This window comes from Chthonomonas calidirosea T49 (assembly GCF_000427095.1).
Lineage (GTDB): Bacteria > Armatimonadota > Chthonomonadetes > Chthonomonadales > Chthonomonadaceae > Chthonomonas > Chthonomonas calidirosea.
This window is the reverse complement of sequence record NC_021487.1, coordinates 3,341,406-3,397,654: the sequence shown is the minus strand read 5'-3', so window position 1 is coordinate 3,397,654 and position 56,249 is coordinate 3,341,406. Positions and strand designations below refer to the sequence as shown.

Here is a 56,249-nt window from a genome sequence, read left to right as displayed (position 1 = left end):
CAAAAACACCGACCGCATCTATGCCAGCAACCCCTGCAGCGAGTATATGTTCCTCAACGACAGCGCCTGCAACCTCGCCTCACTTAACCTCATGAAATTCCGAACCCCAAGTGGCGATTTCGATATTGACGCCTTCCGGCATGCCTGTCGGATTCTTATTACGGCTCAAGAGATTATCGTAGATAACGCCTCTTACCCCACCCAGCGCATCGCAGAAAACAGCCATGACTACCGCCCACTTGGGCTTGGCTACGCCAACCTTGGTGCTCTTCTTATGGCGCGAGGTCTACCCTATGATAGCGATGAGGGACGCGCTTACGCGGCAGCCATTACCGCCATCATGACCGGCGAAGCCTACCGACAATCCGCCATCATTGCCCGCGATCACGGTTGGCCTTTCCCCGGCTTTGAGCGGAACCGTGAGCCTTTCCTTGAAGTGATGCAGATGCACCGCGATGCCGTTGAAAACATAGATGCGCGCTATGTGCCTCCTACAATGCTTGAAGCTGCACGGCAATGCTGGGACGAAGGCATCCGCCTTGGGAGCCAATATGGCTATCGCAATGCACAGGCCACCGTGCTGGCACCAACAGGCACCATTGGCTTCATGATGGACTGCGACACAACCGGCATTGAACCCGATATCGCCATCGTGAAGTACAAGAACCTCGTTGGGGGGGGCGTTATGAAGATCGTCAATACAACGGTGCCCGAAGCGCTCCGCAAACTGGGCTATAGCCAAGAGCAGATCGAAGATATCCTGGCCTATATTGACCGTCAGGACACCATCGAGGGCGCCCCGCACTTAAAACCGGAGCATCTACCCGTCTTCGACTGTGCCTTCAAGCCGGCCAATGGCTCCCGCTCCATTCACTACATGGGGCACATTCGTATGATGGCTGCCGTCCAACCTTTCATCTCTGGCGCGATCTCAAAAACCGTTAACATGCCCAACGAGGCCACTCCAGAGGATATTATGGGCGTCTATATGGAGGGCTGGAAACTCGGCCTGAAAGCCATCGCCATCTATCGGGACGGCTCGAAACGCACTCAGCCTCTGACCACCAAAAAGGTCGAGGAGCAACCTGCCGAGTCACCCGTTACTGCCCAACCTACCGCGCCAGCCACCTCTCAGGAGAAAGTGATCGTGCGCCCCTTGCGCCGTAAGCTGCCCGATGAACGGCAAGCTATTACCCATAAGTTCAGTATTGCCGGCCATGAAGGCTATCTTACGGTGGGGCTCTATCCTGATGGCCAACCCGGTGAGATCTTTCTGACCATGAGCAAAGAGGGGTCTACCATCTCCGGCCTCATGGACTCCTTCGCCACAGCGGTCTCACTGGCCCTGCAATATGGCGTGCCACTTCAAACTCTGGTAGACAAATTTGCCCACACACGCTATGAGCCGGCAGGATATACCAATAACCCAGATATTCCCATCGCGAAATCCATATCGGACTACATCTTCCGCTATCTGGGAATGAAGTTCCTAAATCGTGTGCCGCAACCGGAGAAGCCGGCCCTATCGGGCAATGGGGTCGAGGAAACCTCTTCGTTGGAGCGCACGCTCTCCACCCCGTCCCCTGCTCTTTCCAGCGAAGCCCTATTGGCGCACGAAAAAGAGACATTTCAAAACCAGTCCGATGCTCCTATCTGCATAGATTGTGGGAGCCTTATGGTGCGCAACGGGGCCTGCTTCAAGTGCCTCAACTGCGGCTCTGTCTACGGTTGCTCCTAACTGAAAACCACCACTAGCGCCCTAGGGTTAACCCTAGGGCGCCCTTGCAAAGGAGAGAGCGACATGCTGCGAATCGTGGAAATATGCCCCTCCACCCGAGGACGTGGAGGCTACGTCGTTCTACAAAATTGCGGCCTTGTCTCGGTTAACCTAAAGGGATGGGCCATCTGCTCGGAAGCCTACCTACAGAACGACCCCGAACGCCTAGCCCAGGAGATCTATATCTTCAAAGCCGACGAGGCCATTCAACCCTATACCCGTGTCGTCCTCCTACACGGCAAAGGGGAAGATGGCTGGACTGACACCATTGATGGCCGCAAAGCTTACTGTGCCTATTGGAACAGCACGACCCCTATCTGGAAACCGGGAGCTAGAATCCACCTTTTGCATATACAGGGCTCGCAAAAGGTACCTTCGAACGAGGTTGTTGCCGTCTCTCCTTAGGGAAAAGCCTTCGTTTCATAAATAAGCGGAGAAATGCCCCCAATTACTCTTTTAGCGGCGGGCACAAACAAAAATACGCGGCCACATTCCTTCATCAAGGCGGTTGATTGCTACGCCGTGCCCGCTAACAGAAGAGTGGATAAAGTAACCGTTCCCTATGTAGATTCCGGTATGTCGAACGTAGGGTGGCGTTGAGGAAGGCTCGAAATAGAGACGGTCGCCAGGTTGCAACTGGTCAACAGGCACAGGGATACCAACAGCCATCTGTTCGGCTGCGGTGCGTGGTAGATGGTAGCCTAACTTGCCAAACACCTTCTGCACAAAGCCGGAACAGTCCAGTCCTTCGCGGCTTTCTCCTCCCCAAACGTAGGGAACTCCCAAGTAGCTATAGGCTATGGAAAGCAGCTCCTGGGCATTGCCTTGGAAGAAAGGGGTGTCGGTATGGGGATAGATGTCAGGATAGCTGCCCAATAGGGCGTTTGAGCGGGGTTCTACTGGCGTATCTGAGGTAACCTGATAGTCGGGAATGATCTTCACACGATCGGCAGGTATCCAGCCGGTCGAGTAGTCGCTCATAAGGATACCCAGCCATCCACCTCGGCTGTCCACAATGGCTACATCGGTTCCGGGAACCACGCGCGATAGTTGTGCCGAGCGTGAAGTGTACAGACGATAGATGCCGCTTGGATGAACGATGACACCTAGGCCGCCCACTACGTAGCGCCCATGCGACCATCCTCGTGAGGGCAGTAAACGATCGGAGAGAGCGCTCGCCTGTGTTTTATGGGAAGCTGTTCGCCGTTCTGCCTGTCGCCGGGCTAACGCGGCGCGTTCCGCTTCGGCCTTCGCTTGAAGAGCAGCCTTTGAGGGAGGTAGCTGCAGCGTAAGGGTCGCATCGCCGAGGGCGGAGGGACAAGCCCCTGCAAACCAGAAGAAGGCGAAAGCCGAAGAGAGAAACAGAAGCGTTCCTCTCATCGGCTTTTTCCATCGTTGGGATATGCAGCACCTCTGCATGTTTCACCAAACCCCACTGCCTAGCGCTTGCTGAACTGGAATCCCCGTCGAGCACGCTTGCGCCCATACTTCTTGCGCTCTTTCACGCGTGGGTCACGCGTCAGCAGCCCATTTCGTCTTAAAATAGGCCGCAGCTCCGGATCCACTTCTAAAAGCGCCTTAGCGATCCCGTGGCGGATAGCTCCTGCCTGACCGGATATGCCTCCCCCATGGCACCGTGCAATCACGTCGAACTGGCCTACTCGATTCGTCAATACAAAAGGCTGCTGAACCATATGGAGAAGCAGTCGCCGGCCTAGATACTTCTCGCCAGGACGTCCGTTGATAACGAGATTCCCCGTTCCGGGTTTAAGCCACACGCGTGCAACGGCATTCTTCCGTTTTCCCGTACCGTAGTAACGTACCGCTTCCATCACCATGGGCTATTCTCCTCCTTTTCGAGCGCCGTGTTGATAGACGACAGGCTTTTGAGCCGCATGAGGATGCTCCGGTCCGCGATAGACCTTCAGCTTCTTTATGATGGCATCGCCCAACCGATTATGCGGAAGCATGCCTCGTACAACGCGCCGAATCGCCTCCTCTGGATGCCGTTCTAACTCATAGCGCCTTTCGATCTCTTTAAGAGCGCCAGGCCATCCGGAATGATGTCGAACCACCTCATGGGATTTTCTACCCGTTAACACTACTTTTTCGGCGTTGATTACGATCACATGGTCGCCCGTATCTACGTTCGGGGTGAAGATAGGCTTATGCTTACCTCGCAAAAGGCGCGCGACCTCTGCAGCTAGACGCCCAAGAGGGCGCCCCGTGGCATCCACTACATACCAGAGGCGCTGTGCCTCCACATCCTCTTTGCGTGCAAAATAGGTTCCATGCTTTCTCATATACTATTCTCCGTACTCTTCACAAGAATCTTTATCCTTCTGCTCACCATAACGTTTTCGTTGCCCATAACGCACATGAAGCAAGAAAAGCCCTTGTGGCGGTGCTGTGGGCCCTGCGAGGCGCCTATCACGCGCAGCCAGTAGGCAGGGCACATCCTCCCAAGCACGTTTTCCCTTGCCTATCTCCATGAGCGTACCCACAATGGTACGCACCATGCCGCGCAAGAAGGCGTTTGCTTCCACACGAATGGTCACTAACTCACCCCTGCGTCGAATGTGGCAGGCCATCAGCTCTCTTGCGGTAGGCTCCCCTGGTAGGAGCTCATTAGCAAACGAGGCGAAGTCATGCTCACCCAGCAGGCAGTTGCCCGCTTTTCGCATGGCCTCGACATCCAAAGGTGCCGAGCAGAAGGCGCTATAGCGATGTAGTAGCGCGGAAGGTGTGCTGCGGTTTAGGATCACGTAGAGATAGACTCGCGACGACGCCGAATAGCGTGCATGAAAGCTCGGATCTACCTCTTCGGCCTGTTTCACACAGACATCTGGCGGCAGCACACTGTTAAGGGCCACTGCCATTCTCTCGCTCGGCACACGTGTTTCACAGTCGAAACTCACCACTTGGCCGAGCGCGTGTACACCCGCATCCGTCCTACCAGCACAGGCAAAATGGAGCGGTTGGCCCAGCCTTTTGGCAATTGCTTCCTCCAGCACTTCCTGCACCGTTCGCGCATGGCGCTGGCGCTGAAATCCAGAGAAATCGGTGCCGTCGTACTCCACGACAGCCCTGACATGCACCAAACGCCCCATGCCTTAGGGTGCGCTACTTTCGCCGACGGCCCAACCCAAGAAGCCCGCGGCGTCCTTCTTTAGTCGGGGCAGCCGTCTCAGTGGTTGGGGCAGTTGGCAGGCCCTCCACGAACTCAAGCAGAACGAGAGGAGCCCCATCGCCACGACGAAAGCCTATCTTCGTGATGCGGGTATAGCCCCCATTGCGCCCCACATAGCGCGGGGCTATCTCATCGAAAAGGCGCGGGATAACATAGTAGGGGTTCCGCGCAATGGTCGCGCCCCCCTTAGGGCCGCGATGTTCGGTATCGCGCACGAACTCGTCTATATTGCTATCTATAAAGCGACGCACAAGTCGGCGCGCATGAAGCCGTTTTTCTATCGGAGCGTCGGCACCTCCTTCGCGCGCGATAGTAACAAGCTTTTCTGCAATCGCACGAACCTCTTTGGCCCTCGCTTCCGTGGTTATGATTCGGTCGTGCAGCAAAAGGCTGCGCGTCAGACTCTTAAGTAAGGCACGGCGCTGGTCGCTGGGTAGACCGAACTTCCGATAGGCCTTGCGATGTCGCATCTTCTTTCAGGTTCCTTTCTCAATAGGGTCGCTCTATTCTGCCTCAGCGCCGGCAGTGGCCTCTTCCTCCTCATCCTCCCCGTTCTCCTCATCTTCCGTACCGGTATCGGAGGTGGGGCGTTTGGTACCCGGAGGCAGAGCCGTCTCCCCCTTTAGATGCAGGCCATAGATGGCAAGACGCTCGCGCACTTCATCGAGCGATTTCCGCCCGAAGTTACGAATCTGCATGAGTTCTTCCTCGTTGTAGCGCACGAGGTCGGCGATGGTGAGAATACCGGCTTTTTTCAGGCAGTTATAGGTACGTACAGAGAAATCGAGCTCTTCGATACGTACATGGGGTATCGCTTCGGGATTGGACAGGGGGCCTTCTTCATAAGAGAGGGGCAAGCCACCGTCCTCATACTCTGCGAAGAGATTGAAGTAGCGATTGAGAATACGGGCGGCCTCACGAAGGGCGGCATCGGGGAAGATCGTTCCGTTCGTCCATATCTCTAGGATAAGGCGCTCGTAGCTCGTATCAGAGGCCACTCGCGTCGCTTCCACAGTGTAGTTCACCTTACGAACCGGTGTAAAGGCCGCACCTACGGCGATGACACCTATCCCCATCTGGCTGCGACGTTCCTGCCGATCGGGAAGCACATAGCCTTTTCCGATCTCCACTTCCATCTCCATAGAGAGATGAGCGTTCTCATCGGAGAGGGTGGCAAGATAAACCTCAGGGTTTACTACCTCAACGTCTTCTGGGCAGATCACGTCGGCCCCTGTAACAACCCCTTCTCCATGAACATCAATGCGCAGCTTTCTCGGCTCGCTCTTTCGTCCCTCGCTGCCATCGTGATAGACTTTTATATGCAGCTCCTTAAGGTTGAGCAACAGCTCTGTGGTGTCCTCTTTCACACCGGGAATGGTGTCGAACTCGTGCAGCACCTTATCTATTTTAACGTAGGTGATGGCAGCTCCCGGAATGGACGATAGGAGCACACGCCGCAGGGAGTTTCCGAGCGTTACCCCATACCCACGTTCCAGCGGCTCGACGACAAACTTTCCGTAAGTTCGACTCTTTTCGAGCGTCTGGATGTTCGGCAGGGTGATTTCCATAAGTTTCTCTCTCCTCGAATGGGCGGCTTAGCGCGAATAGAATTCGATGATCTGTTGAACTTGCACCACGTTATGGGTGTCAATCTGGTCGTGAGACGGTATGGCGAGCACGCGCCCTTCCAGGGTTTGAGGGTTCAGCTCCAACCATTCCGGCAAGCTAGGACGCGTATGTAAGCGCTCCCGTACCTCTTTAATGCAGGCTTTTTGAGCTTTGCTTTCATGGACGCCGATCACGTCGCCGGGCTTCACCTGATACGAGGGAATGTTCACCCGTTCGCCGTTCACCGTAAAGAAGCGATGGCTTACCATTTGGCGGGCCTGTGCCCGTGAGGCAGCTAACCCTAGACGGTAGACCACATTATCCAACCGGGTCTCCAGCAGCGTCACCAAGTTGTCGCCCGACACACCAGAACGGCGCATAGCCTCATCGAGATAGCGCCGAAACGGTTTTTCGAGAACGCGGTAGATACGCTTCAGCTTCTGCTTTTCTCGAAGCTGCATGCCATATTCTGTGATCTTGCGTTGAGGTGCGGCAATCTGGCTAATGGCACTTCCCCACCCAGGGGGTTTATCGCGCCACTTGGTTTTCCCATCCTTGCTCGTTTTTTCTAAAGTGCACTTGGTGTAGCATTTGTCGCCTTTAAGAAACAGCTTCACTCCTTCGCGGCGACATTGACGACACCTTGGATCGTGATTATTTGCCATAGTCCCTCTAAAACACTCCTTCGATTCGCCTCAGATACGTCGTCGCTTGGGAGGACGGCACCCGTTATGAGGCAGTGGGGTAACATCCTTAATTAAAGTGATTTCGAGCCCGGCCGCCATTAAAGAGCGGATCGCTGTTTCACGACCAGGCCCCGGCCCTTTCACATAAACTTCCACCTGCCGCATTCCATGTTCCATGGCAGCCCGTGCAGCCCGCTCTGCTGCCACCTGGGCGGCAAAAGGGGTTCCTTTGCGTGTGCCTTTAAAACCCACCGTGCCCGCGCTCGCCCAGGAAATAGTATTGCCCTGCATATCGGTTAAGGTGACCAGCGTGTTATTAAAAGTGGCTTGGATGTGGGCGATTCCCTGAACGACATTCTTTTTCTCCTTCGCCCGGGCACGCCCACTTCGTGTAGCCGTCTGCTTATTTGCCATATAAAGTCGCTCCTACTTCTTCGCCTTTTTCTTACCGGCAACCGTGCGCCGTTTTCCTTTGCGAGTACGCGCATTGGTCTTGGTGCGCTGGCCGCGCACCGGCAGCCCGCGCCGATGGCGCAGACCTCGATAACACTGTATCTCCATCAGTCGCCGGATGTTCAACTGAACCTCACGCCGGAGGTCACCCTCCACGCGATACTCCCGCTCGATGATCTCACGTAGACGCCCTAACTCGGCCTCGGTGAGGTCACGAACACGGCGCGATGGGTCAATTCCCGCCTGCGCCACAATCTTCTTCGCGCTCGGCAAACCGATCCCGTAGATATAAGGCAACGCATATTCGATTCGTTTATCGCGTGGTAGATCCACGCCTGCAATACGTGCCAAGCTACTCCTCCTCGTATCGATCGGCTTCTAACCGATCCCTATCCCTGACGCTGTTTATGTTTCGGATTAACACAGATAACGCGAACAACCCCTTCGCGCTTGATGACTTTGCACTTGTTACAGATCTTTTTGACAGACGCGCGTACCTTCATACGCTTACCTCCTTCTGGAGTTTGAGCGCTAAAGTATACCCCAAAACACAAGAAAAATGTGTCGCCGTACGCGCTCTTTTGCGAAAAAGCTCTAAAAGGCCTCTATTTCCAGCGGTGGGTTATGCGGCCACGTTCTAGATCGTAGGGCGATAGCTCCACTAAAACCCTATCCCCAGGCAAAATGCGTATCTCATTGCGACGCATTCGGCCAGAGATATAGGCCAAGATGTAGCGTTTTTGATCGCCCACGGGTATCTCCACGCGGAACATGGCGTTTGGTAGCACTTCCGTCACTACCCCCTCGACCTTAATGCCCTCTTCCTTGGTCGTCTCTGGCGCCGGCTTATGCGTCCCTCCTGACGACGTATGCCCACCAGTAGGACGCCCACCGCCCCCCTTAGAGCTTTTCGATGTCCCTTTTTTCCTAGGTGTTTGCATGCACTCTCCAGTCCACAGAGAATCAGCCCTGTGTGAGTATCTCGGCCCCATGGGGCACGATCGCTACCGTGTGTTCAAAATGGGCCGATAGCTTCCCATCGGCCGTCACCACCGTCCAACCGTCTTCAAGGGTCCGTATCTCTTTACGACCCATGTTGACCATCGGCTCAATAGCAAATGTCATTCCACACTCCAGACGTAAGCCTGTTCCAGGCCGTCCATAGTTAGGCACATCTATTTCCGACTCGTGCATGCGCAGCCCCACGCCATGCCCGTGTAACTCGCGCACCACAGAATAGCCGTGTGCCTCAACAAACTTTTGTATTGCATGCCCAATATCTCCTAACCGGTTTCCCGGCTTGGCCTTCTCAATCCCTTTATAGAGCGCCTCCTCTGTAACCCTTAGCAGTCTCTCGGCTTGAGGGCTTAGAGGGCCCACTCCAAACGTGTAGGCGGTGTCAGCAATATAGCCGTTTAGCTCAACACAGCAGTCCATTGTTACGATGTCTCCCGCCTTCAACACCCTACTGCCGGGAATGGCATGCACGATCTCCTCATTCACCGAGATGCACGTCCATGCCGGATAGGGCGGGTGTCCCGGCGGAGCATAGCCCAAACAAGGAGAACGCCCCCCCTGCTCCGTGATAATCTGAATCGCAATCTCTTCGAGTTCTCCGGTGGTCATCCCCGGCTCGGCCACCTCTCGAACTACATCAATCACCTTCCGTGCCAATTTTCCTGCAGCACGTATCCGCTCGATCTCCTGCGGCGTTTTTAAGCGTATCATTGTATCTCCTTGCCGGCCTCGCCACGCAGTCGGTTCAACAGTGCCAGAACCCGTTCAAATACAACATCTGGGTCGGCATCGGCATCCACACTATAGAGCACCCCCTTGTCCCGATAGTAGTTGATAAGCGGTGCCGTTTTCTCTTTATAGGCCTCAAGACGGCGCTGCACTACCTCGGGCCGATCATCTTCCCGCATCACGAGCGGCGCACCACAAAGATCGCACAGACCAGGCCGGCGAGGCGGGTTTGTCTCAAGATTGTAGGTTGAACCGTCATTGGGACACTCGCGACGCCCGCTAAAACGACGTATCAGCAGCTCTTGGGGAGCCTCGAAATCCAAAACCGCCGTAAGCCGCCGCTGTTGCTGTTCGAGGAGCTGAGCAAAAGCCTCTGCCTGGGCTACTGTGCGCGGAAACCCGTCGAGCAGAAAACCGTTACTACAGTCGGGCTGTGTGATGCGCTCCTCTATCGCGCGAATGACCACATTGTCGGGCACGTACTCTCCCCTCTCAATGTGGTATTTTTGAAGCTCTTTTCCAAGCGGCGTTCCCTTGGCAATGGCTTCACGAAACATCGCCCCGGTCGAGATGGCGGGTATACCGAAGTGTTGAGAAATGCGTGCCCCCTGCGTTCCCTTCCCGACGCCAGGAGGCCCCAATAGCACAATAATCATTACCCACCGCACCTTTGAGGATACGCCTTAACGTAACATCCCATTCCCACCCGTCGTGAAGCGGCAAACACAGAAACATTCTCCTACTTAGCGCTGCTCTTAATGAACCCTTCGTAGTTGCGAAGCAGAAGCTGCGCCTCGATGGCCTGCAGGGTCTCAATAGCTACCCCAACGACGATCAGAAGGGACGTCCCTCCAATCAAAGAGAAGGAGTAGAAATGGGTGATAATCGGTACAAGATAGGGTAAGAGCGCAATAACCGCTAAGAAGACAGCCCCGGCCAACGTGATACGCGATACGACGCCATCCAGATACTCAAAGGTTGGCTTGCCAGGACGAATTCCTGGGATATAGCTTCCATACTTCTTAAGGTTTTCCGCCATATCCTCCACGTTCAACACGATGGCCGTGTAGAAGTAGGTGAAGAAAATGGTTAAGAGCGCATAAAGAACGGCCGCTATCCAGCTGGCTCCAGGACTGAGCTTATTGGCGATGGGTGTAAGCCAGTCGGCAAAATGATAGAAAAACCCCAAGAAGCCCGTTGTATTGTGCGATAGCAACGCTTTCAGCGAGCTAGCCAAGGTCGCTGGCAGCAGTAACAGCGAAATGGCAAAGATGATGGGCATGACGCCAGCTGTGTTGACCTTAATCGGTAGGTAGGCACCGCCTCCAGCCTGTATTTGGCGCATACCGATGACACGCTTGTTGTGCTGAACGGGTATTCGGCGCGTGCCCTGCACCAAATACACAACCCCAAGCACGGTGACGTAAAAGAGGGCAAGAAGGAGCAACAGATTGAACCAAGAGGCGGTTCCGCTCTCGATCTCTTGAACCATGTTGCTTACCTGCTGCGGTAGGTTCAACAAAATTCCAGCAAAAATGACCAGAGAGACGCCGTTACCAACCCCTTTTTCGGTTACCTGCTCGCCCAGCCACAACAGAAACATAGAGCCGGCCACCATAGCGGTTACCGCGAGAAAGCTTGCCGGAGAGAACAGCCCGATATTGATGCCGAAAGATTTGAAGAGCACGATCACCCCAAAGGCCTGTAGAATAGAGAGGCCGATGGTGGTCCATCGAGTATATCTAGCGATCTGTTTTCGACCGGCCTCGCCCTCTTTCTGAAGCGCATCCAGGGACGGAAAGGCAACGGTGAGCATCTGAAACAGGATGGAGGCATTGATGTAAGGGGTAATGCCCATCGCAAAGACCGAGCCACGACGTAGAGAGCCGCCGGTAAAGATATTGATAAGATTAAAAACGTTACTAGCGGCGCCGTTGCCCGCAAAACCGTTTGCAGCGTTACGCAAATCTATGCCGGGAATGGGAATGAAGGCCCCAAAGGCATAGATAAGAAACATCAGCATCAAGAAGCGGATACGACGCCTCAGTTCCGGTATTTCCCAAGCTCTCTGCAGTGCCTCGATCATCACATTACCTCGCTAACGACGGCAAGACCTCAACCGTGCCACCCGCCGCCTCGATGGCTTCCTTGGCGCGCTCGCTGAATCGATGCGCTCTCACGGTGAGTTTTTTTGTTAGGTTGCCCTCACCGAGAATTTTGAGGCCATCGTGCAGCTCACGCACAAACCCCTGCTGTATTAAGACCTCTGGGGTTACTTCAGCCCCGTCGGAGAAGTGCTCTTCCAGCACATATAGATTTACGACAGAATAGATCTTTTTATTCACCGGCTTAAAACCACGTTTCTGTGGCAACCTCCGATGCAACGGGGTCTGGCCACCCTCAAAATTGGGCTTGATCTGGTCACGGGCTTTGTTTCCCTTCGTACCACGACCACAGGTCTTTCCATGACCGGAACCGATTCCGCGACCGAGTCGCTTCCGTCGGTGCTTTGCCCCTTCTGCTGGCTCCAGTGTGTGTAATCCGATGGCCATTGTTAGTTTCCTTTTGCTCCTTCTTGATTTGCCGTCTCTACCGTCACCAGGTGAATCACCTTTTTGATCATCCCACGAATAGCCGGCGTGTCGGCCTTTTCCACTGTTTGATGAAGGTGGCGCAACCCTAACGCCCGCAATGTCAGCCCCTGCGATTTCTCATAGCCGATGGGACTACGTCGCAGGGTAATTCGAAGTTTACTGCTCTTCATTCGCTACGCTTTCCTCCTCCATAGGCGCTGCCCAGGGCATCAGAGTGCGTAAAGAGGTCTCTCGCAGAGTAGCCACCTCATCGGGGCGTTTCATCTGCTTCAGCGCTTTCATCGTAGCCCAACAGATGTTGATAGCGTTGGACGATCCGAGCGATTTGGCCAGGGCGTTACGCACGCCCGCTAGCTCCAAAATAACACGGATGCTGCTGCCGGCCACGATGCCCGTACCGTCGGAGGCCGGCTTGAGGAGCACCTCAGCAGCGCCTTCTTTCACGAGGATCTCGTGCGGCAAGGTGTTGTTTACAATGGGCACATAGATAATGTTTTTCTTGGCAGCCTCCACCCCTTTGCGAATCGCATCAGGGATGGCACGAGCCTTCCCCAAGCCGGCTCCTACATACCCGTTGCCGTCACCAACAACCACCAAGGCGCTCCAGCTGAGGGTACGCCCACCTTTCTTGGTTTTTTGGCACTTGTTGGTGCGGACGACTCGCTCCTCCAAACTTAGCTTGTCAGGGTCTATCTTTGTGGTTAACACGGATATCCTCTCCTAAAATCTAAGCCCGCCTTCTCGCGCAGCCTCTGCCAATGCGCGAACCCGGCCATGATATTTGTATCCACCTCTATCGAAAACCACCGAGGTAATGCCTTTCTGCAGCGCACGCTCGGCCAAAAGCTTCCCCACCGCCTTAGCCGCCTCCACGTTACCTCCTGTTTTCAGGGTTGAGCGGAGTGCCTTGTCCACCGTAGAGGCACAAACCAAGGTGTGACCTACCGTATCATCAATTAACTGAGCGTAAATGTGCTGTAGGCTACGGGATACGTTCAGCCGAGGTCGCTCCGGCGTACCAAATATCTTTGCCCGTACACGCCGATGACGACGCTTTCTTAGGCTCTCTTTCAGATCAGGTCGCATTCTCTTCTCCCGCGTCGGATTTCCGACCCGACGCTTTTTATAGTTTTCCCAATGTCTTTTCGATCACTAGACATGAAACGCCATAGGCAGACGCAGTCCGTTATTATACTCCAAATGCGCCTACTTTTTCCCTTTGGCACCTCGCTTACCGGACTTGCCCTGTTTCAGGCGGATCACCTCGCCCTTATAACGAATACCTTTCCCCTTATAAGGCTCCGGTTTGCGCAGGGAGCGTATCTCGGCAGCCGTCTGCCCTACGCGTTCTTTATCTATACCGCTTACCACGATCACAGGGTTGCGTGTTTGGGGGTCGGTGGTAACGTTGAAATCGATTCCCTCGCGTGGCAGTACCTCAATCGCGTGAGAATAACCCACGTTGAGCTGTAACACTTTGCCCTGCATTGCAGCGCGAAAGCCAACCCCTTGTATCTCAAGCTGTTTCTCAAACCCCTTGGTGACACCCTCCACCATGTTGGCGACGAGGGTTCGGCTTAACCCGTGCAACGCACGAAAATTCTCATTACGGTTGGTGCCGGTTTCTTCCTCGCTTGGGCGCTCCACTCGCACGATGTTGTCCTCTTGCACTACCTTTATAGACGGATGAAGCGCTTTTTGGAGGGTTCCCTTCGGGCCCTTTACAGTGACCACGCCCCGCTCATCTTGCGTAACGCTGACCCCAGCAGGCAGCACTATAGGTCGTTTGCCGATTCGTGACATCGCTTCAACTCCTTCTTAGTACACGTAGCAGATAACTTCGCCGCCAACACCGCGCCGGCGCGCTTCTCTATCGGTCATTACACCTTGTGATGTAGAGATAATCGCTATCCCTAAACCACGCAGAACACGCGGCACCTCGTCCTTCTTGCAGTAGACCCGACGACCGGGTTTGCTTATTCGCTTTAAGTTGGTGATGATCTTCTCGCGGCGTGGGCCGTACTTGAGATATATTTTTATCTTGTTTTGAGGGGTCTGCTCGATCACCTCGTACCCCTTAATAAAGCCCTCTTTGTGCAGAATACGCACGATCTCCTGCTTCAAACGCGAAGCAGAAACCTCCACGCTCTCATGCTCGGCCATGTTGGCGTTGCGGATCCGAGTCAACAGATCGGCGATAGGGTCGGTTGTATAGGCCATCGTCTCCTCCTACCAACTCGCCTTTCGGATTCCGGGAATTTCCCCGCGCAGCGCCCTCTCGCGCAAACAGATGCGGCATAGCCCAAACTTACGAAAAACAGCCCGGGCTCTGCCGCAAATGCTGCAGCGCGTATAGGCTCGCACAGCGAACTTTGGCTTTCTTTTCGCTTTCTCAATTAACGCTTTCTTTGGCATTTTTGCTCCTTCTATCTAGGTTTTCAGGGCGACAAGCTCGCCCTTGTCACAGGATGTTGTCTCTCTGTGCCAAGAATCTGCAAGGTCTCCCTTGCCTCGCGCTCCTTCTTGTGGTTCGCGATGCGGATCGAGCGAGAGGCTTCTCGCTCGATCTTTGATGTTCTCGCTTAACCGGCGTGAGCCATCTCCTGTTTATGCTTTGCAATGATGCTCTGTGCGATATGCGCCGGCACCTCCTCATAGTGCGAAAACGAGGTCGAGAAGGTGCCACGCCCCCGTGTGATCGAACGAAGGTCTATAGCGTAACGCAACATCTCCGCCTGAGGCACCTGAGCTCGCAACAACATGCGCCCATTACCAAGGCTTTCGTTGCCCAAGATCCGGCCTCTACGTGTGGAGAGATCGCTCATCACATCGCCCATCATCTCGCTGGGCACGACCACCTCTACGTTGAGGATAGGCTCCAACAGAACCGGGTTGGCCTTTGGCGCCACATTATTAAACGCCAGAATACCGGCCATAATGAAGGCGGCCTCCGATGAGTCTACCTCATGATACGAGCCGTCGTAGCAAGTTACTTTGAAATCCACCACGGGATAGCCGGCCAGCACCCCCGTCTCAGCGGCCTGCCGAATCCCCTTTTCCACGGCCGGAATGAACTGGCGTGGTATCACCCCACCTACGATGGCATCCACAAACTCGATGCCGCCGCCCGGGTTGGGCTCAAGCCGTATCCAGCAATCGCCATACTGGCCACGCCCTCCCGTCTGCTTCTTGTGCTTGCCCTGCCCTTCCGCTTTGGCCTTGATGGTCTCGCGATAGGGCACTTTTCGTTCTACGACCTCCACATTAGCCCCAAACTTCTTGAGCCGCTCCACCACGATCGCCAAGTGCGTCTCGCCGGCTCCTGCGATCACCGTTTGACCGGTTTCCGGATCACGATAGTACCGAAATGCCGGATCCGCCACGGCCACCCGTTGGAGTGCCGGCCCCATTTTGTCTTCGTCCACCTTCGACTTCGCCACGATCGCCTGCTCAAATACCGGCTCGGGAAACGGCGTATGGTCAAGCACGATCGGTTTCGCAGGGTCGCACAAGGTATCCCCTGTGCGCGTATCGGCAAGTTTAGCCGTTACCCCGATATCTCCGGCCTTTATCTCCGACGTTGGCTCCTGGTTTTTTCCGCGCACGAAGTAGAGCTGTCCTACACGCTCCTCCTTACCTCGGCTGGCGTTCAACACCGTGCTGCCCATCTTGATAACGCCCGACTTCACGCGAAAGTAGCTCAGGGTGCCCAAAAATGGATCGGCGATTGTCTTAAACACCAGCGCCGCCAACGGCGCGCTCTCAGAGGCTTCACGCACCTCCTCCGCACCGGTTTGCGGGTTCTTACCGTGCACCGCCCCGAACTCCAATGGGTTCGGAAACTCGTGCACGATAATATCGAGCAGATCGGTCATCCCTATATCTTTCAAGGCGGAGCCACAGAGCACCGGCACCACCTTACCGGCGTCAATGCCCTCATGAAGGCCACGCACTACCTCATCATGGGTAAGCTCCTCACCGCTTAAAAACTTTTCGATCAGCTCGTCATCTCCCTCAGCTGCCGATTCCACCAGCAGCTCCCGATAGCGGGCGGCCTCCTCTTTATACTCCTCAGGTATCTCCACGCACGTCACCTCTTTGCCACTGCCGATAAAGGCCTTCATCTCTACCAGATCAATAACGCCTTGAAACGAGGCGGCGCTCCCTATCGGCAGCTGCAACGGCGCGATGGTGTTGCCATAGCGTTGGCGCAACGCGCCCACCACGCCTTGGTAGTCGGCATTCTCCCGATCCATTTTGTTCACGAACACGGCACGCGGCAGGTTACGGCTCGCCGCCATCTCCCAGGCGATCTCAAAACCGACCTCGGGCGCCCCCTGTGCTGGAGTTACCAAGATGGCCGCCTCCACCACGTCAAGCGCACTGCCGACCTCACCAACAAAGTCGAGATAGCCGGGCGCGTCCACAAAATTGATCTTGGTGCCGTGCCACTCGCAAGGTGCCAATGCAATATTGATGCTAATATGTCGTCGCTGCTCTTCCGGATCGAAATCGCACGTAGCCGTGCCATCATCTACACGCCCAAGCCTATCTATGGCGCCGGTCGTATAGAGCAAAGCCTCTGCTAGCGACGTTTTGCCACTTCCCTGATGACCAAACAGGCCCACATTCCGTATCGCCTCGATACTATAGCTCCTCATGGACAGATCTCCACCAAAGATTAGGATGTTGGCAGGCTGATGGAAATCCTCATCAGCCTGTTGGGAGATGTCCTTCCGAAACGCTGAAAGCGCGGCCTTTCATCTCCCTAGCATGCTTGCAAGGGAGATATTTATGCATCTTAAGGCGAATTCCTGCCTTATTTCTCACATTGGCGCTCGCAACAAAGGGCAATGCCGGTTAGCGCGCACGGAATGGCATACCAAGTTCTCTTAGCAGCGCTCTGGCCTCCTCATCGGTGCGGGCGGTGGTACAGATGATCACGTCCATACCACGCACCTTATCGATCTTATCGTAATCTATCTCCGGAAAGACCAGCTGCTCTTTAATTCCCATAGCAAAGTTGCCACGTCCATCGAACGAGTTGGGCGAGACCCCCTGAAAGTCTCGAATGCGGGGCAAGGCCACGTTCACAAGACGGTCCAAAAATTCGTACATTCTATCGCCGCGCAAGGTTACCTTACACCCCACTTTGGCGCCCGCACGTATCTTGAAGTTCGAGATGGATTTGCGTGCCAGCGTAACTACCGGCTTCTGCCCTGAAATGGTGGCCATGTCGCGCATCGCCCCATCTAACTCGGATGCATACTGTCCGCCGGTTTGGCCGGCACGCCCTACCCCCATATTGATCACGATCTTCTCGAGTTTGGGCACCTGCATCACATTGCGGTAGCCGAACGCCTTCATCAGGGCAGGCACCACCTCTTTACGGTAGCGTTCTTTTAGTCGAGCCATTCTCTCACCTCTCCTGACCGATTTCCGACCGGTCTGTTATACCTCTTGTGTTTCACTACCCGATCTCTTTTCCGCAATCCGGGTGTTTGCAAACGCGATATTTTCGTCTCGCCGGTTTGGCCTCACCCTCTCTGTAGGCGTAGCCAACGCGCGTTGGCCGATTGCAGTTTGGGCACACCAGCATGACCTTCGAGGCGTAGAGGGGTGCCTCTTCCTCGATACGGCCACCGGGTATTACCCGGGCCGGATCGTTGGGGTCTGCTCCCCGTCGCACGCGCTCTTTGCGGTGTCGAGTAATGATGTTGATCCCCTTTACCTTCACCTTATTCAGTTTTGGAAAGGCCTGGATCACCTCGCCGCGGCGGCCTTTGTCCTTGCCGGAGATCACCTCGACAAGGTCGCCCTTCTTAATGCGCAACTTAACCGGCTTCTTTGGAATCGCGCGCTTTAGTTTTTCCATCCTTACAGCACCTCCGGCGCCAACGAGATGATCTTCATGAAGTCACGGTCTCGCAGCTCCCGGGCTACGGGGCCGAAGATGCGCGTTCCGCGTGGCTCCAGATTGTTTTGGATGACCACCGCAGCGTTGTCATCAAACCGCAGCACGGAGCCATCGGGGCGACGAATGGGCTGTCGGGTGCGTACCACCACACACTTCACCACGTCGCTCTTCTTCACGGCCTGATTTGGCGTTGCCGACTTTACCACGCCCACAATGATGTCGCCCACATGGGCATAGCGTGCGTTAGAGCCTTTTAATACACGCACACACATTATCTCACGCGCCCCGGAGTTATCGGCGCATTTTAGTCGCGTATACGGCTGTATCATGGTTACTTCGCCCTCTCTAGAATGCGCACGACCCGCCAACATTTCTCTTTCGAGAGCGGGCGTGTCTCCATAATCTCCACGATATCGCCCTCATTGCAGGCGTTCTCTTCATCGTGCGCCTTAAATTTGGTGGTTTTGCGAACGATTTTTCCATAAAGAGGGTGGCGCACGCGGCGTTCCACAGCCACCACCACGGTCTTATCCATCTTATTGCTCACAACCTTACCCTGGCGCACCTTACGTCGCCCCCTCTGAGGCGACGACGCAGGCTGCTGCATCTGCTCATCTGCCATCTTACTTCTTTCCCTCCCGCTCGCGTGCAAGCTCGCGCTCACGCAAAATGGTTAGTGCTCGTGCAATTTGGCGGCGTGCTTTGCGAATGGCCGCCGTGTCTTTTAGTTGATGCAGCGCGTTCTGACGACGCATATCGTAGAGGGCAGCCCTGTTGGCAGCGATCTCCTTGCGTAAATCCTCATCGCTCATCTCGCGCAGTTGGCGACGTATCTCCTTCAGCTTCAACTCAGCCATTGCTCGTCTCCTCTGCACTGGTTACAGCGACCTCTCCCGTATTTTGCGGCGAGTTTTTGGCCTGTTCCTGGTCTATGCGTCGCACAAACTTCACATCGATTGGCAATTTATGCGAAGCTAGGCGCATCGCCTCTTTGGCCACCTCTTCGGGTACGCCCCCCATCTCAAAGAGGATACGCCCCGGTTTTACCACGGCAACCCATCCTTCCGGGGAACCCTTTCCAGACCCCATGCGGGTCTCCGCTGGTTTTTTAGTGAAGGGTTTATCCGGAAAGACACGTATCCAGATTTTGCCTTGGCGTCGTATATAGCGGTTCATGGCGATACGGGCGGCCTCAATTTGGTTGGCTGTTAGCCAACAAGGCTCCAGAGCCTGCAGCCCGTACTCCCCAAAGGCCACCGTATTTCCCCGTGTGGCCTTTCCTGCCATCGTACCTCGCTGTTGCTTGCGGTACTTTGTGCGTTTTGGCATCAACATCGTCTATTTCTCCTCCATAAGGCGGCGCAGCGCTCCCTCAGCGGAAGCCTGCGCCGCCGTAAGGCTCTAATGCCTTGGATCGTTTTATGAGCCGTTAGAAGCTGCCGGTCGCGGGCGGGAGCCACGCCGCCCAGAGCGCCGAGAACGCCCACCACGAGCGGCCGTCCGATCGGCACGTGCCTCATAACGGGCTTGGCGCGTGGGCGGAAGCTCCGACTGTCGCGGTTGGCCAGGCAGAACATCGCCTTTATATATCCAAACCTTTACGCCGATGTTCCCGTAGGTTGTAGGCGCTTCCGCAAAACCGTAGTCTATATCGGCGCGCAGCGTTTGGAGCGGGATCTTTCCCTGCCGGTCTTGCTCACGTCGGGCCATTTCGGCACCGGCCAACCGCCCCGAGCACATCACACGGATGCCCTTCGCTCCCAACTTCATCGCGCGCAACACGGCCTGACGCATCGCGCGCTTATAGGCGATGCGTTTGGATATCTGCATGGCGATCGATTCGGCAACCAACTGTGCGTCGAGATCGGCGTGAGGTATCTCCTGCACGCTGATCGGCAGCAAAGGCTTCTTAATAAGCTTTTCAAGCGCTGCACGGAGCTCTTCCGCCCCTTTGCCGCTCTTGCCGATGATCACGCCTGGCTTGGCCGTGTGCAGCGTTATCTTAATGCGATTGCCCGCTCGTTCGATCTCCACACGCGATACCGCCGCGTTCGGCAACTGCTCCTTTACATAGCGGCGTATGAGGTAGTCCTCATGAACCGCTTCGGCAAAGCCGCGCTTTGGCAGGTACCACTTGCTATCCGGCTCGCGGATAACACCGATACGAAACCCGATGGGGTGAACCTTTTGTCCCAAGTTCTCTTCCCTTCTCGCAGAATCAGCTTTCTTCTTTGTTGTTACCTTCAGGTGATGCCGGCTCGCTGGATGCAGTCGCCTCCGCCTTCATCTCTTCAGCTTCCAGCTCCTGCGGTACCAGCTCTTCCGGTCTCTGTTCGCTGACCACGGTGGCCACAGCCTCCGTGGTTTCAGGAGCAGATATTGGGGTCGCTTCAGCCGCCTTTGCAGCACGTGCGGCCCGTGCGGCCTCGGCGCGCGAGCGAGTGGCGCGACGAACACGTCTCGGCTTGGGCTCGCTCTCCTCCACCACAATGGTAATGTGGCTTGTACGATGCAGAATGCGATAGACTCGCCCCTGTGCCCGAGGATGAATGCGCTTGATGCGCGGCCCCTCATCCACTCGGGCCGATACCACCTTCAAGCGTTCTGCGTCGAGCGAGTGGTTGTTCACGGCGTTCGCCACCGCCGAGTCCAGCACGCGATAGATAAAACCAGCCGCTCGGTTTGGTACGAATTTCAAAAACGCAAGCGCGTCCTGCGCATAGAGGCCTCGAATCTCGTCTATCACCAGGCGTGCCTTGCGCGGAGGCACCCGAACAAACTTGGCGACTGCCATGGCCTGATTCTTTGCGACCCTTCTCGGCCGATTCTTCTTGCGGTTTTCCCGGTGTGTTTTGGGGCGCTCTAGGATATCCGCTTCCTTATCTTCCGCCATTCTCTCTATCCTTCCTATCACTTAATACCCGTCCGTCGTTCCACCTGCTGTCCGGCATGGCCTCGGAAGGTGCGGGTCGGGGCAAACTCGCCCAGCTTATGGCCCACCATGTTTTCGGTTACAAAGATAGGAACGTGTTTACGTCCATCGTGCACTAAGAAGGTGTGCCCAATAAACTCGGGGAAGATGGTGGAACGCCGCGACCAGGTTTTAATAGCCCGTTTCTCGCCGCGCGCGTTCATCGCCCGCACCTTCTCCAAAAGCTTCGGGTCGGCATAAGGCCCCTTTTTCAAAGAACGTCCCATATCGCTCCTCCTTTACTTTTGGTTGCGTCGGCGCACAATGTATTTGTCGGTCGCCTTATTCCGCCGTGTCTTGCGTCCCAAAGCCGGTTTGCCCCAAGGAGAGGCCGGCCCCTTCTTGCGCCCAATCGGGCTTTGCGCCTCACCTCCACCGTGCGGGTGATCCCGTGGGGTCATGGCCACACCGCGCACGTGACCCCTTCGGCCTCGCCAGCGAGTGGCCCCAGCCTTGCCCAACGAGATATTCTCATGCTCTGGGTTGCCCACCTGCCCCACGGTGGCACGGCAGTCAAGCCGAATGAGTCGCGTCTCTCCGGAAGGCAGACGCACCTGGGCATACTTGCCTTCCTTTGCCATCAGTTGCGCCCCGGTACCGGCCGAGCGCACCAGTTGCCCTCCGCGTCCTGGGTAAAGCTCAATATTGTGAATGGTTGTACCCACAGGAATTGCCCGTAAGGGCAGTGCATTGCCAGGACGAATGTCGGCCGTATCGCTGGAAATAACCGTGTCTCCCTCTTTTAATCCCAGAGGGGTTAGGATGTAGCGTTTTTCTCCATCCTCATACTCGACCAACGAGATACGGCACGTTCTATTCGGATCGTACTCGATGGTCAGCACCTTGCCGGGCACGTCCAGCTTATCGCGCTTAAAATCAATAATCCGGTACATCCGTTTGTTGCCGCCACCGCGAAACCTGGCGGTGATGCGCCCCTTGTTATTGCGTCCCCCACTCTTCTTGAGTGGTTCAAGAAGCGGCTTATACGGCTCAACCGGTTGGTTCTTTCCCTCGGCGCGCGTCAGCTCCGAATAGGTTGGGGTTGCCCGCCATCGTCTCCCCGGCGTTATAGGTTTATGCTTACGAATGGGCATCTTTCTCTCTCATTCTCAAGAATTAGACCCCCTCAAACAGTGTAAGAGGACGATCTGTCGTTACAATCGCTTTTTTCCAGGTCGGGCTATAGCCCGGCTTGCCCCCGCGCACCAGCGCACGGCGCTTCTTGCCCTTAACCCGCATGGTGTTTACGGAAAGCACCTTCACCCCCTGGTGCGCATAGATGGTTTGAATGGCCTGAGCGATCTCGAATTTGTTGGCATCGAGCCGCACTCGGAAATGGTATTTGTTGAGTCCAGCCTGAGCGTTGGTCTTCTCCGTTAAGAGAGGACGTTCAATAATCTCATGAGGATCTCTCATACTACCGCTACCTCCTCTTTACTCTCTTCTGGCGCCCAAGCCGCCGCAATTTTCTCCACCGCAGCGGCTACCAGCACAATCTTGTGCGCCACCATGACATCGCGAACCGAGAAATTGGGCGCATAGCGCAACGTTACCATTGGCAGGTTACGTGTGCTCAGCAGCGCTGTTTTATCGTACTCCGGCACTATGATCAGCACACGTCGTTCCGACTCAAGCCCCAACGCTTTCAGAAGAGCCACCGCCTGCTTTGTTTTGATAGCATCGAACGCCAATTTCTCCAGCCCGATCACGGCGCCTTCGCGCACTTTAGCCGAAAGCGCCGAGCGCATGGCGCTTCGCCGCATTTTCACTGGAAGATCTTTTCGATAGTCGCGCGGGTGCGGTCCAAAAACCACGCCTCCGCCACGCCAATGCGGTGCACGAATAGAGCCTTGGCGAGCGCGACCGGTTCCCTTTTGCCGCCAGGGTTTTCTTCCACCTCCGCGCACCTCAGAGCGCTGTTTCGTGTCGTGGGTGCCTTGTCGCTGGTTGGCCTCCTCGGCCACAACCACCTGATGCACCAAAGCCTCACGAAACTCCACACCGAATATCGAATCCGGGAGAGATAGAGAACCTATCTCGTTGCCTTCCATATTATACAAAGGTACTGACGCCATCTCTTTACTCTCCCTTCCTAGCGGATCGGCAAGCGCTGGATGCGGACAAGCTCGCCTTCCGCCCCCGGCACCGCCCCTTTGATGAAAATGAGATTCCTATCTACATCCACGCGTACCACCTGCAGCCCGCGCACCGTCACCTGCTTAGCCCCCATATGGCCTGGTTTCTTTGTTCCCTTAAAGGTACGTGCGGCATCGGTTGCACCACTTGACTGAGGCTTTCGGTGGATCATCGAACCATGGGTCATATCGGCTCCATGGAAATGGAAGCGCTTCACGACCCCTTGAAACCCTTTTCCCTTCGAGATCCCGGTGACCTTCACACGCATCCCAGGGCGAAAAATATCGCATCGGATGCTGTCGCCCACCTTATACTCTTCGATATTGTCCGTGCGTATCTCGCGCAGGTATCGCGTTGGCGCTACACCTGCACGCTGAAAGTGTCCCTTGAGAGGGCGGTTGACGTGCCGCTCGCTCACCTCTCCAAACCCCACTTGAATGGCCGTATAGCCATCCGTCTCAACACTCTTGAGCTGCGTGACAATGCAGGGACCTGCCTCTATCACGGTGACCGGCACTACCTCCCCGTTTTCATTGAAAATCTGGGTCATGCCGATCTTCCTGCCCAAAATTGTGTCTACCACCGATGTCTCCTTCTACAGTTTGATTTCGATGTCTACACCGCTCGGCAGATCGAGCCGCATGAGGGCGTCAATCGTTTTCGGCCCTGGCTCTAAAATATCAATCAGGCGCTTATGGGTCCTCTGTTCGAAATGCTCCATGCTCTCCTTATCAATATTGGGACCGCGGATCACGCAGAAGATCTGGCGTTCGGTAGGCAACAACACTGGGCCGGAAACACGCGCCCCTGTACGCCTCGCCGTCTCCACGATCTTCTCTGCCGACTGATCCAGGATACGATGGTCAAACGCCCTCAGGCGAATGCGCACCTTATCCCGGCGCAAATAGGTTGCCATACGCTGCCTTTCCTCCTGCCTTTTCCCCACTATCCAGGATTTTGGTCACGACACCGGCTCCTACCGTGTGTCCGCCCTCTCGTACCGCAAAACGCAAGCCCTCCTCCAACGCTACCGGCTGGATTAACTCCGCCGTTATCCGAACGTTGTCCCCGGGCATCACCATCTCTACACCCTCCGGCAACACCATCGAACCCGTTACATCCGTCGTCCTAAAGTAAAACTGAGGACGATACCCACTGTAAAACGGCGTGTGACGGCCCCCCTCTTCCTTCGTTAACACATAGATCTCTCCCTGAAACTTCGTGTGAGGACGAATGCTCCCCGGCTTTGCCACTACCTGACCTCGCTCTACATCCGTACGGTTCACTCCACGCAACAATATCCCCGCGTTGTCCCCCGCATAAATCACATCACACGTCTTGTGAAACTGCTCTAACGAGGTCGCCACCGTCTGACGCGTCGGACGTAAACCCACGATCTCCACCGGCTCGTTGACCTTCAACTGCCCGCGCTCCACACGACCCGTCACCACCGTCCCACGACCCGTTATCGTGAACACGTCCTCTATCGGCATCAAAAACGGCTTGTCTACCTCCCGCTGAGGCGTCGGAATGTAGGTGTCTATCGCATCCAACAACTCCCATATCCGACCATTCCACTTATCCCCACGGCTTAAGTCCTCACTTAACATCGCCTGCAACGCCGAACCCCGGATCACCGGTACCTCATCCCCAGGAAACTCATACTTGCTCAAAAGCTCCCGAACTTCCATCTCCACCAAATCCAAAAGCTCCGGGTCGTCTACCATGTCCACTTTGTTCAAAAACACCACAATGTAGGGAACCCCTACCTGGCGCGCTAACAAAATGTGCTCCCGCGTCTGAGGCATCGGACCGTCGGCCGCAGAGACCACCAAGATCGCCCCATCCATCTGAGCCGCACCCGTGATCATGTTCTTGATGTAGTCCGCATGACCCGGACAGTCCACATGTGCATAGTGACGGGCGTCCGTCTCGTACTCCGCATGGTAAACGTTGATCGTTACCCCACGCGCGCGCTCCTCCGGAGCGCTGTCGATCTCCTCGTACTTCAAGGCCTTGCTGCCGTTGTAGGCCGCCAAAACCCGGGTGATCGCCGAGGTTAACGTCGTCTTCCCATGGTCTACATGACCTATCGTCCCCACGTTCACATGGGGCTTCGTACGCTCAAACTTCTGCTTTCCCATAAATCAGTCTCCTATTCTCCACCTAGTGCAGCGTTCACCGTTCTATTAGAATTGAATAAAGTAAAAGGAAGGCTCCGAAGATGCTGGAAGAGATCCTGTTCTCATCGGAGCCAATCCACCTATCAGGTCTTAACGGGCTGTTTCTGCCCGGTTTTAGCCAAAATCTCCTCCGCCACATGGCGAGGAACCTCTTCATAGTGGGACGGCTGCATGGTAAAGGTAGCTCGTCCCTGAGTCATGCCACGCAGGTCGGTTGCGTAGCCGAACATCTCAGCCAGCGGCACCAGCGCCCGAATGGTTTGAGTGCCACCAGGCCCCGGCTCCATTCCCTCCACACGACCGCGGCGCCGATTGATGTCGCCGATAACGTCGCCCATGTAGTTTTCAGGGGTGACGATCTCAACCTCCATAATCGGCTCTTTGAGGTAGGGGTCGGCACGTCGCAGCGCCTCTTTCATGGTCTGGTTGGCGGCCACCTTAAAGGCGATCTCGCTGGAGTCCACCTCATGATAAGAGCCATCCACTACCGAGACGCGTACATCCACCACTGGATAACCGGCCAACACGCCGGATTCCATGGCTTCGCGCACGCCTTTCTCCACGGCAGGGATAAACTCTTTTGGAATCACTCCGCCGGTGATCTTGTTCACAAACTCGAACCCTTCGCCGGTTTCTAGAGGCTCAATTTCGAGTTCGCAGTCGCCATACTGCCCAGACCCACCTGTCTGCCGTTTAAACGGCACGCGTGCGGAGGCTTTATGGCGAATCGCCTCGCGATAGGCCACCTGAGGTGCCCCGTAGTTGGCCTCAATGCCGTACTCTCTCTTCAAAATGTCAATTTTGATGTCGAGCTGAAGCTCGCCCATACCGCTCAGGATGGTCTGTCCGGTCTCCGGATCGGTGGAGACGCGGAAGGTAGGATCTTCGCTGGCCAACTTCTGCAAGGCGGTGGCCAGCTTATCCTGATCGGCCTTTGTTTTCGGCTCGATGGCGATCGAGATAACCGGTTCTGGGAAGGAGATAGACTCCAAAAGAATGGGATGTTTTTCATCGCACAGCGTATCGCCGGTGCGGGTATCCTTCAACCCGACGATGGCCGCGATATCGCCGGCGTAGACGGCATCCACATCCTCCCGGTTGTTGGCGTGCATGCGCACAATGCGTCCCACGCGCTCCTTCTTACCAGTGGAGGCGTTTAACACCGTTTGGCCGGTGGCGAGGGTGCCCGAGTAGACGCGGAAGAAGGTCAGCAGGCCGTACTTATCGGTTGCAATTTTGAAAGCTAGCGCACAGAACGGCTCATCGTCGGAGGGCTTGCGGATCTCTTCCGCCCCCGTATCGGGGTGTTTCCCCACGATGGCCGGGATATCATCTGGTGCTGGAAGGTAGTAGATTACCGCGTCAAGCAGCGGTTGAATCCCCTTATTTTTGTAGGCCGAGCCGCACAACACCGGCACAATGGCACCGGAGATGGTCCCTTTGCGCAGGGCCTTGCGGATCTCCTCCACCGAGATCGGTTCCCCTTCAAGGTACTTCTCAATAAGGTCTTCATCTACCTCGGCGGCCGCCTCCACCAACCGCGTATGATACTCATTCGCCTTATCCAAAAGGTCGGAAGGAATATCCACAACTTCGTACTTCTGGCCGATGTCATCGAGGTAGCGGATCGCCTTCATTTCGACGAGGTCTACCACCCCAACGAAGTCGGCCTCGCTGCCTATAGGTAGCTGAATAGGTACGGCGTTAGCGCCGAGGCGCTCTCGAATCTTTTCGACCACCCCGTAGAAATTCGCGCCCATGCGGTCCATTTTATTAATGAAAGCGATTCGGGGTACATGGTATTTATTGGCTTGTCGCCACACCGTTTCCGACTGCGGCTGCACCCCGCCGACGGCACAAAAGATGGCGATCACCCCGTCCAAAACCCGCAAAGAGCGCTCCACCTCCACGGTAAAATCCACGTGGCCAGGCGTGTCAATAATGTTGATGCGATGATCTTTTATGCGTTCCCCTTTGGCATCGCGCTGAACGCCCCAGAAGCAGGTGGTCGCCGCGGAGGTGATAGTGATACCCCGTTCCTGCTCCTGCACCATCCAGTCCATTGTGGCAGAGCCCTCATGGACCTCCCCGATCTTATAGGTTCGACCCGTGTAAAACAGAATCCGTTCGGTGCAGGTGGTTTTCCCTGCATCAATATGGGCAGCGATACCGATGTTTCGCGTTTTATTTAAGGCGTACTCTCTTGCCATAACTCTCCACTCACTTCTCCCTTGCTAACACCACGCTCGTTGACGGGTGCAACGCGGGTTAGGTATCCTTTCGTTTTCCCTGGCGCTTTAGGGTTATATTCCCCTTCCGCTTCAAACCTTGTCGGCTCTACGCTCTCTCCCAAAGCAACAAAACCGTCAAATACGATAATGCGCGAAGGCCTTATTGGCGTCGGCCATGCGGTGCACCTCTTCGCGGCGTCGCACCGAAGCGCCCGTGTTGTTGGCCGCATCTATCAGCTCTGCCGCCAACTTGTCTATCATGTTACGCCCCGACCGCTTACGCGCATTAAGAACGATCCAGCGGATAGCTAATGAGAAGCGACGAGCTTCCCGCACCGGCACCGGCACCTGGTAGGTCTGCCCGCCAACACGCCGCGGCCTTACCTCCACCACCGGCGCCACATTGCGAATGGCCTGATCGAACACTTCGAGCGCAGGCCGCTGGGTGCGACGCTCTATCTGCTCCATCGCCTTGTAAAAGATGGTCTCGGCAACGCTCTTCTTTCCGTCCTTCATAAGGCGATTGATAAACTTCTGCACCATCACGCTATTGTAGATCGGATCCGGCGGGATCACACGCGGGCGAACACCGCCCTCAGGCGCATTTCTCGGCATCTCTCTCTCCTCGCTTTATTTAGGACGCTTTGTTCCGTATTTCGAGCGGCTCGACTTTCTGTCGCGCGTGCCTGCCGCATCGAGGGCGCCGCGCACGATATGATAGCGCACTCCGGGCAGGTCTTTCACGCGGCCACCACGCACCAGCACCACCGAGTGCTCTTGCAGATTATGGCCGATACCCGGAATATAAGCCGTCACCTCTACCTTGTTGGTGAGGCGTACGCGCGCGATCTTGCGCAAGGCCGAGTTCGGCTTCTTAGGCGACACGGTTCGCACGCTTAAACAGACCCCGCGCAGCTGCGGATGTCCTCGCAGTGCGGGCGCTTTCGTCTTTTTAATAAGCCGTTTACGGCCTTTTCGTACGAGCTGATTGATTGTTGGCATACGTTTTGCCGCTTCCTTAACCCAAAGCAGAGTTTTTTTACGATCTCCTCAAGAGATCCTATGAAACCATGGTTCACGCACAGATAATGAGGAAAGACATTAAAAATGCCCTCAGCCGACGGCAGGGCAGGACAACACGCGCACAGGAGTTGTATCGTCGTTACGGAAGTCTCATGAAGTCGGGAGAAACCCCGCTTTTAACCGCCTCCTTTACCTTAAGTGCGTCTGTCCTACCGCGCCACAAACTTCCTAGCGCGAGAACCTGTGTAGTTTACTCCAACTCTTCTCTTTTTGTCAACCTTTTTCGGGTCGTTTTCCCGAAATTGGCCGCCTTGGCCTCAAAACGGCCTCCGCTTTAAGGGCACATCCGACGATCTCTTTACTTTTTGTGGATAACTTTTCGATAGAGATTTGCGTAGGGATTTTACGGTAAACTCCAATAGAAAGCTTGACATGCTTATGGAACCAAATATGAGCGCAAAGGTGCAGTTCATCGAGGGTATCCCTGTCTTCGGAGAGCCTCAAGAGAGCGCTGTAACACAGATCAAAAACTGCATGAGGCACAAGAACGCCTACCGCGCAGCCCTTATGGCCGATCACCATGTGGGTTACGCGGTGCCCATTGGAGGGGTGATCGCCTATTACGACGCCATCTCCCCTTCGGGAGTCGGCTTCGACATCGCTTGCGGCAACAAGGCGGTGCGCCTTGACGTTCCGGCCGAAGAGGTAAGGGCTAACATTGGCCGCATTATGGACGACATTGTTTCACAGATCTCCTTCGGCCTTGGCCGCGTTAACAAGGAGCCGGTAGATCACCCGCTCTTTGACGACCCGGCTTGGAAGCTGGAACCGGTGCGTGACCTTAAGCAGATGGCCTACGAACAGCTTGGCACCGTGGGCAGTGGCAACCACTATGTGGATATTTTCGTGGATGAAGAGGATCGCGTGTGGGTTGGCGTTCACTTTGGGAGCCGCGGGCTAGGGCATCGCACCCTCACCTGGTTCTTAAAGAAGACGGGCACCAAAGATGGCATGATGGTGGACCCGCTGGTGTTGCCGCTGAAAGAGGAGTTAGGCCAACTCTACCTTCAGTGCATGCACCTCGCTGGTCGCTATGCCTATGCCGGCCGCGATTGGGTTTGCGAGAAGGTAGCCAAAATCATTGGGGCCAATATCGTGGAGGAGGTGCATAACCACCACAACTTCGCTTGGAAAGAGACCATTGATGGGGTCGAGGTATGGGTTGTACGCAAAGGGGCTACGCCGTCCTACCCAGGCCAGAAAAGTTTCGTCGGCGGCACCATGGGCGAGCCAGCGGTTATTCTGGAGGGAGTTGCGCCTGAAAAGAGCGAAAAGTATCAGAACGTGCCGCTGCTGCACTACACGCTCTTTTCCACGGTACACGGTGCCGGTCGCGTGCTTGGGCGCAACCAAGCGAAGCGCACGCTCTCCCGAGATAGCATGCAGAACTGGGTACGGCGTGCAGGTGTTACGCTACGTGGCGGCGATGTGGATGAAAGCCCCGAGTGCTACAAGCGCCTCGATGAGGTGCTACGCCATCAAGGGAAAACGGTGCGTATTCTTCATACCCTCAAACCCATCGGCGTCGCCATGGCAGGGCGCGGCGTAGTCGATCCCTATAAAGATTGACCCTCCGTTCCCGCCCCTCTTCGCCAAGATCGCCCTCTCACTACATCGGCCGATCGGTATAGGCGCTGTACTTCTCCTGGATAAGCTGCTGCACGTAACGGATACGCTCCCGTGTGAGAGGGTGATCGCTAAGAAACTCCGGTGGCTGTGGCTGCCCCTTCGTAGCCTGCTCCAACATGTCAAACAGTTCCAACATGCCGTTGGGGTTATATCCGGCAGCCACCATATCCTCCAAACCGCCTATATCCGCCTGTTTCTCCTCATCACGAGAGTATTTCAGGTCTATGGCGCTTAAAGCGAGATCCCCCAAACTCTGCAGCGTGCGATTGGCGTGGGTCAACAGCACAATGCCTAAGAAGCCCAGCTCCTCTTTGCGCTGAGCCGCCACCGCCCGCGCCCAGTGCTGTAGACGCACATGGGTCATCTCATGGCCGGTAACAGCAGCCAGCTCTGAATCGTCATGAATGCGATCCATCAACCCGGTAAACATAAAGATAGGCCCACCCGGCAACGCAAATGCATTGATCTCCTTACTCTCTATCACATGAAATCGGTAATCCCACGTCGTTCTGTCTTTTTCATCCAGAGCGGCACGCAGTCGCTCGCCCACGCGCTGCAACCGTCTCTCCTGAGCCCCATGAACAACGCGGTACTGCTGCAGTATCTGCCGCTCGGCCTGTTGCCCCACCCTCTTCTGCTCAGAAATGCTCGGCATAAAGATGTCGGCACGAGCTTTCTCGTCCATTGTTGCTAAGGCCACCAATAACCCGCCGGTTGTCAGCTCCCGCAAAAACTGGCGCCGCGATTTGCGCTCTGCCTCTTTCAAAACCTTCTCAACAGCTGGGTTGCCACAATATCGCTTCTGCTGACACATGGTTTCCACTCCTCCCAACTTGATCAGACGACTTTTCAAAAGGTGCTGTTCTCTTAGCCACCCCAAAAACCCGTGATCTCATCAGCCCACAGTTTCTATACGAAAAGGAACAACCCTTGTGAATGCCCAAAAGCGAGGTTTTGGAAACCGAGTGCGCTCATGCCACAAGCCCTTGCCGGCTTTCCCAGCAGGAGGTTGGGCCTCAGCGATCGGGAATTTGAGCCTCTTGGTTTCCAACCTAACAATCTACAGGAACACAAAAACATGTCAGCGCAACTTATCAAAACGCTCGATCGCCTTATTGTCGTCCTCATGGTGACCATCTTACTGGTGCTCAGCTGGCCGGTGTGCGTAGCGCTATGGCCGCATCGGTAAGCGCCTCCGCTCTTCCTTGGGCACGTTCCCCCAACACCCAGGATCGAGACGCTTACCAACGATCAAGCCGTGGAGTGTTCCTTCACGTGCTATCGTTTCAAATGTCGCGAACGGAGCACCTCGCTCAACTATCCGGCCTTGCTCCCTACGTCATCCACCCTCTCTTCCGTGGGCAGCAACGAACGCTGCAATGTGGCAGTGGCAGCAGCACCAACAGCCCCAACACGTTTTAACCTGCTCCCCGCAAACCGAAAGACCGTGTGAGGTTGGTTGTTCGCATCAAGGGTGAAAATTTGATGCATTACTGGGTCAAGGCCGTAGATTCCATTGCTGTCTTCATAGAGGACGAACTGACAACCGCCTAACAGACAGCTAGCGCAGGCCAGCATCAGCAAGCCGGGGGCTTTGTACGCTTTTTGTTTGCAGGTGGAACCTCCACTCTGCGGAGTTTCTTGGCTCCTGCACAAGGATGTTGATTTGGGTCTATCGGGCGGCTCTCCGTCGAGTTCCCTCCTTTTGGTGAAGTCCCAGCATCGTTGAAACAGGAAGGTGAGCCACCCTCTAGCTTGCTGCCTGTTCTTGCGGCTCCGCCTGCAACCTGGTGGCAGGCGTTAGTGGCTCTTTTCGATCCTCCTCTAACGTCTCCGAAGGGTTTGTCACGCTCCTCAGCAGATTTTCTGCAGGTGTGGGGTTCGAAACCGGGCGTAACAGATGCTCCGAAGTCAACGTACCTGCCCGCAAAAGCGTCTGTGGGTTGGTCAGCTCCCTGATAACATCCAAACATGTTTGAGCCTCTTGGGCTACCTCCGCATGATATCCCAGAGCGGTCTTGCCCTGCACCAACGCTTCCATCACAGGTGCATCGCTGGGAACTACAAGGGGCCGATATGACTGCAGGAAAGCACAGAGGAACTCTGGATCTGTTTCGCTGCGGAGCAGCTTGTGAAGTGAGCGTCGCGTTTTTTCGTCAATTTTGCGGACATCGTCGGAAGCATAGGCGGCAAGCACTCTGAGCGCCAACGCTTTGTACACGGCCAGCAGTGTTCTAGGATGGTTGTGCGGGGACAATAGTAAATCAGAAAAGGTCTTTCGCAACCTCTTCATACGGAATATCTCTTTGACGAGCGAGGACAAATGAAAGACGTCACGTTGATTCCCGTAGGAGCGAAGAGGATAGGTCGTGAATTCCCACAAGAGCACCAAGGATGCCAATACACAAACTAGAGATATACTGACAAAATAAATTACCAACTCAAGATTGACAGAAATACTTACAAACTCAGGATTGAAGTTTTTGTTGATGATGTAGAACGTCACTGACGACATAAACATTAGAAGACTTATAAATCTTATGGTATTGAGCAAGTAGGATGGAGGGTTGCCACGACTTCGGTCGTGAGGAATAGGGTGATCGCGTTTTAGATGGTTGAGGAGGTGGCTCTTTAGCTGCTGCGCCTCCTCCGACTGCGCTGGCAACGAGAGCCAACCTTTTGTGGTAAGAATAAGCAGGGTTGGCTCGTTTTTGTTTCCTATGTTGCGCTCCACCACATCCAGAACCTCATCCCATGGTAACCTCACTGTGGATAGTAGGCTCTCAATACACAGTCCACCCTGCCACACGCTGATCTCCCCACGCCATGAGTTGATAAAGTAACTGGCTATCAAAAGCACTCCTTCAACCCCTGTAAGAAGTGTCAGAAGCTTCAGCACCATGAGCGCCTGCCAGTTAAGGACATCCGATGGATGTGGAGATTGCAAGCTAACCGATGTCAGGAAGAGATAGATCCATCTAACCACAAAAAGAACGAATAACAGCAATAGACTAAAAGGTAGACCAAGAGTTAGGAGCCTAAAGCCCACCTTCTTGCTTGACCCCTTTATCGAAAATAGCTTTTCTCCTAGCTGAGGGGCCTTTGTGGAACCTCTTGGTTTAATGGCCTGGAGCCTCGTAACCAGTTGTTGCCATAGTTTCATCCGTCCAACCTCCTAGCCAATAGACGAGGAGTAGGAGAAGGCGGTTTCACCCTTCTCCTACCTCCTACTCCTCCAAGGTGTTTAGGGCGTGCCACCGTGAGCCACACACTGCTGATATGCCTTGAAGCAGTCGTCTTTACAAATATGGAAGCTTATCAGACAGTATGCTAGGAGGCCTACCACTAGAACACCACAAATTATTAAACAAGCGACGGAAGTAGGATTTAAACACGCTGCCAGACACACTGCAACACCAGCACCAAATGCAGCTAAGCAAGCTGTTAGGAGTCCTGAGCAGACTGAATCGCAATGGGCCAGAAGAGTGCCACAATTTGGTTTGGGTGGCTGTGGTTGTGGTGGGAGCGGTGGGTGTGGGTGCGGATGAGGCGGTTTGGGCCTGTGGGGCGGCCTTCGCCGTTTTCTTCCTGTACACAGCGGTTGTAGTACCAAGTCCCTGTTGGCATACGCAGGGCAGGCTACCGGAGGTCCGCTGAAATCCAACCCCTCCACATCCAATACCATTCCTGCTGGACGATACGGGCTCTGGGCGCTACCGCTCGTGTACATGCTCACTCCAAACGCATCGTACAGATTACTCGATAGCACGTTCCCACTCCCGTCTGTTATCACCCCATAGTTGCCTAACACATCCCTGTGATGGTACTCCCCGTTCCGACGAACCAACTGGCTGCTGCAGCCGCCGCCTACACGAAGATACAACGCCTGAACACTCCATACCCCACCGCTCAGGTCGCTTACCTCCTCCACCAGCTCCCCAGCGCTGCACGCTACCCCACACGGATACCAGACCCACACGTTGTTCGCCAAGTCCTTCCGCCAACGACGGTTCCCGTCCGCACCATAACCGTACTGGTACGCCAAAACCCCGTTGTGCGCTATCCCCACTAACTGGCCCTCTTCATTCCACATAAAACCGCGCGTGTAGCCCGGACCAGGGGCACTCGACAACGTCCCCGTCGCGTTCCAGCTGTACACCTCCGTCGTGTTCGTCGCGCTGTCTACCACCTGTACCAAACGACCCCCGCCGTCGTAACTGTAGCTGCCCATATGAACCGGCACCCCGTTGACCACCACCTGAGCGCTTAAACGAAGGTTCGAGGGGTCGTACGTGTAGCTCCCGCTGTAGCTGCGTGAACCGCTCCGCTGCTCCTTCAGCAGGTTCCCCACCGCGTCGTATTGGTACACCGTCACATCCCCACTCGGCTGCTCTACCACCTGTACCAAACGACCGGCCGCATCGTAGCTGGCGCTGTAGCCCACCAACACCGTCCCACTGCTTACCAGCACGTGCTGAACGCTCGTTACACGACCCGCCGCATCGTAGCTGTACTGCACCTCCACGCCGTTGGGGTACATCACGCTCGACACCTGACCGTCCGCCGTGTAGCTGAGGCTCACCTGCGCGTTGTCGCTCCCATCTACCACGCTCGTCAGATGATACGCCGCATCGTAGCTGTTGGTCAGAACCCGACCCGTCACATCGGTCTGGCTCAACAGGTTGCCCACCGCATCATAACTGGCCTGCGTCGTCCCGCGAGGGTCTACCGCCTTCACCTTCCGACCCAACACGTCGTAGGTGTAGCTGCGGACACCGGTGCTATCGCTGCTCTGGATCAACTGACCCCCTGCATCCCAGCTATAGCTGATCCCCGGTGCCCCGCTGGTAGGATAACTGACCGAAACTAGCCTCCCCCACCCGTCATAACTGTACTGCGTCACATAGCCCAACGCGTCCACCCGCTGCTGCAAAAGGCTGTCGACCGAGTAGCTGTAGCGGGTTACGTTCCCCAAGGGGTCTGTGCGGCTCGTCAGATGCCCCCACTGGTCGTACCCAAACTGCTTGGTGCGACCCGCGGGGTCGGTCACGCTCGCCACGCTTCCATCCCCATTGTAGCTGAAACGGCTCACGTTGTTGTTGGCATCCGTCACCTGAAGCACATTGCCCGTGCTGCTATCCAGGCTGAAGAGCGTCTTGTTCCCCAACGGGTCGGTCACCGACACCAGCAGGTCAAACACCCCATAGGCCAGCTGGGTGCTGTGGCCTAGCGGGTCTTGCGATACCAACATGTTGCCCCGATTGTCGTACTGCTGCTGCCACACGCTCCCCGAAGGCGTCGTCGTTGACAGAAGGTTGTGGGCGCTGTCGTAGCTGAAGCTGGTCTGATGACCCAACGCATCTACCACCCCCAACAGCTGACCTTGGCTGTCCATCCCATACTGAACGGTGTTTTGATTGGCGTCCGTCCAGCTCGCCACCACCGTCGTCCCACTGGGCCAACTGCTCGAACTGCTGATCACCTGAGTGCGCGTCTGCGACTGAACCGCTATCGCCTGATAAGACCCACTCCCGCTCTTGGAACCGGCCGGGTTGACCTCACCGGTCACTATCCCGTTGCTGCCATAGGTGTAGTTCCAACTCCGGTTCAGCCTGTCGATGTAGGCGGTCAGGTTGTTGGAGGCATCGTAGCCAAACAGCTCCGCATACAGGTTGCCGTTCAACGACGGCCACACCACCGTGTCTAGCCGGTTGGAGGCATCGTACTGAAAACTCCATGTCCGACCTGCGCAGTCCGCGGCGCTCGTCAACCGTCCCGAACCGTCGTAACTTAAGCTGAGGCTTCGGCCGGCCGCATCCGTCACGCTGGTCAGCAGGTTGGCGCTGTTGTAGCTGAAGGTGGTGGTGTTGCTGTTGCGGTCGGTGATCTGGGTTAACCACCCTGTTGAGGAGAAGAAGTATTTGGTGCCTCCTTTGCGCACGATCGTCCAACTGCCGTCGGGGTTGAGGCTCAAGCTGTCGTAGCAGCCGGCCGGAGGCACATAGGCCGAGCCGTTCCAGGTGAAGAGGGTTTCGCTTCCGTTCTCTTGCACCCACACCACGTTTTGGGTGTTGGGCACATTCAGCAGGTAGCTGCGATAGCTGTGGCTCCATTTCGGGCCTAAGGGGCTGGTGCGGGCGGATTGGGAGTTGTAGAAGAGAGCGAAGTTCAGCCCACCTCCTCTTCCGCTCCAGCCAAAGAGAGGGAAGGTGCCATGGGCGTTGCCGGAGGCCAGGTTGGACTGCCCTATGCCCAAAGAGACGAGAGGCTGCCAGGAGTGTGCAGGGCCGGGGGTAGGCGGCAGAGGCGGAGAGCCGGTGGAGAGGGCTTGGGCGCTCTGAGCGCTTTCGAGGGAAGCCCCCGCAAAGACAGCGGCGCCGAGGCTGGCGAGGGCGGAGGTGAGGAACTGGCGGCGTGCGATGCCGCGTGAACGAGCAGAAGGTTGCGGTGGGTTACCACCTACGGGGGGGGACACTCCCTTCTCCCTGTTGCAGCTTCTTGTTGCGCTTGTTGTGGTTAGCCATTGTTTGAGTTCTCCTTTTTCAGGAAGCTTTGAAAGGGTCTATGCCAAGAGGGCTGGGGAGGCCTCTCAAAAGGGGTTAGAGGTCAGAGGGGTCTTCTCAGGAGCCTCAGAATGGCCACAGGGAAAGCGTTATAGGTTTGTAAGGGAAGTGAGCGATGTAGAAGCAGCTCACTTACAAAGTAAGTATAACACACAGGGTGCAAAGTTGTCAAGGGTTTTTTGGAAAAATAGAAAAAATTTTTTGTGAGAGGGTCCCCTACGCCCCCTAACCGAGAAGCCTACCGAGCAGGTGCGTTGGTGGCAGCGCCTTCGTTGAGGAGAGATTCCGCACGCCGCAAGGCGCAGGAGGCCTTCTCGTATAGGGCCGATGGAAAAAGCGGGCAGGAAGGCAACGCCCCTATGGGGAAGATATATTTCCACGTACACAGAGTCATGCACAAAATCCACGCATTGAAAAAGGAGAATCGCGAATGATGCCCACGAGCCTGTCTGGCAACATAACTCTGGCTCTCGCCCTGTTTGCAGTGTGCGGTTTGGCCACAACCGCCGCGCCCGCCTCGGCAAAAAGCCGCCGTGCCGACAATACCCCCAAAGGCTTCCTCTTAAAGACCATTCAGTGGCAAGGCACTACCTATCGGTACCTCGTCTATGTGCCCGCCGACTATACCCGCGATCATCCTTGGCCCACCATCCTCTTCCTCCACGGGTCTGGGGAGTGTGGCACCGATGGTCTCAAGCCGCTAGGGGTGGGCATTGGCACGCACATCATGCGCCATGCCGAGCGCTGGCCCTTCCTTGTTATCATTCCGCAGAAACCCGAAGTGCGCGACACATGGGCACAGTACGACGATCTGCTGATGGCCATGCTTAAAAAAACCGAACGCGAATATCGGGTGGATACAACCCGCCTCTACCTTACCGGTCTCTCTCAGGGGGGCTTTGGAACCTGGGCTTTGGCCGCCAAGCACCCCGACCTCTTCGCCGCTGCGGCACCGATCTGCGGCATTGGCGATCCCAACCAGGCATCCGAGTTAGCCAAGATCCCCCTCTGGGTGTTCCATGGTGCCGCCGACCCCGTCGTCTCTCCAGAAGCCGATCAGAAAACCGTTGATGCCGTGAAAGCGGCAGGGGGCGACATCCAGTTCACCCTCTATCCGGGGGTTGGCCACGACTCGTGGGATAACGCCTACGATGACCCCAACCTGCCTCAATGGTTTCTACAACATCAGCGACCGGCCAAATAAAAAAACAGGGTACCAGCATGTCGTAAGGGCCTGCCGGTACCCTTGTTCCTTCCGCGAACGCTAGGGACAGTAGACAGGAACCGTAACGGCCCCCTCCGACGCCGAGCGCACGCAGGCGGCATATTTGGCCAAAACGCCCCGCTCCTCCCGAGGCGCCGGCTTTTTCCATTCCGCCCGACGCCGTGCTAACTCCTCGTCGCTTAGTTCTACCGCCAGCAGCTTGGCATCGGCGTCAATGGTGACCTTATCGCCATCCCTCAGCAGCGCAATAGGCCCTCCAACCCAGGCTTCCGGAGCGACGTGCCCCACCACAAGCCCGTGCGTAGCTCCCGAAAAGCGGCCGTCGGTGATGAGCCCAACACAGTCGCCTAATCCCTGGCCCACAATGGCCGCCGTCACCGCCAACATCTCGCGCATCCCGGGTCCACCTACCGGTCCTTCCCCGCGAATCACCACCACGTCGCCCGGCTTTATCTCGCGACGTTGTACCGCAGCAAAGCAGGCCTCCTCTCCATCAAACACTCGGGCCGGGCCGGTAATACGCCTTATTTTGACCCCTGCCGTCTTCACCACCGCCCCCTCGGGCGCCAAGTTACCACGTAGAATGGTGAGATGTCCTGTTGGAAACATCGGGTTATCTAACGGCCGAACCACCTCCTGACGTCGGGAATAGACCGAGCGCACGTTGGCAAGGTTCTCCGCCAACGTTTTCCCGGTGACGGTAAGGCAGTCGCCATGCAAGAAACCGGCCTCTAACAGGGCCTTTAGCACGGCGGGCGTTCCCCCCACGCGATGGAGGTGGTACATCACATAGCGCCCCCCAGGCTTCAGATCGGCGAGATGCGGCACTTTGTCGTTTAACCGATCGAAGTCCGCCAAAGTCCACTCCACCCCGGCCTCCCAAGCAATGGCTTTTAGGTGAAGAATGGCGTTGGTAGAACCGCCTAACGCGAGTACCAGGGTGTAGGCGTTCTCCAGCGATTTGCGCGTAATGATGTCGCGTGGACGAATGTTTTGCCGAATCAACTCCACGAGCTGTTTGCCCGCGAGAAAGGCCTCTCGCTCCTTGGCCGCAGAGACCGCCGGGTTGCTAGCACTGTAGGGAAGCGACAAGCCCATTGCTTCAATAGCGCTTGCCATGGTGTTGGCCGTGTACATGCCTCCGCAGGCGCCCGCCCCAGGGCAGGCCTCGCATTCGATGTGTCGAACGCCTTCGGCGCTCAGTTTCCCCGCCTGATACTGCCCTACTGCCTCAAAAATAGAGGCGATGTCTATGTCGGAACCGTCCTCGCCCACCCCAGGGAGAATCGAGCCTCCATACACGAAGATGCTCGGGACGTTTAGGCGCGCCATGGCCATAACGCATCCTGGCATGTTTTTGTCGCAGCTTCCGAAGGCGAGCACGCCGTCGTGGTTCATCCCGCCTGCCACCACCTCGATGCTGTCGGCAATCACCTCGCGCGATACAAGGCTGTAGCGCATGCCAAGATGCCCCATCATAATGCCATCCGCGGCGGTGGGCACACCGAATATCTGCGGCACCCCTCCACCAGCGCGTATCCCCTCGCAACCGCGTTGGGCCAACCGATCCAGATGGGCGTTACAGGGGGTGATCGTGCTGAACAGCGAGGCGACCCCGATCATGGGGCGCTCGAAATCCTCATCGTAGAACCCCACTGCGCGCAACATCCCCCGATTCGGAGCTCGCTCTATACCCTCGGTAGTCAGGCGACTGCGCCGCTTCATCTCCTCCGACATTCCTGCTCTCCTCTCCACGTGAATGCTCCCCGCTCGATACGTTGAGCGGTTGGTGGAGATATTTTACCTGCTTACGAAGGGGTCTACCCGCCTCCCCCCTTTCAAGAAGGGATCGGCCCAGTGCCAGAGTGCCGTGCCCTCTTTATTGAGGATGGGCTCCGCGGAATACTGGGCGAGATAGATGCGCCTTAGATGGGGCGAGGTGTTGGCGCCGCTTCGGTGAAAGGTCACACTCGAAAACACCGCGATGGTGCCGGCTGGGCCGACGACCGGTATGCCGGGGTCGTCGCCAAAATACCCCACGAGATCGTTGGTGCCCTCCTCTTTCCGATGCGGAGTCCACTCCCGCGTGCCGGCCCGAGAGTAAGGGAGAATGTACACCGTGCCGTTCTCCTCACTGACATCGTCCAAGGCACACCAACAGCTGAGGTAGGGGCGGTGCGGATGGCCGATATACCCCGAATCCTGATGCCACGCAAACCTCATTCCCGCTCTATCGCGCTTTACCACAAACTGCTCATTAAACAGATAGGCGTCCGGCCCCAACGTGGCTAAACAGATCGAGGCCATGAGATCGCTGAAGAGAAAGCGCTCCAATGTTTCGCTATCGTGCCCATGCGAGCTGATGAAGTAACGGCTTCCACGATGCGTAATCCCCTCGCTCTCCACCCCACGACGGGCAAGCTCCTCATCCTTCTGCCGAACCAAGCGGTCGCATTCAGCACGAAGCCCCTCAAGAACCTCTGCAGAAATCACACCTTCGAGAATGAAATAACCCTCCTCCTGATACTGCCTTCGCTGCTCTTCCGTGATCGTCACAGGCGCTAAAACCATTTTTCCAACCTCCGTCATCCTCTCTGAAACTCCCTTATCAGGGTACTTCTTATTATTCGCCCTCTTCTTGAGGAAAAACATCGCATGGTATCGCATTTTCCTCTCATTTTATGCTATCTTGTCTAGGGAGAATCTCCATGAAAGAGACGCTTGACCTTCCTTCTCAACTGGATGGAAGCCTTTGGCTTTACCGGCGTAGCGGAGTGCCACGCTTCATGCATCGGCACGATGAGCTTGAGCTGAACCTCGTCCTCTCCGGCACAGGCACCTACCTTCTGCGAGGTCGAAGCTACCGGCTCACCGAGGGTAGCCTCGTCTGGCTCTTTCCGGAACAGGATCATCTGCTTGTCAACGAATCGCCGGACTACAGTATGTGGATAGGCGTCTTTCGTCCACACCTTGTCCAGCAGGTGTGTCAGGCCATTGCAGCCCATCCACTGTGTGCAGCCGCCCCTCAAGAGAGCTTTTGCCGCACCCTTGCCTTCCCTCAGCGCGAGCGTCTTGAAAGGCTCTTCACCGAGCTGAGCGCCCATTACGACAATAGCCCCCTCTATAACCTGGGGCTTGCCTTCGCCCTGGCGCTCGCCTGGAGGCTCTACTTGGAGGCCGAACAGCAACCCTATGGAACGTGGATGCCTCCCTCTGTCCAGAAAGCGCTTCGGCTGCTAAGAGATGAGGAAACGCTGACTTTGTCTGCCCTGGCAAAACAGTGCTATCAAAGCCCCTCTCACCTGTCACGCCTCTTCCACAAGTATGTTGGAATGAGTCTGGCCGACTATCGCAATCAACAGCGACTTCATCGGTTTCGCCGTCTCTGCCTGGCCTACCCTCATCGTGAGCTTCTCGACCTTGCCTTGGAGGCTGGCTTCGGCAGCTACGCGCAGTTCCACCGCGTCTTCGTACGCGAGATGGGGCTATCGCCGCGGCAATATCGAAAGAACATCGAGGAAGGCGCGCTCGAAGTCGTTCAAGCGGGCCGCGAAACGGCCAGAAAATAGCCAACGTGTTTCGGTGTAGGAGGCGCCCTATAGACCAAACCGCGATTTTCGCACTCTTGACAGGCGAGTGCTAATTCGGGTAAATTGGTGGCAGAATTAGCGCTCTAACGGTTTGAGTGCTAAACCGCGGATGCCACTGCACCCAGAGGCATCGTCACACCATTCTACACGCAAGGGAGGCTCAAGACAATGCCAACGTTGAAACCGATCAACGATCGCATTATCGCCCGACCTGTTACCCCAGAAGAGAAGACGGCAGGGGGAATCATTTTGCCTGATACCGCCAAAGAGAAACCACAGGAGGCGGAAGTGGTGGCCGTTGGCCCCGGAAAGACGCTTGACAACGGCAAAGTCGTAAAGATGGAGGTGAAACCCGGCGACCGCATTATCTACGCCAAATATGCCGGAACGGAAGTGAAGATCGGTGAAGATGAATACGTGATCCTGCGCCAGGACGATGTTCTGGCAGTAAGAGAATAGGAGGTCGGTAGAGATGGCAGCAAAGATATTGCTTTTCGATGAAGAGGCGCGTCGCGCCCTTGAGCGCGGCGTTAATGCACTTGCCGACGCCGTGAAAGTGACTCTCGGCCCTCGTGGCCGCAACGTGGTTCTGGAAAAGAAGTACGGCAGCCCCAACATCATTAACGATGGCGTGACCATCGCCAAGGAGATCGAGCTAGAGAACCCCTTCGAAAACATGGGGGCTCAGCTGGCTCGCGAAGTGGCTAGCAAAACGAACGATGTGGCCGGCGATGGCACCACCACAGCAACCGTGCTCGCCCAAGCGATGGTGAAAGAGGGCCTTAAGGCCGTTGCCGCCGGCGCAAAACCGTTGCAGGTGAAAAAGGGCATAGACAAGGCCGTCGAAGCCGTCGTGGAGCATATCCGTAAAGAGGCTACCCCCATCCAGGGCCGCTCCGCTATCCAACAGGTGGCCACTATCTCCGCAAACGACCCGGAGATCGGGGAGATACTGGCCGAAGCCATCGAAAAGGTCACAACCGATGGCGTCATCACCGTGGAAGAGAGCAAGGGCACCAGCACCCAACTCGAAGTGGTAGAGGGAATGCAGTTCGACAAGGGCTATATCTCGCCCTACTTCGTTACCGACCCCGAGCGCATGGAGGCGGTGCTCGAAGAGCCTTACATTCTGCTCTATGAGAAAAAGATCAGCGCGGTGGCCGATATCATTCCTGTGATGGAGCTTGTAGCTCGCGCTGGACGCCCGCTGGTGGTCATCGCTGAAGATGTAGACGGCGAAGCCCTTGCCACCCTCGTTGTCAACAAGATTCGCGGCAATGTGAACAGCGTGGCCATTAAAGCCCCAGGCTTCGGCGATCGCCGCAAGGCCATGATGGAGGATATCGCCATCCTCACGGGCGGGAAGTTCATTACTGAAGACCTCGGCATGAAGCTCGAAAATATTACGGCCGACCTACTTGGCCGCGCCAAACGCGTGGTGGTGACCAAAGAGGAGACCACCATTGTCGGCGGAGCCGGTTCGCAGGAGGCCATTAAAGGCCGCATCGCGCTCATTAAACGCCAGATCGAGGAGACCGAGAGCGACTACGACCGCGAGAAACTTCAAGAGCGTCTCGCCAAGCTCTCCGGAGGCGTGGCCGTTATTCAGGTGGGCGCGGCCACTGAAACGGAGATGAAAGAGAAGAAAGCTCGCGTGGAGGATGCCATCCATGCGACGCGCGCGGCCGTGGAAGAGGGCATCGTGCCCGGAGGTGGCGTGGCTCTGCTGAACGCCGCTCCCGCTCTTGATGGCCTTAAGCTGGAGGGAGACGAGGAGATCGGCCTCAACATCGTGCGCCGTGCCCTTGAAGAGCCGCTTCGCCAAATCGCCGAAAATGCCGGGCTTGAGGGCAGTGTGGTGGTAGAAAAGGTCCGGTCATTGCCCAAAGGCCATGGCTTCAATGCCAGAACCGGTGAGTATGAGGACATGGTGAAGGCTGGGGTGGTAGACCCTGCGAAAGTGGTGCGCTCCGCACTGCAAAACGCAGCCTCCATAGCGGGTCTCATTCTCACCACCGAGTGCCTCGTCACCGAAAAGAAAGAGGAGAAGGAGAAGACTTCCACACCTGGCGCGTAAAATCTCCTTCCGTTCTCCATTCCCCTGCCTTGCAAAAGGAGGCAGGGGAATTTTTACGCTCCGCCTAAGAATAACACATTGGTGGCTTTTCGTAAGGGAAACCGCCTAAACCCATACCATTGCTTCAAGAATGTCTTCCAAAGGCACGATGGCGAAACGACTGGCGTAGTCTGACATCGCGTAAGGCAAAATAAGATAGCCGTTGTGAAGAACGCCCCCACAGCTGTAGACCACATTCGGCACATAACCCTCTCGCTCATCGGCATTTGGCATCAGCAAGGGCTCTTTAAGGCGCCCGATCACTTTGGTGGGATCTTCCCTATCTAACAAGAAAGCCCCTATCGAGTACTTGCGCATCGGCCCTACCCCATGGCTCAAAACAAGCCAGCCCGCCTCGGTCTCTATGGGCGAGCCGCAGTTGCCAACCTGAACATACTCCCAAGGATAAGTCGGCTTTAGCAGGGGTTGCTTGGTGTACCAGAAATGCAACATGTCGGAAAACATAATGTAGAGATTCTCATTGTCCTGCCGCGATAGCATGGCGTAGCGACCATGAATGCGCCGTGGAAAGAGAGCCATTCCTTTGTTTTGAACTTCGGGTCCGTTCAACGTACTGATCCGGAAATGTAAGAAGTCCTCGGTCTCCAAGATCTGCGGAAAAACCACCTTGCCGTCGTAGGCGGTATAGGTGGCATAGTAGATGACGCGACCATCGTCCTCATGAAACTGCACAAATCGGGCGTCCTCCATCCCATTGACCTCTGTAGGGGAGGTCGGGAACAGAACGCGCTCCGAGAGCGGCTCGTCTGGAGAGAAGAAGACCTCATAGTTGGCCTGTGCAAGCGCCAGAATGCCTCGCGCCACCTGATCTTCACCACGGTATCGCCCCCGACGCTGTTTTTCTACAAACTGCAGCGCCTCCTTTAACTCCTCCAAAGTGAACTGTTCGTTCAGACAGGCTAAAACCTCCGCAGCGAAGTCGTCCCACAGATCGAGTTCATATAACTTCCGCTCAAACAGGTTCCGATCGTACGTCGGGTTAGGGACGATCTCTGGCGTAGACACGTAGCGGGTAGGCTTTTCGAGGACGATATGGTTGTCGGCATCTATGGTTCCTTCCCGAAAAGTGATGGAAGAGATATGCCCCTCTCCTGTAGCCCGCAAACTTAATACAAAACGACGCACGCCCTCCGGCAGTCCGCTTTGATCGGGATGCCATACGATGGAAGGGTTAAACAGGGCGGCGGCCTCTAAAGCATATTCATGGGTGAAATAGGCACCTATCAGCAACCGGCGCTCCTCACTCAGCGGAGCGTCGGTCAGCAACAGAGGGCGTACCTCCTCGAAACGCTTTAGGAAGAAGCTTCGCAGCTTGTAGTGCCTATCTTGAAACTCCTTCATTACCTGCTCAAGCAGCCTATAGACCTCTTGTTCCGGTAAAGCCATGATGCGGGCGACAACGTGTAGGTCTTGACGATCTCCCATAGGGTTGAAAGCCCTAAAGAGCACACGCGAGCTATCCGGCTTTAAAATAGGCCCTATGCGTTGAACGCGCAAACTCTTCTCCTCGTGTTCATGGTTTTTTTATTGGCTTGTCTAAAGCAAAACCTGTCTCTGGCAGCGTCCGCGCTGCTAGCGTCCGCTTGGTCCACTTGGCTGCCACTCAGGGAGGTCTTTATCCATGGGCAGTAGGTCACCTAACAGATTCTCCTGTAGTTTCATTTCGGTAAGCGACAGCAGGAACGCGAGGGTGGATTCGGCACCTTGGTTCTGGTTAACCCGATCGACGTGCAGACCATCTCGACATCCACCCGTACGGTAATCCACAAGCTCCATGCCTAAGTCGTTCCTCCCCAAAAACCAGTCGAGCGCTGCCCGCGCTTTCTGCAACCAATACTCATCGTTGGTCGAGCGATAGGCCTCTAAACAGGCGGAGAGCATGCTGTAGGCTTCAATAGGCTGCTGGTCGAAACGAGCGCACTCCCCTCCGCGCGGATAGAACCCGTTCGAACCAATCGGTCGAAAGTGCCCAGCCTCCGCGGTCTGAAGCTCTGCAAGCCATCGCAGCGTTCTTAAACCAATGTCAAAAGCGCGTGGGTTATCCCCCCACCGCCCGCTCAGGATCAGCGCGTGGGGTAGCTTGGCATTATCATAAGAGACCACCGGCTCAAACCAAGGCCAATCTTCAGAGGCGGTGTTGTCATACAGTGCGATAAGCCTTTGGGTGAGCGTCTCTCGCACCTGATTGACAAGACGGTCGCCACTTAATTGCCTAAAATACTCATGAATTCCCACCAATGCAAAGGCCCAACCTCGCGGGGAGGTGGTATCGAGAATGGTGGTAAGCGCTCTTTCTAATAGGCCGGCTGCCCACATCCGCAGCCCATTATCCCGCGAACGCCCCACGCAAGCTCCAAGCGCCCATATCACACGCCCTTGGCAATCATCCGAACCGGTCTCTTCTAACCACTGCCGGTCGTATCCCATGAAATTACGGAAGCGACCCGTTTTTCTATCGAAGGCGTTGTTCAAGAAGGCTGCATAGATAACGCCGAGACGCTGCGCTTCGCGAATCTCGTGCCCGATGCCTTCGAGATTGATGGTCAATAGAAGGGCACGGGCATTGTCATCCGAACAGTAGCCCTCCGCATAGTTGGGCAATGCATAGGTGGCATGCTGTAAGAGACCTGTCGAATCGGTTAAGCGACGTAAGTGGTCGAGCCGAAGCGTAGGCAACTCGCGCGGCTTCTGCTCCAACGTCTTTATCACCAAAGGACGATGCGAGCTGTCCCAGCGACTCCGCCGCGCTTTCTCAAACGATTCCACATACATGTGAGCGACATGGCTCCAAACCATCTCTCGCCCCAACATATACGCTCGTTTCCGCATGGCGTGACGCCGCGTGGGATCTTGCAAAAGCCCAATTACCTCGCGCGCAATGGCCTCGGAGTCGGCAAAGGGAACAAGAACCCCTCGTCCCTCCGCCAACAGCTCCTCTGCGTGCCAATAAGGGGTGGAGATAACCGCCTTGCCACAACCAAAAGCGTAGGAGAGCGTCCCCGACGTAATTTGAGCCGGATTTAGATAGGGTGTGATATAGATGTCCGCAGCGCCTAGGAACTCTTTTAGCTCATCAATATCTACAAACCGATTATAGAAGATAACGTGCTTTTCGATTCCTAAATCGCGCGCTAATCGTTCTAGACTTAAGCGGTAGGTCTCGCCCTGTTCCCGAACTAAGTTCGGATGCGTGGCGCCTAGCACAATATAGACCGTCTCCGGAAACACCTCCACAATCTGCGGAAGGGCGCGCAACACATACTCGATGCCCTTATTAGGCGAGAGCAGGCCAAAGGTCAAAAGCACATGCTTCCCCTCTACGCCAAACTGATCTTTATAGAAATTGGGATCTACAAAAGGCATATCGGGAATGCCGTGCGGTATCAGATCGATCTTATCATCGGGAACGCCATAGATGTCGCGGAGAAAGCAACGCCCTTTCTCCGTCATCGTTACCACTCGAGCCGAAAGCGCCACGATATCCCGTAACACGCGATGCTGATCGGGGTCGGGTTCACGCAGAATCGTGTGCAGTGTGGTGACTACGGGAATGCGCAAGTCTCGCAGCAAGCGCAACACATAACCCCCCGCTCGTCCACCGAAGATTCCATACTCATGCTGCAAACAGACCACGTCCGCATTGCTGAAGTTAAGAAAGTCGGCGGCGCGACGATAGGAGTCCGGCTCCTCCTCTTCGATCTCAAAGCGCACCTCTGGCGGGTAGTCATAAGAGCGATCCGGCTCGCTAACCGCACAAACAAAACACTCTACCGACGGATACTGTCCGGCCACGGCGTGTTGCAAATCGGCCGTAAAAGTGGCGATACCACACTTGCGCGGAATATAATCCGCCACAAAAGCTATTTTGTGAAGCGCGGTATTTCTCCTCATCTGTCACCCATCTCCTTTCTAACAAGAATGAGGTAGACCTCTCCGCAAACGCGAGGTCTAAGGGCAATCCCAACTGGACACGCAGGAGCAAGAGAGGGGAATACTCCCCCCAAAGTGAAGAGCATTCGAAGGTACGGACTCTCTATTTTACCGTATTCTTCAGAAAACCGCAGAGGCCTCTAGATAGGGATGAAACGCCATGGTGCAAACCGATGAGCGGCTCTCATCTCGTATCGCAAAGCCAAAGCAACTCGCTAGCGTCTGAGTCGTTTCTTTACAAGTTCGGGAATCTCTTGTATCGTCTCGGCAACCGGCACTCCTGCCGCTAAAAGAGCCTCTACCTTGGCCTGAGGCGTTCCGGTGTTACCGCTGATGATCGCCCCAGCATGGCCCATGCGTTTTCCGGGAGGAGCGGTGCGCCCCCCGATGAAGGCCACCACCGGTTTTTTCATGTGCTGCTTGATGTACTCGGCCGCGCGCTCTTCATCACTGCCGCCAATCTCTCCCACCAACACCACGGCCTCTGTTTGCGGATCGGCTTCAAACAACGGCAAAATATCGCTAAAGGTAGAGCCGATCATGGCATCGCCACCAATGCCAACTCCCGTAGACTGGCCTAATCCTGCACGTGTAAGGCTATCTGCTATCTCATAGGTCAAAGTGCCACTGCGTGAAACCAACCCAATGCTTCCAGGCACAAACGACGTAGGAGGGATAATGCCAACTTTACACTTTCCCGGGGTGATAAGCCCTGGACAGTTAGGGCCGATGAGGCGTACGCCCTCTATACGTCGCAGAATAGCATGAACGCGGATCATATCTTGGGTGGGGATGTTCTCAGAAATGCATACGATCAGCCGAATTCCCGCTTTGGCCGCCTCTATAATGGCATCGGCCGCATTCAGTCGTGCGGGCACAAAGATGACCGAGGTGTTGGCGCCCGTCGCCTGCACCGCCTCTTGCACCGTATTGAAAACGGGCACGCCCCCTAAAACGGTTTGGCCTCCCTTTCCAGGGGTTACACCCCCAACAACCTGCGTGCCATAGGCTATCATCTGTTCTGCATGAAAAGATCCATCGCGCCCAGTAATACCCTGAACGAGAACCCGTGTGTTCTCGTCAATGAGAATGCTCATACCTACTCATCAAGCCTCCTCTAGATTTCGTGTTATGGCGATGTCTCATCATCCTCCATAAGGATAAGAGGCATGCCCTCCGCATCGAAAAACCCCTCTTCTTCGGCAAAGATGACGCCATCTCCAGGAGCGGCCAGCAGACGCAAAAGGCTCTCCAATGTCTCCCATCCCGGATGATCCTGATCTTCGAAAAGCACAGGGAGCAGTTGAACGTCGTAGACGATCTGGGTACGCCTCAGCACATCTATGGTGATCAGCTTTGCTGCTGTATCCGGCCAGTTGTAAGCGAACCGCAAGGCCTCTTCAACCGCCTCGCGCGCCTCCGCCTCCGCCTCAACGACACTCCGTTCTAACAGATAGACGTCGTGCAACTCGGGGGTATGCCAACGCACAAAGGCGGCTTCCCAATTGGGGTTCTCCAGCTCCTCCTGGGTCGCCGCTCCAGCGATGCCGGTGCTGATGCTAATCGAGTGCCCGCTGGCTTTGAAGAGATCGGCAATCTCGCGGAGTCGCACGGTTTCAACGGATGGCGAAAAGACCTTCATGAGCTCAGCTCACTCTCCGCACGCCGCTTAATGGCCTCTAAGGTAGCCTGCAGGTTTTCTGTCATGAGCTTCTTCACCAGCCCTTTTACCATAGGCCCTATCATGGGAATGTTGATATCGTAGTCCACAACGCTCTCAAAAAGCGTGCGATTCTCGGCTATAGGGGTAAACTGCCAATATCCTTCCATGCGGTCAAGATCGCCCTGTATCATGCGAAAATCATCCCGATAGTTGGTATCGTCCCAGCGATCTTCCTGCGTCCAACGCACCTTCATCTTCACGGCCTGGATCATTCCCACCCATTCCGTCACGGTGCGTCGCCCATCCTCACTACGCTCCAACACTTTCAGCGACTGCAGGTCGGCCATAAACTCTGGAAAGGCCTCCACATGGCGTGCAATAGCATAGACACGCTCCACGGGCGCCTCTATTTCAATCTTCTGCTCTATTCGTGGCATGAGGCTGTTTCCTTAAGCCATCTCGCGCCAGGCAAGTTCAGAGGCTCCCATAATGCCGGCGTCATCCCCAAGTTCAGCGCGCACAATGCGGGCAGCCGCCAGAATAGACCCTATGGCAGAGGCACGTGCTGTGCGGACGGCGGCGTCGAAGAGCGTGCGCGAATTGGAGATTTTGCCGCCAAGAACAACGACCTCCGGATTAAACACGTTAACCATGCTGGCAATGCCAAGCCCCACGAAATGTCCGATCTCCTCTAGTACCTCTCTCGCCAATGCATCGCCCTCTTCCGCAGCCTGATCAATGAGTTTTGGCGTGAGAAACTGCTGCAGGGCTTCCGGCCCGGTGATATGCCTCCATAACAGCGTATCGCGCCCCGATTCCATTTTCAAGGCCGCGCGCTCCACAATGCCATCACGACCCGCCAAAACCTCCAGGCGTCCGTGCGGGCCGTTGGGGCTGGAGCCTTTGCCGTCCGCAATGATGATATGCCCCACTTCTGCAGCACCACCGGTTGCTCCGCGCAGCACTTGACCGTCCACAATGATTCCCCCACCGATGCCCGTTCCCAAGGTAAACATCACGAGGTGGCGGGTTCCACGGCCGGCGCCGTATCGAAACTCGCCTAAGGCCGCCACATTAGCGTCGTTATCCATCACCATGGCGATGCCTAGCTCTTTTTCTACCAACTCACGCAAAGGCACATCCTTGTAGGGCACATAGGTGCCATCTACATAATCTCCAAAGTTGGGCGCCCATCGCACCATGCCGGCAGGTACATCAATGTGCCCCGGCACGGCCACCCCTATCGCGCCGATCTCATCTATCGAGACATTTGCCGCTTTCACTGCATTACGAACGGCGGTAGCGATGGCCGCCACCGTTCGCGCTACCCCTCCTTTTGCCTCCGACGAATTCTCCGCTCGACCCAAAAGCTTTTCATTGCGATCTATCACAGCCGCACGAACGTTTGTTCCTCCCAAGTCTACTCCTACCACATAAGGCGCCTCTTTGCGGGGCTGTATACGCGACACCGATTCCCTCCTACAGAACAAGATTGTGCTCTATCTAGCGGCTTTGCCGCGTTCTTTAAGGACGTAGAGATTTTACCCTGCATCCGCCACTGTCTATAAAAAAACCCCTGTTTTGGCAACAGGGGTTGGAAAAGCACCTAAGCGAAGGCTAGAACTGGTAGCCCAACGTTAAGCTATAGCCGTCTAGTTCATCGTTTGAACCCGACACAAAGAAGTAGCGCAGATCGACAGAAACGGGATTTGTTCCATGGGTGAGCTGGTAGCCAACGAGGAGATTCAGCACGGCCCCGTTGCTTCCTCGGCCATTTAGGCGCTTACCGAAAGAGTAACCACCGCCAATGCCATACCGAAGATTGCCACGAAAGGCCTGAATCTCCAAGGTAAGCGGCACACTGTACACCTTGTCGAAGCCGTTATAGCCGATGCCAAGAAGCAGATCATACGTACCACCGGCATAGACGCGCCGCTGCACGAGGCCGCTAATCCCCACATCGCCTTCCACGCTACGTGCCGTTTTGCTTTGTGCCACCCACAGACCTATACGTACCGTCCAATCGCGGCTAAGCTCCGGCAGGCTATAGTTATCCTCCTGCGCACGTGCAGGACTTCCCAATAACAGCCCCCCCATGCAGAGTGCTAGCGCCAACATGAGAGAGCATAGCGTTCCGAGCTTCTTCACAGAGTCTCCTCCTTTGCAAGGAGCCTTAGACAGAGTCGTGTCCTGTTGTTGCCGACTTCTGGTGAATAGCCCCTTGCGCGTGCGTGTGATTGATGCAGTTAAAGTTTTCGACACCTCCTCCTCGAATTCCTGCTTCTCCTTCTAAAAATCGCAAAAATCTTTCCTTGCTTCTTATCGCCTAAGAACCCGCCCCGGCAGGGCTTTCGTGGGCCTGCCCTCTTCCACGACAAAGACCCCGTTACAGAGCACATGCACAATGCCCTCTGGATACTCTCTAGGGCTCTCGAAAGTAGCCCGATCCTGAACCTGCTGGGGATGGAAAACAACGATATCGGCTGCATAGCCAACTTTCAACAAGCCACGTCGCCGTAAACCCAAACGTGCCGCTGGCGCGCCACTCATTTTGCGGATAGCCTGTTCTAAAGAGAGCGTTCTCTCCTCTCGCACATAGCGGCCTAGCACACGCGGAAACGTTCCAAACAGACGTGGATGGCACTTCCCAGGCAAATGCAGTCCATCGCTGCCCACCATCTGGTGCTCCCACTGTAAAATGGTGCGTACGTTCTCCTCATGCGCCGCATGATGAATGAAACAGGCGCGTAACTGCTCCTCTTCTAGTAGAGCACATATCCATTCGCCAACCGTTAGCCCACGCCTGGCAGCTGCTTCCGGGAAGGAGAGACCTTCCAACCCAGCATTCGCTGAAGAGGTTGCACCCGATAGCACATAGAGCGACCAGTCACGCCCATCGTTTAGAGCCTCTGCAATCGCTTTGCGCTCTTCGGCGCGCCCGAGTCGCCGCAACAAAGCCTCTGGCCCTCCTTCCACAAACTGCTCCGGCAACAGCGATTGAACAAACGTGGAACCGGCGGTATAGGGGTAGGTATCGCATGTTACGTCTATTCCATCGGCTCGTGCCCGCTCTAAAATCTCTAACAGCTCCGAGGCACGTCCCCGATTCTGCGCCCCATTCATCTGCAGATGAGCGATCTGGACGGGAACTTGAGCCTCCCGTGCGATCTGTATGCTCTCCAGGGTCGCATCAAAAAGCCCCTCTCCATAGTCGCGCTGATGCGTTGCGAAAAAGCCGGCCGCTTTACAAAGCCGTACATTCTCTTCGCGAGAGGCCGAACGCATTGGGGCGTACCAAAGCCCAGTTGATAGCCCCCATGCTCCCTCCGCCATCCCCTCCATAACCATTCTTTCCATCGCTGCGATCTCCTCTGAGGTCGCAGGACGCTCCTGCATGCCCATCACAGAAACACGAACGGCTCCGTGAGGAATGAGATAGACTACATTGGTACCGATGCCAGCGCTCTCATAGCGCGCGAGCAGATCGCTAACACGACGCCAACTCCAATCGACTCGAGGCGTATCTTTATCCTTTCGTGCCTCCGAATCGCCAAACAGCCCCGCAATGTAATGCCGTTGGATCCGCATGCCGTCGTCGGTAACAGGAGCAAAACCAAGCCCACAATTAGAAAAAACCTCCGTCGTAACCCCCTGCATGACTTTTGCAAGGTGTTCTGGACTATTTAGCAGAGCGATGTCCGCATGCGTATGGATGTCAATAAACCCCGGGGCCACGATCAACCCGCTGCACTCCAGGGTTCTGACGGCATCCACGCCGGCCGGAAGCTCTTCCACCGCCTCAATTCGATCGTCAACGATGCCTATATCTGCCTTCACGCTCGGAGCGCCCGTGCCGTCCACAATGGTTCCATTTCGTAGAACAAGATCGAACATCTGCGATCACCTTTCAAAAATTATAGCCCGGACGTGCGCACACGCCGGGCTTCAGCAGGCGAACAGGACGATCGTCCCGTTCATCACTACGCTGTACTCCTAAGGACATCCCATAGAAACGCCTCAAGGAGAACACAGTTTGGTTAAAACAGGCTTAGACCGCCTGCTCACCTCGTTGACTGTGATCCATAATCTACACACCACCTCCTTTCCCAGTCTAGCCTCTATTATCGCCTTTTCCGACCCTCTTGTCAAGAGGGCTTCGGCTACCGTTGGAAAAGAGACGGCTAGAGGCGGCCACCCTAGCCTACAGGCGATAGATCGGCTGGTTGAAGGAGCCTACCGTTTTCGTAGACCGTTGGGAAATAGTCGCCCTTAAGCACCTCGCCAGGAGCTACCTGTATGTGCTCCTCCACAAGATGATGCCCCGTCGGCACAAACCGCGTGTAGCCCGGCATATAGTGCACGGCGATGGCTGGGCGATTTCTTTCGGAACGGTTTGGCGGTGCGCCGTGCCATGTGAGGCAGTGATGAAAGACCACATGCCCCGCCGGCACCTCGCAAACCACCTCCTCAATGGTCTCACCTTCCGGCACAAACCCCGGTTTGGGAGTAGGTGAATGCGTCACGGGGTCGTTGCCGATGGTGCCGCCAGGGTAAGGCCCCCACTTATAGCTTCGTTTGACCATGCGCATGCAACCGTTTTCGGCAGTGGCATCTTCTAATGCAACCCAGGCGCTGATGAGATCGGGTGGCTGAATGATCGGCCAGTAGGGGTGATCCTGATGCCAAATGGTTGGGCCGCCAATACGAGGCGGCTTAATCTGTATCTGATCGTGCCAGACACGTACCGTATCCGTATTCATCAGCTGGGCAATAATGGGCACGATGATCGGATGGTAAAGATGGCGCCGGAAAGCCGGCTCAGCCAACCAAATGTTGACAACCTGCGTAACGACCTCTTCGGAAGAGTCGCCCAAAAGGTTGCGATTGGACTCGGGTTTTGCAGCGCTCTCGCCCCGCAGAACGCGATCCAAAGCGGCGTTTAACTCTCTCAGCTCTTCATCGCTCAGAACTTTTCCGTACACAAGAAACCCGTTCTCCCAGAAGGAGCGCACCTCTGCTTCCGTCAATACCATTTCAAACCTCCGGCATTTGCCATGCGTTTGTTTAGTTAGAGTTCGCGTTCAGGCAAGAAGTTTCCTTCCTTTAAGGAAATACGATCTTCCCCAACACTACCGGACGCGTAGCACCGGTTGCTGAGGGCAGATTGCCCGGCATCCCCCGTAGGGTGAGATAGCCCAAGAGAGCAAAGGCAATGGCCTCTTTTGCATCGTCAGGCACGCCGAACTCTTCATGTGTCGAGAGGGTCATAGGCGCCAACCGCCGCTGTAACTGCTGCATGAGCCAACGATTGTGCACCCCTCCTCCACCTACGATAACCCGATGGATGGGCGCCTTTGGTAGTAGCCAACGCTCATAGGCCTGCGCTATGCTCTCCACGGTAAGCGCCGAGGCCGTGGCCAGCATATCCTCCCATCGCAGGCCGAGTTCACGTGCACGTTGACAAAACCATTGGACATAGGCTTTTCCAAACTGCTCTCTGCCGGTAGATTTCGGCGGCGGCTGCTGAAAATAGGGATGAGCCAAACACTCCGCTAGCAGGTCTTCCTGAATCCGACCTTGGGCTGCCCATTGCCCCTCTCGATCGTACTCTTGCAGCCCTGCTGTCATCTCACGGACGATCTCGTCCATCACCATGTTTCCTGGCCCTGTGTCAAAGGCGATGATCTCGGCATCTTCCCGTGCTTGACAGCCCTGTGGTAAATAGGTGGCGTTGGCGATGCCGCCAATATTTTGTACGACACGTGTCTCCTTATCCGACCCGAATAACAGGCGATCGGCTACAGGAACGAGCGGCGCTCCCTGCCCACCTACTGCTATATCCGCCGCCCGAAAGTCCGCGATGACCATGCACCCCGTGCTCGCAGCGATGACAGCAGGCTCGCCAATTTGCAGGGTGCCACGTGTCAGCCTACCCACCAACAGCATCGGCTCCGCCTGATGCCAGATGGTTTGTCCGTGTGAAGCAATGGCATCAATCTGCTCTGTTTTTAGCCCGCATTGTGCGATCACTTTCTTGGCTGCCTCTGCAAAGACCTCCGCGATCCGATAGTTCAGTAGGACAACCTTTTGGAGCGGTGTATCGGGGCGACATGCGGCAAGAATCTCAGATTTCAGCTCCGGCTCCCATGGTAGATAGTACCAACCCAACAACTTCCAGCGGAGCTGTTGAGCCTCTCCATCAATTTCAATAAGAGCGGCATGCACGCCATCCACCGAGGTGCCCGACATGAGTCCTACCATAAAGACCGGTTTTTGCACGTTATAGAGAATAGGGTGCACAGACACTTTCTCACTTCCTTTCTTAGCTTAAGTTGCAACTCCTCCGTGCTCTTACACGATAATGATAGTATAGAAAAAAGTAGCGGCCAAGGTAATCTAAAGATAAGGAGGAGATATTTATGCCAACTTATGGCTACCAATGCACTGAGTGCCAACATGAGTTTCAAGCGTTTCAAACCATTAGCGCAGCCCCCATTGAAACCTGCCCTAAATGCAACGGGCCCGTAAAGCGTCTTTTGTATCCTGTGGGCATCATCTTCAAAGGTTCCGGATGGTACATAACCGATTCGCGCAAGCAAGAAAACGCTTCTGCTACCGAGAAAACATCGGACAGTTCCTCTGAATCGAAAAGCAGCGATTCGGCCGTTTAAAAACAGAAGCCGCTCAATACGTATTGAGCGGCTTCGTTACGATTCAGTGGGGCTACTTACTCTGGATGAGGATATGCCCGGTTTGTGGGTCGTACTGAACGTTCACATTGAGCGCATCCTTCACGAAAGAAAGGGGCACGATCGCCCGACCTCTATCAATGTAAGGCGCCGTTTGCATTTTGAGCGACTGATCGTTGACAGTGGCGGTCTTGTGTCCAATGCGAAACTCGATTTCGCGGCTGGTGTTAATGGCTCGCACCGTCTTC

Annotated in this window: 64 protein-coding genes and 1 pseudogene (2 of these 65 cut by a window edge); 9 read left to right on the top strand and 56 right to left on the bottom strand. The window is 55.7% G+C overall.

The genetic code is table 11. The features are described 5' to 3' along the window. Both CCALI_RS14340 and CCALI_RS14335 read left to right on the top strand, forming a co-directional pair. Positions 1–1,738, top strand: partial view of a vitamin B12-dependent ribonucleotide reductase gene (locus CCALI_RS14340; protein ID WP_425481267.1) — the 3' portion only. Its footprint begins 1,076 nt before the window's first position; the window shows 1,738 of its 2,814 coding nt (coding positions 1,077–2,814); the start codon falls outside the window, past its left edge; it ends in the stop codon at positions 1,736–1,738. 63 nt (positions 1,739–1,801) lie between these two features. Continuing rightward, positions 1,802–2,182 (top strand): lamin tail domain-containing protein, encoded by a 381-nt coding sequence (locus CCALI_RS14335; RefSeq protein WP_016484186.1) that lies wholly within the window; start codon positions 1,802–1,804, stop codon positions 2,180–2,182. A 51-nt stretch (positions 2,183–2,233) separates the two neighbouring features. Here CCALI_RS14335 and CCALI_RS15580 read toward each other — a convergent pair whose 3' ends face one another. The 40 genes and pseudogenes from CCALI_RS15580 to rpsL all read right to left on the bottom strand — a co-directional run bounded on the left by CCALI_RS15580 (position 2,234) and on the right by rpsL (position 28,494). Further along, positions 2,234–3,157 (bottom strand): C40 family peptidase, encoded by a 924-nt coding sequence (locus CCALI_RS15580; protein ID WP_016484185.1) that lies wholly within the window; start codon positions 3,155–3,157, stop codon positions 2,234–2,236. Positions 3,158–3,216: 59 nt separating this feature from the next. Continuing rightward, entirely contained in the window at positions 3,217–3,615 is a 399-nt protein-coding gene (gene rpsI / locus CCALI_RS14325) for a 30S ribosomal protein S9 (protein WP_016484184.1), read from the bottom strand. Positions 3,616–3,618: 3 nt separating this feature from the next. Beyond that, positions 3,619–4,080 (bottom strand): 50S ribosomal protein L13, encoded by a 462-nt coding sequence (rplM, locus tag CCALI_RS14320; protein ID WP_016484183.1) that lies wholly within the window; start codon positions 4,078–4,080, stop codon positions 3,619–3,621. 3 nt (positions 4,081–4,083) lie between these two features. Beyond that, a complete protein-coding gene (truA, locus tag CCALI_RS14315) occupies positions 4,084–4,887 on the bottom strand; it encodes a tRNA pseudouridine(38-40) synthase TruA (RefSeq protein ID WP_016484182.1) in 804 nt (267 codons plus the stop codon). 142 nt (positions 4,888–5,029) lie between these two features. Continuing rightward, a pseudogene (gene rplQ / locus CCALI_RS14310) lies at positions 5,030–5,437 on the bottom strand (50S ribosomal protein L17); the annotation flags it as partial. A gap of 33 nt (positions 5,438–5,470) precedes the next feature. Continuing rightward, on the bottom strand, positions 5,471–6,535 hold the full coding sequence (locus CCALI_RS14305) for a DNA-directed RNA polymerase subunit alpha (RefSeq protein ID WP_016484180.1): 1,065 nt from the start codon (positions 6,533–6,535) through the stop codon (positions 5,471–5,473). Positions 6,536–6,562: 27 nt separating this feature from the next. Beyond that, positions 6,563–7,240: a 30S ribosomal protein S4 gene (gene rpsD, locus CCALI_RS14300; protein WP_016484179.1), complete on the bottom strand. Its 678-nt coding sequence runs from the start codon at positions 7,238–7,240 to the stop codon at positions 6,563–6,565. A gap of 30 nt (positions 7,241–7,270) precedes the next feature. After that, entirely contained in the window at positions 7,271–7,675 is a 405-nt protein-coding gene (gene rpsK / locus CCALI_RS14295; RefSeq protein WP_016484178.1) for a 30S ribosomal protein S11, read from the bottom strand. 12 nt (positions 7,676–7,687) lie between these two features. Beyond that, entirely contained in the window at positions 7,688–8,065 is a 378-nt protein-coding gene (gene rpsM / locus CCALI_RS14290; protein WP_016484177.1) for a 30S ribosomal protein S13, read from the bottom strand. A gap of 38 nt (positions 8,066–8,103) precedes the next feature. Continuing rightward, the gene (gene rpmJ / locus CCALI_RS14285; protein ID WP_016484176.1) at positions 8,104–8,217 is read right to left on the bottom strand and encodes a 50S ribosomal protein L36; all 114 of its coding nucleotides are present in this window, start codon (positions 8,215–8,217) and stop codon (positions 8,104–8,106) included. 102 nt (positions 8,218–8,319) lie between these two features. Beyond that, positions 8,320–8,529 (bottom strand): translation initiation factor IF-1, encoded by a 210-nt coding sequence (infA, locus tag CCALI_RS16685; protein WP_075166493.1) that lies wholly within the window; start codon positions 8,527–8,529, stop codon positions 8,320–8,322. Between the two features lie 148 nt (positions 8,530–8,677). Then, on the bottom strand, positions 8,678–9,442 hold the full coding sequence (map, locus tag CCALI_RS14275) for a type I methionyl aminopeptidase (RefSeq protein WP_016484174.1): 765 nt from the start codon (positions 9,440–9,442) through the stop codon (positions 8,678–8,680). Then, the gene (locus CCALI_RS14270; protein ID WP_016484173.1) at positions 9,439–10,116 is read right to left on the bottom strand and encodes an adenylate kinase; all 678 of its coding nucleotides are present in this window, start codon (positions 10,114–10,116) and stop codon (positions 9,439–9,441) included. Before CCALI_RS14270 ends, map begins: the two co-directional genes overlap by 4 nt. An 83-nt stretch (positions 10,117–10,199) precedes the next feature. Next, positions 10,200–11,546: a preprotein translocase subunit SecY gene (gene secY, locus CCALI_RS14265; protein WP_016484172.1), complete on the bottom strand. Its 1,347-nt coding sequence runs from the start codon at positions 11,544–11,546 to the stop codon at positions 10,200–10,202. Between the two features lie 4 nt (positions 11,547–11,550). Beyond that, positions 11,551–12,006 (bottom strand): 50S ribosomal protein L15, encoded by a 456-nt coding sequence (gene rplO / locus CCALI_RS14260; RefSeq protein ID WP_044950652.1) that lies wholly within the window; start codon positions 12,004–12,006, stop codon positions 11,551–11,553. Positions 12,007–12,014: 8 nt separating this feature from the next. Further along, complete coding sequence (rpmD, locus tag CCALI_RS14255; protein WP_016484170.1) at positions 12,015–12,224, bottom strand: 50S ribosomal protein L30; 210 nt, start codon at positions 12,222–12,224, stop codon at positions 12,015–12,017. Next, positions 12,211–12,762 (bottom strand): 30S ribosomal protein S5, encoded by a 552-nt coding sequence (gene rpsE, locus CCALI_RS14250; RefSeq protein WP_016484169.1) that lies wholly within the window; start codon positions 12,760–12,762, stop codon positions 12,211–12,213. The genes rpmD and rpsE overlap by 14 nt, the downstream gene beginning before the upstream one ends. A gap of 12 nt (positions 12,763–12,774) precedes the next feature. Then, positions 12,775–13,140, bottom strand: a complete 366-nt coding sequence (rplR, locus tag CCALI_RS14245; protein WP_016484168.1) for a 50S ribosomal protein L18 — start codon at positions 13,138–13,140, stop codon at positions 12,775–12,777. Between the two features lie 120 nt (positions 13,141–13,260). After that, positions 13,261–13,857 (bottom strand): 50S ribosomal protein L6, encoded by a 597-nt coding sequence (rplF, locus tag CCALI_RS14240; RefSeq protein ID WP_016484167.1) that lies wholly within the window; start codon positions 13,855–13,857, stop codon positions 13,261–13,263. Between the two features lie 15 nt (positions 13,858–13,872). Next, the gene (rpsH, locus tag CCALI_RS14235) at positions 13,873–14,274 is read right to left on the bottom strand and encodes a 30S ribosomal protein S8 (RefSeq protein WP_016484166.1); all 402 of its coding nucleotides are present in this window, start codon (positions 14,272–14,274) and stop codon (positions 13,873–13,875) included. A gap of 9 nt (positions 14,275–14,283) precedes the next feature. Then, positions 14,284–14,469 (bottom strand): type Z 30S ribosomal protein S14, encoded by a 186-nt coding sequence (locus CCALI_RS14230; protein ID WP_016484165.1) that lies wholly within the window; start codon positions 14,467–14,469, stop codon positions 14,284–14,286. Positions 14,470–14,636: 167 nt separating this feature from the next. Beyond that, complete coding sequence (gene fusA, locus CCALI_RS14225) at positions 14,637–16,715, bottom strand: elongation factor G (protein ID WP_016484164.1); 2,079 nt, start codon at positions 16,713–16,715, stop codon at positions 14,637–14,639. Between the two features lie 199 nt (positions 16,716–16,914). Then, positions 16,915–17,469: a 50S ribosomal protein L5 gene (gene rplE / locus CCALI_RS14220; protein ID WP_016484163.1), complete on the bottom strand. Its 555-nt coding sequence runs from the start codon at positions 17,467–17,469 to the stop codon at positions 16,915–16,917. A gap of 55 nt (positions 17,470–17,524) precedes the next feature. Then, positions 17,525–17,929, bottom strand: a complete 405-nt coding sequence (rplX, locus tag CCALI_RS14215) for a 50S ribosomal protein L24 (protein ID WP_016484162.1) — start codon at positions 17,927–17,929, stop codon at positions 17,525–17,527. Positions 17,930–17,931: 2 nt separating this feature from the next. Continuing rightward, positions 17,932–18,300, bottom strand: coding sequence for a 50S ribosomal protein L14 (gene rplN / locus CCALI_RS14210; protein WP_016484161.1), 369 nt, complete (start codon positions 18,298–18,300; stop codon positions 17,932–17,934). A 2-nt stretch (positions 18,301–18,302) separates the two neighbouring features. Further along, positions 18,303–18,593 carry a 30S ribosomal protein S17 gene (rpsQ, locus tag CCALI_RS14205; RefSeq protein WP_016484160.1) on the bottom strand — a complete coding sequence of 97 codons (291 nt, stop codon included), beginning with the start codon at positions 18,591–18,593 and terminating at the stop codon, positions 18,303–18,305. Position 18,594: 1 nt separating this feature from the next. Next, positions 18,595–18,828 (bottom strand): 50S ribosomal protein L29, encoded by a 234-nt coding sequence (rpmC, locus tag CCALI_RS14200; RefSeq protein ID WP_016484159.1) that lies wholly within the window; start codon positions 18,826–18,828, stop codon positions 18,595–18,597. Continuing rightward, positions 18,821–19,306, bottom strand: a complete 486-nt coding sequence (rplP, locus tag CCALI_RS14195; protein WP_016484158.1) for a 50S ribosomal protein L16 — start codon at positions 19,304–19,306, stop codon at positions 18,821–18,823. The genes rpmC and rplP overlap by 8 nt, the downstream gene beginning before the upstream one ends. 84 nt (positions 19,307–19,390) lie before the next feature. Further along, the gene (rpsC, locus tag CCALI_RS14190; RefSeq protein WP_016484157.1) at positions 19,391–20,167 is read right to left on the bottom strand and encodes a 30S ribosomal protein S3; all 777 of its coding nucleotides are present in this window, start codon (positions 20,165–20,167) and stop codon (positions 19,391–19,393) included. A gap of 22 nt (positions 20,168–20,189) precedes the next feature. Then, positions 20,190–20,864, bottom strand: coding sequence for a 50S ribosomal protein L22 (rplV, locus tag CCALI_RS16870; RefSeq protein ID WP_016484156.1), 675 nt, complete (start codon positions 20,862–20,864; stop codon positions 20,190–20,192). A 17-nt stretch (positions 20,865–20,881) separates the two neighbouring features. Further along, positions 20,882–21,169 carry a 30S ribosomal protein S19 gene (gene rpsS, locus CCALI_RS14180; RefSeq protein WP_016484155.1) on the bottom strand — a complete coding sequence of 96 codons (288 nt, stop codon included), beginning with the start codon at positions 21,167–21,169 and terminating at the stop codon, positions 20,882–20,884. A gap of 12 nt (positions 21,170–21,181) precedes the next feature. Further along, entirely contained in the window at positions 21,182–22,036 is an 855-nt protein-coding gene (gene rplB, locus CCALI_RS14175) for a 50S ribosomal protein L2 (protein WP_016484154.1), read from the bottom strand. Between the two features lie 22 nt (positions 22,037–22,058). Continuing rightward, a complete protein-coding gene (rplW, locus tag CCALI_RS14170) occupies positions 22,059–22,358 on the bottom strand; it encodes a 50S ribosomal protein L23 (protein ID WP_016484153.1) in 300 nt (99 codons plus the stop codon). Then, entirely contained in the window at positions 22,355–23,017 is a 663-nt protein-coding gene (gene rplD / locus CCALI_RS14165) for a 50S ribosomal protein L4 (protein WP_016484152.1), read from the bottom strand. Before rplD ends, rplW begins: the two co-directional genes overlap by 4 nt. 17 nt (positions 23,018–23,034) lie before the next feature. Beyond that, positions 23,035–23,661, bottom strand: coding sequence for a 50S ribosomal protein L3 (gene rplC, locus CCALI_RS14160; protein ID WP_016484151.1), 627 nt, complete (start codon positions 23,659–23,661; stop codon positions 23,035–23,037). Between the two features lie 12 nt (positions 23,662–23,673). Next, positions 23,674–23,994, bottom strand: a complete 321-nt coding sequence (gene rpsJ / locus CCALI_RS14155; RefSeq protein WP_016484150.1) for a 30S ribosomal protein S10 — start codon at positions 23,992–23,994, stop codon at positions 23,674–23,676. Beyond that, complete coding sequence (gene tuf / locus CCALI_RS14150) at positions 23,969–25,222, bottom strand: elongation factor Tu (RefSeq protein WP_016484149.1); 1,254 nt, start codon at positions 25,220–25,222, stop codon at positions 23,969–23,971. The genes rpsJ and tuf overlap by 26 nt, the downstream gene beginning before the upstream one ends. A 122-nt stretch (positions 25,223–25,344) precedes the next feature. Then, on the bottom strand, positions 25,345–27,471 hold the full coding sequence (fusA, locus tag CCALI_RS14145) for an elongation factor G (protein WP_016484148.1): 2,127 nt from the start codon (positions 27,469–27,471) through the stop codon (positions 25,345–25,347). A gap of 156 nt (positions 27,472–27,627) precedes the next feature. After that, positions 27,628–28,107: a 30S ribosomal protein S7 gene (rpsG, locus tag CCALI_RS14140; RefSeq protein WP_016484147.1), complete on the bottom strand. Its 480-nt coding sequence runs from the start codon at positions 28,105–28,107 to the stop codon at positions 27,628–27,630. Between the two features lie 15 nt (positions 28,108–28,122). After that, positions 28,123–28,494: a 30S ribosomal protein S12 gene (gene rpsL, locus CCALI_RS14135; RefSeq protein WP_016484146.1), complete on the bottom strand. Its 372-nt coding sequence runs from the start codon at positions 28,492–28,494 to the stop codon at positions 28,123–28,125. A gap of 471 nt (positions 28,495–28,965) precedes the next feature. On the opposite strand from rpsL, the gene CCALI_RS14130 reads away from it, so the two are divergent. Further along, positions 28,966–30,144, top strand: coding sequence for an RtcB family protein (locus CCALI_RS14130; RefSeq protein ID WP_016484145.1), 1,179 nt, complete (start codon positions 28,966–28,968; stop codon positions 30,142–30,144). A 40-nt stretch (positions 30,145–30,184) separates the two neighbouring features. Here CCALI_RS14130 and CCALI_RS14125 read toward each other — a convergent pair whose 3' ends face one another. Next, positions 30,185–31,018, bottom strand: coding sequence for a M48 family metallopeptidase (locus tag CCALI_RS14125; protein WP_016484144.1), 834 nt, complete (start codon positions 31,016–31,018; stop codon positions 30,185–30,187). Between the two features lie 359 nt (positions 31,019–31,377). On the opposite strand from CCALI_RS14125, the gene CCALI_RS16415 reads away from it, so the two are divergent. Then, complete coding sequence (locus tag CCALI_RS16415; protein WP_156415922.1) at positions 31,378–31,626, top strand: hypothetical protein; 249 nt, start codon at positions 31,378–31,380, stop codon at positions 31,624–31,626. A gap of 328 nt (positions 31,627–31,954) precedes the next feature. Here the strand turns inward: CCALI_RS16415 and CCALI_RS14110 are convergent, their stop codons facing one another. Further along, a complete protein-coding gene (locus CCALI_RS14110) occupies positions 31,955–33,058 on the bottom strand; it encodes a hypothetical protein (protein WP_156415923.1) in 1,104 nt (367 codons plus the stop codon). 390 nt (positions 33,059–33,448) lie between these two features. Then, the gene (locus tag CCALI_RS14105; RefSeq protein WP_016484140.1) at positions 33,449–36,679 is read right to left on the bottom strand and encodes a DUF6531 domain-containing protein; all 3,231 of its coding nucleotides are present in this window, start codon (positions 36,677–36,679) and stop codon (positions 33,449–33,451) included. Between the two features lie 518 nt (positions 36,680–37,197). Here CCALI_RS14105 and CCALI_RS14095 point away from each other — a divergent pair. Next, positions 37,198–37,971, top strand: coding sequence for a carboxylesterase family protein (locus CCALI_RS14095; RefSeq protein WP_016484139.1), 774 nt, complete (start codon positions 37,198–37,200; stop codon positions 37,969–37,971). A gap of 60 nt (positions 37,972–38,031) precedes the next feature. On the opposite strand, the gene ilvD is transcribed toward CCALI_RS14095, so the two are convergent. Together ilvD and CCALI_RS14085 are read right to left on the bottom strand one after the other, a co-directional pair. Next, positions 38,032–39,729 carry a dihydroxy-acid dehydratase gene (ilvD, locus tag CCALI_RS14090; RefSeq protein WP_016484138.1) on the bottom strand — a complete coding sequence of 566 codons (1,698 nt, stop codon included), beginning with the start codon at positions 39,727–39,729 and terminating at the stop codon, positions 38,032–38,034. 63 nt (positions 39,730–39,792) lie between these two features. Further along, a complete protein-coding gene (locus tag CCALI_RS14085; RefSeq protein WP_016484137.1) occupies positions 39,793–40,581 on the bottom strand; it encodes a phytanoyl-CoA dioxygenase family protein in 789 nt (262 codons plus the stop codon). 119 nt (positions 40,582–40,700) lie between these two features. Between CCALI_RS14085 and CCALI_RS14080 the strand changes: the two genes are divergently transcribed. The 3 genes from CCALI_RS14080 to groL all read left to right on the top strand — a co-directional run bounded on the left by CCALI_RS14080 (position 40,701) and on the right by groL (position 43,659). Next, entirely contained in the window at positions 40,701–41,561 is an 861-nt protein-coding gene (locus tag CCALI_RS14080; protein WP_016484136.1) for a helix-turn-helix domain-containing protein, read from the top strand. A gap of 189 nt (positions 41,562–41,750) precedes the next feature. Then, entirely contained in the window at positions 41,751–42,041 is a 291-nt protein-coding gene (groES, locus tag CCALI_RS14075) for a co-chaperone GroES (protein WP_016484135.1), read from the top strand. 13 nt (positions 42,042–42,054) lie between these two features. After that, positions 42,055–43,659: a chaperonin GroEL gene (gene groL / locus CCALI_RS14070; RefSeq protein ID WP_016484134.1), complete on the top strand. Its 1,605-nt coding sequence runs from the start codon at positions 42,055–42,057 to the stop codon at positions 43,657–43,659. A 105-nt stretch (positions 43,660–43,764) separates the two neighbouring features. On the opposite strand, the gene CCALI_RS14065 is transcribed toward groL, so the two are convergent. The 10 genes from CCALI_RS14065 to CCALI_RS14020 all read right to left on the bottom strand — a co-directional run bounded on the left by CCALI_RS14065 (position 43,765) and on the right by CCALI_RS14020 (position 55,618). Next, positions 43,765–45,216 carry a glycoside hydrolase family 130 protein gene (locus CCALI_RS14065; protein ID WP_016484133.1) on the bottom strand — a complete coding sequence of 484 codons (1,452 nt, stop codon included), beginning with the start codon at positions 45,214–45,216 and terminating at the stop codon, positions 43,765–43,767. 75 nt (positions 45,217–45,291) lie between these two features. Next, positions 45,292–47,610, bottom strand: a complete 2,319-nt coding sequence (locus CCALI_RS14060; RefSeq protein WP_016484132.1) for a glycosyltransferase family 4 protein — start codon at positions 47,608–47,610, stop codon at positions 45,292–45,294. Positions 47,611–47,864: 254 nt separating this feature from the next. Beyond that, entirely contained in the window at positions 47,865–48,746 is an 882-nt protein-coding gene (sucD, locus tag CCALI_RS14055) for a succinate--CoA ligase subunit alpha (protein ID WP_016484131.1), read from the bottom strand. A 32-nt stretch (positions 48,747–48,778) separates the two neighbouring features. Continuing rightward, positions 48,779–49,291: a hypothetical protein gene (locus CCALI_RS14050; RefSeq protein WP_016484130.1), complete on the bottom strand. Its 513-nt coding sequence runs from the start codon at positions 49,289–49,291 to the stop codon at positions 48,779–48,781. Continuing rightward, positions 49,288–49,749 (bottom strand): type II toxin-antitoxin system RatA family toxin, encoded by a 462-nt coding sequence (locus tag CCALI_RS14045; protein ID WP_016484129.1) that lies wholly within the window; start codon positions 49,747–49,749, stop codon positions 49,288–49,290. Before CCALI_RS14045 ends, CCALI_RS14050 begins: the two co-directional genes overlap by 4 nt. Before the next feature lie 12 nt (positions 49,750–49,761). Next, positions 49,762–50,781 carry an ROK family protein gene (locus CCALI_RS14040; protein ID WP_016484128.1) on the bottom strand — a complete coding sequence of 340 codons (1,020 nt, stop codon included), beginning with the start codon at positions 50,779–50,781 and terminating at the stop codon, positions 49,762–49,764. A 148-nt stretch (positions 50,782–50,929) separates the two neighbouring features. Then, the gene (locus CCALI_RS14035; protein ID WP_016484127.1) at positions 50,930–51,460 is read right to left on the bottom strand and encodes a hypothetical protein; all 531 of its coding nucleotides are present in this window, start codon (positions 51,458–51,460) and stop codon (positions 50,930–50,932) included. Between the two features lie 171 nt (positions 51,461–51,631). Next, a complete protein-coding gene (locus tag CCALI_RS14030; RefSeq protein ID WP_016484126.1) occupies positions 51,632–53,206 on the bottom strand; it encodes an N-acyl-D-amino-acid deacylase family protein in 1,575 nt (524 codons plus the stop codon). Positions 53,207–53,508: 302 nt separating this feature from the next. Further along, entirely contained in the window at positions 53,509–54,345 is an 837-nt protein-coding gene (locus CCALI_RS14025; RefSeq protein ID WP_016484124.1) for a phytanoyl-CoA dioxygenase family protein, read from the bottom strand. A gap of 70 nt (positions 54,346–54,415) precedes the next feature. After that, positions 54,416–55,618 (bottom strand): anhydro-N-acetylmuramic acid kinase, encoded by a 1,203-nt coding sequence (locus tag CCALI_RS14020; protein WP_016484123.1) that lies wholly within the window; start codon positions 55,616–55,618, stop codon positions 54,416–54,418. 113 nt (positions 55,619–55,731) lie between these two features. Here CCALI_RS14020 and CCALI_RS14015 point away from each other — a divergent pair, with 113 nt between their 5' ends. Then, a complete protein-coding gene (locus tag CCALI_RS14015; RefSeq protein ID WP_016484122.1) occupies positions 55,732–55,983 on the top strand; it encodes an FmdB family zinc ribbon protein in 252 nt (83 codons plus the stop codon). Between the two features lie 52 nt (positions 55,984–56,035). Here CCALI_RS14015 and CCALI_RS14010 read toward each other — a convergent pair whose 3' ends face one another. Then, a protein-coding gene (locus CCALI_RS14010; RefSeq protein WP_016484121.1) for a stalk domain-containing protein crosses the window boundary here: on the bottom strand, positions 56,036–56,249 show its end. 1,403 nt of this gene lie beyond the right edge of the window; the window shows 214 of its 1,617 coding nt (coding positions 1,404–1,617); its start codon lies off the right edge, out of view; it ends in the stop codon at positions 56,036–56,038.

Bases quoted from the DNA above. Each gene is read 5' to 3' on its own strand.
- CCALI_RS14335 (WP_016484186.1), top strand. From the start codon at position 1,802: ATGCTGCGAATCGTGGAAATATGCCCCTCCACCCGAGGACGTGGAGGC.
- CCALI_RS15580 (WP_016484185.1), bottom strand. From the start codon at position 3,157: ATGAGAGGAACGCTTCTGTTTCTCTCTTCGGCTTTCGCCTTCTTCTGG.
- rpsI (WP_016484184.1), bottom strand. From the start codon at position 3,615: ATGGTGATGGAAGCGGTACGTTACTACGGTACGGGAAAACGGAAGAAT.
- rplM (WP_016484183.1), bottom strand. From the start codon at position 4,080: ATGAGAAAGCATGGAACCTATTTTGCACGCAAAGAGGATGTGGAGGCA.
- truA (WP_016484182.1), bottom strand. From the start codon at position 4,887: ATGGGGCGTTTGGTGCATGTCAGGGCTGTCGTGGAGTACGACGGCACC.
- CCALI_RS14305 (WP_016484180.1), bottom strand. From the start codon at position 6,535: ATGGAAATCACCCTGCCGAACATCCAGACGCTCGAAAAGAGTCGAACT.
- rpsD (WP_016484179.1), bottom strand. From the start codon at position 7,240: ATGGCAAATAATCACGATCCAAGGTGTCGTCAATGTCGCCGCGAAGGA.
- rpsK (WP_016484178.1), bottom strand. From the start codon at position 7,675: ATGGCAAATAAGCAGACGGCTACACGAAGTGGGCGTGCCCGGGCGAAG.
- rpmJ (WP_016484176.1), bottom strand. From the start codon at position 8,217: ATGAAGGTACGCGCGTCTGTCAAAAAGATCTGTAACAAGTGCAAAGTC.
- map (WP_016484174.1), bottom strand. From the start codon at position 9,442: ATGATACGCTTAAAAACGCCGCAGGAGATCGAGCGGATACGTGCTGCA.
- CCALI_RS14270 (WP_016484173.1), bottom strand. From the start codon at position 10,116: ATGATTATTGTGCTATTGGGGCCTCCTGGCGTCGGGAAGGGAACGCAG.
- secY (WP_016484172.1), bottom strand. From the start codon at position 11,546: ATGATCGAGGCACTGCAGAGAGCTTGGGAAATACCGGAACTGAGGCGT.
- rpmD (WP_016484170.1), bottom strand. From the start codon at position 12,224: ATGAAGAGCAGTAAACTTCGAATTACCCTGCGACGTAGTCCCATCGGC.
- rplR (WP_016484168.1), bottom strand. From the start codon at position 13,140: ATGCGACCTGATCTGAAAGAGAGCCTAAGAAAGCGTCGTCATCGGCGT.
- rplF (WP_016484167.1), bottom strand. From the start codon at position 13,857: ATGTCACGAATCGGCAAACGACCTATAGTGCTGCCTGCTGGGGTCAGC.
- rpsH (WP_016484166.1), bottom strand. From the start codon at position 14,274: ATGGCCTATACAACCGACCCTATCGCCGATCTGTTGACTCGGATCCGC.
- CCALI_RS14230 (WP_016484165.1), bottom strand. From the start codon at position 14,469: ATGCCAAAGAAAGCGTTAATTGAGAAAGCGAAAAGAAAGCCAAAGTTC.
- fusA (WP_016484164.1), bottom strand. From the start codon at position 16,715: ATGAGGAGCTATAGTATCGAGGCGATACGGAATGTGGGCCTGTTTGGT.
- rplE (WP_016484163.1), bottom strand. From the start codon at position 17,469: ATGGCTCGACTAAAAGAACGCTACCGTAAAGAGGTGGTGCCTGCCCTG.
- rplX (WP_016484162.1), bottom strand. From the start codon at position 17,929: ATGGAAAAACTAAAGCGCGCGATTCCAAAGAAGCCGGTTAAGTTGCGC.
- rplN (WP_016484161.1), bottom strand. From the start codon at position 18,300: ATGATACAGCCGTATACGCGACTAAAATGCGCCGATAACTCCGGGGCG.
- rpsQ (WP_016484160.1), bottom strand. From the start codon at position 18,593: ATGGCAGATGAGCAGATGCAGCAGCCTGCGTCGTCGCCTCAGAGGGGG.
- rpmC (WP_016484159.1), bottom strand. From the start codon at position 18,828: ATGGCTGAGTTGAAGCTGAAGGAGATACGTCGCCAACTGCGCGAGATG.
- rplP (WP_016484158.1), bottom strand. From the start codon at position 19,306: ATGTTGATGCCAAAACGCACAAAGTACCGCAAGCAACAGCGAGGTACG.
- rplV (WP_016484156.1), bottom strand. From the start codon at position 20,864: ATGGCGGAAGATAAGGAAGCGGATATCCTAGAGCGCCCCAAAACACAC.
- rpsS (WP_016484155.1), bottom strand. From the start codon at position 21,169: ATGGGACGTTCTTTGAAAAAGGGGCCTTATGCCGACCCGAAGCTTTTG.
- rplB (WP_016484154.1), bottom strand. From the start codon at position 22,036: ATGCCCATTCGTAAGCATAAACCTATAACGCCGGGGAGACGATGGCGG.
- rplW (WP_016484153.1), bottom strand. From the start codon at position 22,358: ATGAGAGATCCTCATGAGATTATTGAACGTCCTCTCTTAACGGAGAAG.
- rplD (WP_016484152.1), bottom strand. From the start codon at position 23,017: ATGGCGTCAGTACCTTTGTATAATATGGAAGGCAACGAGATAGGTTCT.
- rpsJ (WP_016484150.1), bottom strand. From the start codon at position 23,994: ATGGCAACCTATTTGCGCCGGGATAAGGTGCGCATTCGCCTGAGGGCG.
- tuf (WP_016484149.1), bottom strand. From the start codon at position 25,222: ATGGGAAAGCAGAAGTTTGAGCGTACGAAGCCCCATGTGAACGTGGGG.
- fusA (WP_016484148.1), bottom strand. From the start codon at position 27,471: ATGGCAAGAGAGTACGCCTTAAATAAAACGCGAAACATCGGTATCGCT.
- rpsG (WP_016484147.1), bottom strand. From the start codon at position 28,107: ATGCCGAGAAATGCGCCTGAGGGCGGTGTTCGCCCGCGTGTGATCCCG.
- rpsL (WP_016484146.1), bottom strand. From the start codon at position 28,494: ATGCCAACAATCAATCAGCTCGTACGAAAAGGCCGTAAACGGCTTATT.
- CCALI_RS14130 (WP_016484145.1), top strand. From the start codon at position 28,966: ATGAGCGCAAAGGTGCAGTTCATCGAGGGTATCCCTGTCTTCGGAGAG.
- CCALI_RS14125 (WP_016484144.1), bottom strand. From the start codon at position 31,018: ATGTGTCAGCAGAAGCGATATTGTGGCAACCCAGCTGTTGAGAAGGTT.
- CCALI_RS16415 (WP_156415922.1), top strand. From the start codon at position 31,378: ATGGCCGCATCGGTAAGCGCCTCCGCTCTTCCTTGGGCACGTTCCCCC.
- CCALI_RS14095 (WP_016484139.1), top strand. From the start codon at position 37,198: ATGATGCCCACGAGCCTGTCTGGCAACATAACTCTGGCTCTCGCCCTG.
- ilvD (WP_016484138.1), bottom strand. From the start codon at position 39,729: ATGTCGGAGGAGATGAAGCGGCGCAGTCGCCTGACTACCGAGGGTATA.
- CCALI_RS14085 (WP_016484137.1), bottom strand. From the start codon at position 40,581: ATGACGGAGGTTGGAAAAATGGTTTTAGCGCCTGTGACGATCACGGAA.
- CCALI_RS14080 (WP_016484136.1), top strand. From the start codon at position 40,701: ATGAAAGAGACGCTTGACCTTCCTTCTCAACTGGATGGAAGCCTTTGG.
- groES (WP_016484135.1), top strand. From the start codon at position 41,751: ATGCCAACGTTGAAACCGATCAACGATCGCATTATCGCCCGACCTGTT.
- groL (WP_016484134.1), top strand. From the start codon at position 42,055: ATGGCAGCAAAGATATTGCTTTTCGATGAAGAGGCGCGTCGCGCCCTT.
- CCALI_RS14060 (WP_016484132.1), bottom strand. From the start codon at position 47,610: ATGAGGAGAAATACCGCGCTTCACAAAATAGCTTTTGTGGCGGATTAT.
- sucD (WP_016484131.1), bottom strand. From the start codon at position 48,746: ATGAGCATTCTCATTGACGAGAACACACGGGTTCTCGTTCAGGGTATT.
- CCALI_RS14050 (WP_016484130.1), bottom strand. From the start codon at position 49,291: ATGAAGGTCTTTTCGCCATCCGTTGAAACCGTGCGACTCCGCGAGATT.
- CCALI_RS14045 (WP_016484129.1), bottom strand. From the start codon at position 49,749: ATGCCACGAATAGAGCAGAAGATTGAAATAGAGGCGCCCGTGGAGCGT.
- CCALI_RS14030 (WP_016484126.1), bottom strand. From the start codon at position 53,206: ATGTTCGATCTTGTTCTACGAAATGGAACCATTGTGGACGGCACGGGC.
- CCALI_RS14025 (WP_016484124.1), bottom strand. From the start codon at position 54,345: ATGGTATTGACGGAAGCAGAGGTGCGCTCCTTCTGGGAGAACGGGTTT.
- CCALI_RS14015 (WP_016484122.1), top strand. From the start codon at position 55,732: ATGCCAACTTATGGCTACCAATGCACTGAGTGCCAACATGAGTTTCAA.